This is a genomic window from Amycolatopsis sp. CFH S0740 (assembly GCF_004522315.1).
GTDB lineage: Bacteria > Actinomycetota > Actinomycetes > Mycobacteriales > Pseudonocardiaceae > Amycolatopsis > Amycolatopsis nivea.
The window spans coordinates 1-55,908 of record NZ_SDLS01000011.1; the positions used below are offsets into that span (position 1 = coordinate 1).

Sequence of the window (55,908 nt, forward strand, 5' to 3'; positions counted from 1 at the left end):
CCAACTTCTGCCGACGAATTTCTGACGCAGGACACTAGCGGTAAAGGCGCGCATTCCCGGGAGCGCAGAGGTAGGCGCGTGTCTTCCGGCGACCTTCGGGGCGGACGCGTGTTTTCCAGCGACTCGTGCGTCAGGCCAGGTCCGTGCGATCGATCCGAGCCATGCGACGAATCCGGACGGCCCAAGGAACCCAGGCTGCGCCAAAAATCCAGACGGTTCGAGCCGTCCGGCGCTCCCTGTGCCTGCTCCGGACGAGAAACTGGACACGGCCACCGCAACCCGGCTGAGTGACCTGACCGGCGAGGTGCATCGGCCAAGAGCGCGCGGCTCGAGCAGTGCACGGGACCGGCCTCGCGCACTCGGCTCGCGCTGTGTCCTGCGCGGAAACCGCACCGCGGACCAGAATCTCGCGACAGAGCCGCCTGCCCCTGCGACCCGTGCACCAGACGCGCGTTTGCCGGCGAAGATCATCCCGCAGGTCTAGTCAGCGCGTGGTCCCGGGCAGTTAAGATCGGCGTTTATCCGGTCTTTATCCGCCCGGCGTTGTACTGGCGCTCGTGAGGAGAAGCTGAATGCGAGTGCTCGTGGCCGAAGACGAGCGGATGCTGGCCGACTCCGTCACGGAGGGCTTGCGGCACCTGGGCATGGCAGTCGACGTCTGCTACGACGGTGACGCCGCGCTCGAACGCGTCGCCGTCCATCGGTACGACGTCGTGCTGCTGGACCGAGACCTGCCGCGGGTGCACAGCGACGAAATCTGCCGAAGGATCGCCGGCGACGGCAGCGAGACCCGGGTGCTGATGCTGACCGCCGCGGCGGGTATTCGCGACCGGGTCGAAGGGCTCGGTCTCGGCGCGGACGACTATCTCACGAAGCCGTTCGCGTTTGCCGAACTTGTCGCGAGGGTGCACGCCTTGGCGAGGCGGGCACGACCCTCGTTGCCGCCGGTGCTGCACGGTGCGGGCGTCGAGCTGGACCCAGCCAAGCGGTTCGCGTCGCGCGACGGTCGGCCGTTGTCCTTGTCTCCCAAGGAATTCGCCGTGCTGGAGGTGCTGCTGCGGGCCGAGGACCGGGTCGTCAGCCCGGAAGAGCTGCTGGAGAAGGCATGGGACGAGCACGCCGATCCGTTCACGAACACAGTGCGGATGACGGTCATGACGCTGCGGAAGAAACTCGGCCCGCCGCCGATAGTCCACACGGTTCCCGGCGCTGGCTACCGTTTGGCTACCTGAAACGGGCCCGAACCTCGCTGCGCGGTCGCATCGAGCTGGTGTTCCTCGGCGGGCTGCTGGTCGCGCTGGTCCTGGCGTACCCGGTCGGCAAAGGAGTCTCCATGGTGCTCGGGACCTACGTGGACACTTCGTTCTGCCCGCGCGGTACCGCCTGCCGCAACCCGCTGGGCACGATCTTGTGGTTCCTGCCGCTGGCCCTCGTCGTCGTTCTGGCGATCCGCAGCTGGCGCCCGGTGGTGTCGTGGGTGGTGCGGCCGTTGCTGGATCTTTCGTCCACCATCGACCAGCTCGGGCCGCGGAACCTCGGGCAGCGCATGCCGCCGCACCAGACCGAGCGCGAGCTGCGGGTCCTCTCGACAGCGGTCAACGGAATGCTCGACCGCGTCGCGGCCGGCTTCGAAGGTCAGCGCCGATTCGCCGCGAACGCGTCGCACGAGCTGCGCACGCCGCTCGCGGTGCAGCGGACGCTCGCGGAGGTCGCGATCGTCACCGGCGGGGGAGAGGACGTGCGGCGGCTCGCGGCGCAGCTGCTCGTCGTCAACGAACGCAACGAGCAGCTGATCGAGGGCTTGCTGGTGCTGGCCGAAGCCGACCGCGGACTGCCCGGCATGGTCCCGGTCCGGCTTGACGAGCTGGTGGACGCCGTCGTCACCCGATACGGCGATCAGCTGACCGAGCACGAACTGACCCTGCGCCACCACTCGGCCGAGCGCACGGTGCCCGGCGACCCCGTCCTGCTCGAACGGATGATCGCCAACCTCGTGCACAACGCGATCAAGTACAACCGGCCCGGCGGGTGGGTCGAGGTGAACGTCGGCGGCGAGCCGGCACTGAGCGTCCGCAACTCCGGCGACCGAGTGCCTGCCGAGGCGGTCGATTCGCTCTTCCAGCCGTTCCGCAGGCTGACCGCCGAGCGCTTGAACCATCGCGACGGAGCTGGCCTCGGTTTGTCGATCGTGAACTCGGTTGCCACCGCACACCGCGGTCGGGTGTCCGCGGTCGCGGTGCCGGACGGCGGGCTGCGGGTCGACGTCGTGCTGCCGTGATTCAGCCGTACGAGTAGAACCCCTCGCCGGTCTTGATCCCGAGCTTCCCCGCGTCGACGTAGCTGCGCAGCAGGTCCCGCGGCCCGGTCGGCAGGTGCGGATTCTCGTCCGCGTAATGGTTTTCGATGTCCAGCACGACGTCCAGGCCGACCTGGTCCATCATCTGGAACGGCCCGTACGGCAGATGCCAGTTGATCTTGAACATCCCGTCCACGTCCTCCGGCCGCGCGACACCCTCCGCGACGACGGCCAGCGATTCCCGTTTGATCGCAGCCCACACGCGGTTGAAGATGAAGCCGACGCTTTCCTTGCGCGCCTCGAACGGATGAATGCCGAACTCCGGCAACACTCCGAGCAGCGTGTCGAGCACGGTCCGGCCGGTTTCGCCGTCGGACATGAGGTCGACTGCGTTCGCCGTCGGCGGCATGTAGAAGTGGATGTTGCACAGCCGCGATTTGTCGCGCACCTTCTCGGCCATCATCCGCGACGGATACGACGACGAGTTCGTGGCGAAGATGGTGTCAGCGGGCGCGGCTTCGTCGATTTGGCCCCACAGCGGGATTTTGATGTCCAGTCGCTCTGGCACCGCCTCCACGACCAGCCACGCGTCACGCAGCGCGTCCTCGATCGACGCCGCGTCCTCGACCTGGCCGACCTCGCCGCTGCCGCGTTTTTCCAGCAGGACAGGCAACGCTTCCGCCACGTATTCCGCCGCCGCGGCGACCTGTTCGGCGCTCGGGTCGCTGATCCGCACGGTCCCGCCGCGCGAGGCGAACATGAGCGCGATGCGCCTGCCCAGCGTCCCGGCACCGAACACGGTGACCGGCCGGTCGCGGATCTGGTCGAATGTGTACGCGTACGGCATGGCGGCTCACCTTTCGATCTTGAGCCAAGAAGACCACCCGCCCTCGCCCGCCGCAATTCCGCGTTCACCGCCGGGGGACCGGCCGCGTAGAATGCGGCGGTGGTCGAGGTTCGCGAGGTTCGCCGTCTCTGTTACGACTTCGCCCGGAGTACCGGCGGAACCCTGACCGATTTCCGGGTCCCGACCGTCACGCCAAACTTTTGGCAAGCCGTCATCGAGTATTTCGACCGCACGATCTCGGTCGTCGCCGCCAACGACGCGCCGGTGGTCGCGCTCGCCCGGCCGCGCTCGTTCGACTTCACGCCAGCGCGGGAATGGGGGCCGTTGGAGTTCGTCGACGAACCGGACCTGATCGCGGTGCTGGCGCAAATCGAGCAGTTCCAAGTGCTCACGCCAGCTGACCTCGATCGGTCCTTCGTCGCCAAAGATTGGCCACATCTCACGCGGTCCGACGTCGCGTACTGGAAACCATCGACCGTCGGCGAAGCCCTGTTCAATTACTGGGACTGACCTCCCGAACCCCGGTCAGCGGAAAGGTACCGCCACCGGACACCGTGACGGACCCGGAGAACAGATCCCCGTCAACCGTGCCGGTCACGCTCACCTCGAAGCGCACCGGATCAGTCACCAACGCGGTAAAGGCGACCTTTTGGCCGTCGACCGTCCCCGACACGATGGGGACCGTGACCTTCAGCTGCGTGTCAAAAATGGAACCGGACACCTTGGTGCCGTCGGTTGCGAGTTCGAGGAGCAGATCTTTGCTCCCCGCCGGGTGCGTGAACGTGATCTTCCAGTTGCCGTCCGGACCGGTTTCGCCGCTGGCGGGCCAAACCTGCTGAGAAGCGACAGCCACCGGCACCGGAGGCTCGCCGAGCGCCGGTTGCCCAGGCTTCACCGGAACGCCCGCGGAATTCAGAAACCCCGCCATCATCCGGTAGTAGCCGGCCAGGAACAGAATCTCGATGATCTCGGCATGGTCGCGAGTCGCAGCGAGAGCGGCCCAGGTTTCGTCGGACACAAAGACGTTCGCGCACAACTCGTCAACGGCACGCAGCACCGCGTCGTCCTCGGGCGGCCAACTGGCGTCGGGATCGGAGAGAGCCGCGATCTCCGCCTCCGTCGCGCCGCCGCCGAGCGCGGCCGGCGCATGGTTGGCCCACTCGTACGGCGCGTCGCACCGCAGCGCGACGCGAAGAATCGTCAGCTCGCGGATCCGCGGATGCAGTTTTCCCTGGCTCAACAGGTAAGCGCCCAACGCGCCGGACGCCTGCATCACTTCCGGCGCACGGGCGAGAACCTGGATCACGGTGTCCGCACCGAGTTTCGCCAGCTTTTGCTGATCAGGATCCATCTCGTCGAGTTCGAGCGGCGGGATGCGGGGAATCGTCGCGTGCGGCATGTCAGTTTCCTTCCGCGGGCAGGCGGTCGAGCGCCGCCTGCGCTTCGTCAAGGCTGAGCTGCGGATGCGAGTAGATGTCGATCAGGGCGCGGGCGAGCATGTTGTCGCCAGCCGGGCTGAGGATGTCGATGCCCGCCGCACGGGAAATGTGCTGGTGCAGCACGGTGATCGACAACGCCATCGCGGTGCCGATCGCGGCGCGGACCTTGGGCTCGACCGTCGGCGGATCCGTCCGTTGCCGATCAGCGGCGACAAGCCGGTTCGTGCCGAGTTCGACCATCTCGTCGAACAACGGCGCGACGCCGCCCTCGACCAGCGCCCGGACGAGATAGTCGCGGTACGGCCCGACAGCGACCCGTGCCGCCGCGACAGGATTCGCGGTGACGCTGGTGGCCAGGTCGTCCGGCACCTGGTCGTTGAGCTCGCGGAGGAGCTTGATCAGGTGCGCGTCGCACGCCTCGCGGAGCGCCTGCTTGGACCCGAAGTGGTGCCGCACCAAGCCCAGCGACACCCCGGCTTCCACCGCGATGCCGCGGATCGTGGCGCGCTCGAAGCCGTGCTCGCCGAAGTGCCGCATCGCCGCGTCGCGGATACGGGCACGCGCGGTCAGGTCGTCGGGGTCGGTCATGGCATCTTCGCTATACGCATGAACAGTACGCTACACGCACGTATAGCCTTCGCGCTACTGTGAAGCGGCGGGAACCCCGTAGTCCCCGCGCTGACGCTGGTCAGAACTGCTTTTCGCCGCCGTCGACGTAGATGTTCGCGCCCAGGATGAAACTGCTCTGCTCCGACGCGAGGAACAGCACGGCCTCCGCAACCTCGCGCGGCGTTCCCATCCGTCCAAGCGGAACCCGTGCCGCGAAACTCGCCCGAGCCTCGTCGGCCTTGTCCGCGCCGACCGCCTTCTCGAGCACCGGCGTGTCGATGGTGCCAGGCGAGACCACGTTGACCCGGATGCCGCGGTCCTTCAGCTCGTTGGCCCAAGTCCGGGCGTAGGAACGGAGGGCAGCTTTCGACGCCGAATACGTTCCGAACGACGCGAGACCGTCATCGGCGCGCACTGACGAATTCAAGATCACCGATGCACCCTTGTTGAGCAGCGGCAACGCTTTCTGCACGGTGAAGAGCGTGCCGCGAACGTTGGTGGTGAAGACCTGATCGAAGTGTTCCGGAGTGGTCTCCTCCAGGCTCGCAAAAGATCCCGCCGCCGCGTTGGCGAAAACGATGTCGAGTCCCTTGCCTCGGGCGCGAACTGCGTCGTAAAGCCGATCGAGGTCGCCCAGATCGGCGATGTCACCCGCAACCGCGGTGGCCGACCCGATGGTCTTCGCGGCCGCGTCCAGCGCGCCCTGATTCCGGCCGGTGATGAAGACGTGCGCGCCCTCGGCAGCGAGCCGTTCGGCCGCGGCCAGGCCGATCCCGCTGCTTCCGCCGGTGACGACTGCTGTCTTGCCCTCGAGCTGTCCCACTGCTGACCTCCGCATTATTCGGTACCGATCGGTACTTAAGGCGACCGTAGCACTTCTGAACCGATCGGTACTGAAGGGGTATGCTGACGAGGTGACCAGTCAGGACAAGGCGCACATCGGCCGACCGCGCGGATTCGACGCCGACGAGGCGCTCCGGCGCGCCATGCTGGTGTTCTGGGAGCAGGGCTACGAAGGGGCCAGTCTGGCCGATCTGACCGGGGCCATGGGCATCACGAAAACCAGCATGTACGCGGCTTTCGGCAACAAAGAGCAGTTGTTCCGCAAGGCTCTGGCGCTCTACGACGAAGGCCCCGCTTCCTACGGCCCGCGAGCCTGGGCCGAGCGGACTGCCGCCAAGGTGGCCGCCGCGATACTCAACGGCGCCGTCCGAGCGACGACCGACCCCGATTGTCCGCCCGGCTGCCTGGGCGTCCAAGGCTCATTGGCGGCCGGCGAACTAGGCCACCCCGCGCGCGAATTGCTCGTCGAGTGGCGAAATGCCGCGCGCCGAGCCCTGGAGAAGCGATTTCGACGCGCCATCGATGAACACGATTTGCCGCCAGACGCTGACCCGGCACGGCTGGCTCGCTACGTCATGACGGTCGCGTTCGGCATCGCCGTCGAAGCGGCAAGCGGCGCAACCCGTGAAGAACTGCAGGAAGTCGCCGACGCGGCCCTGTGCAACTGGCCGCCTGCCTGAGCTTCAGCCTTTGCAGTAAAGGTCGACCGCGATGGTCATCCGAGCGCGAAACTCGTCGCGGGTCTCCGCGTCGTACTTGATCCCGATCGCCGTGCTGATCAGTGTCCCAGCAACGTCGTCGGGTGAGCGCCCCCCAATCGCGTCGATGACGAGCGCACGGAACCGCTTCGGATACTCAGCAGGCATCGTGCCGAGCAGATCGGGACTCGAGTCGATCAGAACTCCGATCTCCGCAGCCATCGGCCCCACGTACCGACCGGCCCAGTGGTCGAACGCCTCGATCAGCCGCTCGCGAAGCGGTTGCCGCAAATCGGCGAGAGCGACCCGAGCTGCCTCGATGCTGCCGTCGAGCGAATGCCGCACGGTCGCGCGGAACAGCTCCGGCTTGGACGAGAAGTAGAAGTACAAGCCAGGACGCGAGATGTCCGCGGCCTTCGCGACGTCGTCCATGGACGCCTTGCGATAGCCGTAGCGCGCGAACACCTCCAGCGCCGAATCCAGTACGTGCGTGCGCCGATCACTGCCCATCGACACACTATACAAACCACGTCCAATGCGTATAGTTCGAAGGGTGTCTCAATCCTCCTTGATCCGCACGGCCTTCGACGCCACCAGCACCGCCGACGACGTCATCGCAGGCCAGAACCTCACCGGTGTCCGCGCAATCGTCACCGGTGCCACGTCCGGCCTCGGCCGCGAAACAGCCTGCGCGCTCGCCTCCGTGGGCGCGGACGTCACCCTGGCTGTACGCAACACCGCCCTCGGCGCAAGCGTCGCCGAGGAGATCGCCGCCTCCACCGGAAATCGAGCCGTCCGCGTGGCACACCTCGAACTGGCCGACCTCGCCACCGTCGCCCGCTTCATCGCAAGCTGGGACGGCCCGCTGCACCTGCTGATCAACAATGCCGGCGTCATGCGCCCGACCCTGGGGCGCACTCCACAGGGTTGGGAACTGCAGTTCGCGACCAATCACCTCGGCCACTTCGCGCTGGCACTGGGCCTGCACGACGCCCTGGCCGCAGGCGCGAATCAGCGAGGAACGGCCCGGATCGTCGCGGTGACCTCCGGCGCGCACATGTACTCACCCGTTGTCTTTGATGACATCCACTTTACCCGCCGGGCCTACGATCCCCAATTGGCTTACGGGCAGTCGAAAACGGCCAACTCGCTGTTCGCCGTCGAAGCGACCCGCCGGTGGGCAGCCGACGGAATCGTCGCCAATGCGGTCAACCCCGGCGGAGTTTCCACTGGCCTGCAACGGGATTTCACCCAAGACATGAAGAACCACTTGGACCGGCTCGAAGCCGCCGGAGTCTTCGCCTACAAGACCGTCGAACAAGGCGCGGCCACCACTCTCGTCGCCGCGACCGCCCCGGAATTCGCCCATAACGGTGGCCATTACCTGGACGACGGCAACGAATCCCCGACCGTTCCCGACGACGTCGACCTGGCTGGCAACAGCCACTCCGTCAAACGCTGGGCCCGCGACGCCTCGGCCGCGCAGCAGCTGTGGGAGGTGTCCCTAGACCTGGTCCGTCAACGCTGACGAGGCCCGCTGGAGATCCAACACCGTCAGAGAAAAGCACGTCTGTTGCCACAAGCGCGTGTCTCACGTTCGCTCGGTTTTCGCCGTGCACACGACAGATTGAGCCGCGGACCTGTGGTTGCCATCGCAGGTCGCACCAATCCGCGGAACGGCATTCTCGAGAGATCACCGCGCAAGTCAGGCCGTCGGCCGCCCCGCACCCGCGTAGTCGTCGCCGGGCTTTCGATACGGATGGACTTGCACCGCCTGCCCAGTCTGCGGCGCGTCGATCATCTGCTGATTTCCGATGTACAGCCCCACGTGATGGATCTTCGTAGTGGGCGCACCGTAGAAGATCAAATCGCCCAACTGGGGTTCGCTCACATGGGGAACGCTGCGGAATTGCGTATCCGCCGTCCGCATCAGCTTGACGTCAGCGCTCGCGTAAGCAGCGGTCGTCAGACCGGAACAGTCGAAGCCCGGATCGGCGTCTCGAGTGCCATTGCCGCCCCAGACGTACGGCAGACCAATCTGGTCAATCGCGAAGTCGACCGCAGTGAGCACCGCGGGATTAGGCGGCTGATCGCTCTGGCCGACCGTGCCGTAGACGTTGGTCGTCGCAAGCGTCCGATGCAAGACGACCGGCGCCGGCTCCAACGTGGCGACCCCGTTCCACCAATCCGTCGCCAGATCGCGGCCATTCGCACAGAGCGCGCGCCCAGCCGTGAGCGCCGAGTCGTCGATGTTCTGAATGTCAGGCTTGCCGCCGGACGCACTGCGCTGCCACTTGCTCCACACCGCAGGAGAGAGCTGCAACGGCCCTGCGGCCCCCGGCGTCGAAACAGGCCGGTGATAGAAGTCGAGAACCTCCACCGTGCCAAGCGGTTTCGCGAGAGTCCCGTTTTCCCCGACCCGATTACCCTGCGCCCGCCCATGATCGCTGGTGATCTTCCCGATCGCGGCGAGGGTGATCCAGGACAGGTGACAGTCAGGCTGCTCCTTGCTGAGCGTGACGGTCGCCTGTGCGTACCCGTTCATCGCCCGCAACGGGATATCGAGCCACTGACTGGTCCGCGACGCCCACGCCCCGAACTCCCCAGCCCGCGGCACCCCAGGCTGGGACGGCACCACCGACGTCGGCGCAGTCGCGACCGGAGCCGTCTTCGAGGTACTCGGAGCCAACGACGACGTCGCCGCGACATTCCCGGAATTCGCATCGCCGGCACCGCCGCCCGGCAAAACCCGCACCGCGACAACCAACGCCGCGACGACCACCACAACCGCCGCCAACGTCACCACGGCCCGCCGATTCCGCGCGAGAAAACCCTGCCTCGCCGAACGTGCGCCTCCTTCGCCCTCCGAGGCTTGGCCCCCGTCGCCATTTAACGGCGACGCACTGGTCAGCTCAGGCGAGTCGCCTTCCCTCGACGACTCGCCAGCCAGCCCGGAGGTTTCGCCACTCAGCGGCGACTCGCTGGTCGACCCAGCATTTTCGCCACTCGATGGCGACGATTCGCGGACTGACGAAGGACCGGAGCCGGCTTGTTCGCCGTTCACCGGCGATGCCTCACTGGCGGACGAACCACCCGCGTCGACTGTTTCGCCACTCAGCGGCGACACGCTAGTCGACCCAGGATTTTCGCCACTCGCTGGCGAAGATTCACCCACCGACGAAGGACCGGAGCCGCCCGATTCGCCAGTAACCGGCGACGCCCCACCGGCGAACGAAGGACCGGAGCCAGCCGATTCGCCGCTAACCGGCAACGAACCCGCGCCCCCAGGCTCCCCACCGGCAACCGCACCAGGCGTGACCTGCGATTCGCCATCCAGCGGCGATCTCCCGGCCCCGTCCATCACCGGCCCCCGGCAAGTCTGGACAGCACGAACTCGCGCAGCACGTCCAGTTCCGTATCCACCGCCACCTCGATCGCCCGCCCCGTCGACCTGTTCGGGACCGCCCGTCGGTCGACGATCGTCATGCCGCGGGTCGGGCCGAGGCCGGCGTCGATGTCGACGGGGTAGGTCTCCGTGCGCAGGATGCCCGGGCGGATCGCCTCGGCGACGGCCACCGCGTCGTGCATGACGATGCCTTCGTAGCCGAGCACCTGGCGGTAGTGCGCCAGGTAGTCGGGGGTGAACGAGTTCAGCGCCTGCCCGACCGGTCCGGACGCGGCGAGTTTCGCCAGCCACGTGCTGTCGACCGCGCACCGGTGGGTGAGATCGAGGGGGACCATCACGCACGGGACGTCGTCCTCGGCGATCACGCGTCGGGCCGCGTCTGGGTCGGCCCAGATGTTGAATTCGGAGACCGCGGTCGAGTTGCCGAGCGCGATCGCGCCGCCCATCAGGACGATGCGCGCGATCTTCGAGCGCACCCCGGGGTGGGCCGCGAGCAGCGCGGCGATGTTTGTGAGCGGGCCGATCGGCGCGATGGTCACCGGTTCGTCCGAGGCTTCGAGCAGCGAGACCATCAGGCTGACCGCGTCGGAATCCTCGAGCGGACGGGTGGCGTCGGGCAGCGAAGCGGCGTGCCCGGAAAGTCCGTCGGAGCCGTGGACGGTGCTCGACCGGTGCAGCTCGCGGTACAGAAGCGGCCGCGAGGCACCCGCGGCGACCGGGACGTCTGGGCGGTCGCACATCTGCAGCAGTCGGCGCGCGTTCGAGGTGGTCGTGGCCAGCGGCACGTTGCCGAAGACAGTCGTCACGCCCAGCAGGTCGACGTCCGCCGACCTCGCGGCCAGTGCGATCGCGAAAGCATCATCGACGCCGGGGTCGGTGTCGATGATCAGCTTGGTCCCCATCCTGCTCCCCTTGCGTGTGGCCGGCCGTCGTCCACAGGTTACGGTCAAGGGCATGACGTCGATGTGGGGTGCGCCCGCGTTGTCGCGCGTGCGCGCCTGGCGGCGGGCCCGGCGGGACCCGCACCAGGCGAAGTTCCTGACGGCCGACTCGCTGCGCTGGATCCTGCGCAATCGCGCGTACACGCCGTGGTACCTCGTGCGCTATTACCGGCTGCTCAAATTCCGCATCGCGAACCCGCACATCATCCTGCGCGGCATGCTGTTCCTCGGCAAGAACGTCGAGATCCACTGCCGTCCCGGATACGGCCGGATGGAGATCGGCCGCTGGGTGCACATCGGCGACGGCAACGCCATCCGCTGTCACGAGGGGTCCCTTCGCATCGGCGACAAGTCGGTGTTCGGACGGCAGAACGTGATCAACTGCTATCTCGACATCGAGCTCGGCGCCGCCACGCTCGTCGCCGACTGGGTGTACATCTGCGACTTCGACCACGTGACCGCGGACATCCACGTGCCGATCAAAGACCAGGGCATCGTCAAGTCGCCGGTCCGGATCGGCCCGGACACCTGGCTCGGCACGAAGGTCAGCGTCCTCAAGGGCACGCGCGTCGGCCGCGGCAGCGTGCTCGGTGCGCACGCCGTGGTGCGCGGTGACATCCCGGACTACTCGATTGCGGTCGGTTCACCGGCCCGGGTGGTCCGCAACCGCGAGGACGACTACGCGGCGGATGCGGCCCGGCGCGAGGCCGTCGCCGACATGGCGCGCAAGGCGAACAAAGCACTGCAGAAAACGCTCGGCGACAGCTGACGCCAGCGCGGTCGCACGTCGAGTTCGGCGGCGAAAATAACCTGACAGCGTCGATAGCCTCGCCTTATGAGCGAAGCCCTCAGCCGACACGTCGCCGCCTTCAACAACCGTGACTTGCAAGGCCTCCTCGACGGCTTCACCGAGGACGCGGTCTGGATCACCGGCAGCAGCGTCGTGCGCGGACGCGAGGAACTCGCCGAGTTGTTCAGCGGTGCCATGGAACAACTTCTTCCGACGCTGAGGGTCGAGAACGTTCTCGCGGACGGTGATCAGATTGCCGCCCAATTGACCGAACAGCTCACCCACAACGGCGAGAACCAGGTTTTCGCCATCGCCGGGTTCTATCGGCTGTCCGGAGACCGCATCAAGTCGGCGAAGATCTACCGCGAGGGCAGCGCCGAACTCGACTGACCGGTGTTGCCGTTTTTTGGCGAATCGCGCTGACCTGCGGAAACGTGAGCCCGAGCGGCCCGATTAGCCGGTCGGCGGCAGGGGAGCGGCCTACCTGGATGCCCGTGACTAGCCGTCCCTGCCCGACGGCTCCGACAGCGCCTTCGCCACTACATCGTCGATAAAGGCTGTCTTTGCTGAGGTGTAAGCAGCGCGATCGGTGAGGAAGCGATGGGCGAGTGAGCGCTTCAGCGTCGCGTAGGCCTGCGCCGTGCTCGGGTGGGTGCGCAGAAAGTCCCGGAACGCGAGTACCCGAGCGAGATTCTCGTTGTCGGCTGCGCAGACGTAGAGGTGGTGCGGTGGACTGTCCGGAGGCCGAGTGAAGGCTTCTCGACCGGGAATGCCGAGATCGCCTCTATGCCGATAGCCGATCGTCAGAAAACTGGCGACAACAGCGGGCAGATCGTCGCGAGTGGCGATCACGACGGCCAGGTCGATGATCGGTTTAGCGGCCAGCCCGGGGACCGCGGTGCTGCCGACATGCTCGACGCGCTGCGCGAGTCCGCCCACCGCCGCGGTGATGCGGTCGCGGAGGCTGGCGAAGACCTGAGGCCATCGTGGGTCGTAGTCCACGATCTCGACTGGCGCGTCCACTCAGATCGTCCTCTTGGCTCGTGCTCTCGCCGGGCCACCCATCGCCTGGTCACGGCTTCGCAGGGCGTCGGGTGGACACCGGTGCCTCAGAGCAGGAAATGGAACAACGGACTCCCCGGTTCCACCCGCTCGACCTGCAGCGGGCTCTTCTCCAGCCGCGCCAGCAGCCCGGGCAGGTCCGCGCGCCGCGGGATCTCGGCGCCGATCAGTGCCGGACCGATCTCCCGGTTGTTGCGCTTCACGTACTCGAACCGCGTGATGTCGTCCTCCGGCCCGAGGATTTCGTCAAGGAACCGCCGGAGCGCGCCGGGTTCCTGCGGGAAGCTGACGAGGAAGTAGTGCTTCAGCCCCTCGTGCATCAGCGAGCGTTCGAGGACTTCGCTGTACCGGCTGACGTCGTTGTTGCCGCCGGACACGATGCACACCACCGTCTGCCCCTGCTCGACCTGCACGCTGGTCCCGAGCGAAGCGGCCGCGAGCGCGCCCGCGGGTTCGGCGATGATGCCGTCCGACTGGTACATCGACAGCATTTCCGTGCACACCGCGCCCTCGGCGACGGACGTCAGCTCCGCGCCGCTGTCACGGATCAACGGGAACGTCACCTGGCCGGCCTCGCGGACCGCGGCACCGTCCACGAACGGGTCCACCGCGTCGATCCGCACCGGTTCGCCCGCTTCAAGAGCCGCCGCCATGCACATCGCACCTGCCGGTTCGACGCCGACGACCCGGATGTCCGGATGCCGCTCGCGAACCCACGTCGCGATCCCAGCCAGCAACCCTCCGCCGCCCACAGGCACCACCAGGACATCCGGCACAAAGCCGAGCTGCGAAACCACTTCAAGCGCGACAGTGCCCTGACCGGCGACAGTGCGTACGTCGTCGAACGCCGGCACGAGCGTCGCTCCAGTGCGGTGGGCGTCATCCTTAGCCGCGGCGAAGGCGTCTTCGTACGTCTCGCCAACGACGATGACCTCGATGTGCGCGCCACCGAGAGCCGCGATGCGTTCACGCTTTTGCCGCGGCGTCGTGCCCGGCACGTACACGCGACCGTTCGCCCCTAAGCGGCGACACGCGTACGCGACGCCTTGTGCGTGGTTGCCCGCGCTCGCGCAGACGACACCGCGCTCCCGCGTCGAAGCGTCGAGCTGCACGATGAAGTTGTACGCGCCGCGGATCTTGTACGAGCGGACCGTCTGCTGGTCTTCGCGCTTAAGCCAGACGCGCGCGTCTACGCGGGACGAGAGACGCGCGTTGGGCTCCAGGGGCGTACGTGTGACCACGCCCGCGAGCCGTTCGGCGGCCTGTTCGACCAGTTCTGCGTTCACCGTGTCGATGTCGTGCACTCGGGTGAATGTACTTCGCACCCGGTGAACACGTCCGGGGCACTCAGGTCACTGGCCGCGTTCATGTCTTCGGCACCGCCGGGTACGGGACGAAGGTGCTGGTGTTTTCGTCCACCGTGAGCGGTTTGCCGATCGCCGGAAACGCGCGTTGCGAACAAGCCGGCCGGTCGCACACCTTGCATCCCATGCCGATCGGCGTCGCGGCGGCGGGTTCGTCCAGGTCAAGGCCGGTCGAGTAGATCAACCGGCCGGCGTGTCGCAGCTCGCAGCCGAGGCCGACGGTGAACGTCTTGCCCGGGCTGCCGTACCCGCCGATATTGCGCGACACCGTCCGCGCGACCCAGAAGTACCGCTTGCCGTCCGGCAGCGCCGCGATCTGCGTGAGGATCTTGCCCGGCGAGGTGAAGGCCTCGTAGATGTTCCACAACGGGCAAGCGCCGCCGACGCGCGAGAAGTGGAAACCCGCCGCTGACTGGCGTTTCGACATGTTCCCGGCCCGGTCGACGCGCACGAACGAGAACGGCACGCCGCGCTGTTTTGGCCGCTGAAGAGTCGACAGCCGGTGGCACGTCGTCTCGAATCCGACGCCGAAGTGGTCGCAAAGGCGCTCGATGTCATACCGGAACTCCTCGGCCGCGGCCAGGAACGGGCTGTACGGCAGGATCAGCGCGCCCGCGAAGTAGTTAGCCAGGCCGACGCGCGCGAGCGTCCGCGCGGCCGGGCCGGAAAACGCCCACGAATCGGCGAGTTCGGTGATCAGATCGTCGTATTCCAGCAACGCGATCTGGGACGCCATCCGGAACGCCTGCTGTCCGACCCGGAGGCTCGGGGCCAGCCGCAACACCCGCGTCGCCGGCTCGTACCGATGCTGTTCACCTGCGGATTCGTTGATGCCCTCGTTCGTCACGTCGACGCCGTAGCGCTGCCACAGCCGTTCCTTGAGCGACCCCAGCACCGACCCGCGCCGCAGCGGGATCTGCGCGGCCATCCGCTCGGCCCGCTCGTCCAGTTCGGCGACGTAGTTCTCCCGCTCGTAGAAGAAGTCGCGGACCTCCTCGTGCGGCAGCGGCGCGGCGGCGCTCCCGTGCAGGCCGAGGCCGTTTTCCGTGGTCAGCGCGGCCGTGCTTTCGACCGCGTTCCGGTAGCTGCGATGCAGTTTCACCAGCGCCTGGGCGATGGACGGCAAGTTGCTGGCCAGGTCGTTCAGTTCGCTCGTGGTCGCTTCGACGCTGACAGCCTCGTCGAGCAGCGCTTCCTTCACATCGGCGACGAGCCGCGAGGTGTCGTTGTTGGCGAAAAACTCCGTGTCGACGCCGAATGCCTGCGTGATCCGCAGCAGCACCGGCACGGTCAGCGGGCGCGAGTTGTGCTCGATCTGATTGAGGTAACTGGGTGAGATCTCGAGCACACGGGCGAGATCCGCCTGGCTCATCGACCGGCTTTCGCGCAGATGCCGCAGCCGCGCCCCGGCGAAAGTTTTGTCCATGAGTGCTCCGTCCGGCCGGAAGGTTTCCGGGCCTGAACGATTACGTGAACGATCAAGCCCGCGAATTTTCGGTGTGGTTGCGAACAGCAGATTCGCAACCTTTGCAACATGCTAGGCAATCTTCGCAGAAATTGGCAAATTGGAGCAGTAGACCGAGTTTTCCCGCTCGTGTCAGGGTCGTGACCAGGCAAGGCGAGCAATCGCAAACTTCGCAACACGGGAGAGTCCGATGACCGAGCAGGCCAATCAGCTCGAGCAGGCGGCGGCCGAGCTGGCCGAGCAGTGGAAGACCGACCCCCGCTGGGCGGGTGTCCAGCGGACCTACTCCGCCGCCGACGTGGTGAAGCTTCGCGGTTCTGTCGTCGAAGAGCACACCCTCGCCCGCCGCGGCGCCGAGAAGCTGTGGGAGCTGCTGCACAGCGAGGACTACGTCCACGCGCTGGGCGCGCTCACCGGCAACCAGGCCGTGCAGCAGGTGCGCGCCGGCCTGAAGGCCATCTACCTGTCCGGCTGGCAGGTCGCCGCCGACGCCAACCTCGCCGGCCAGACCTACCCGGACCAGAGCCTCTACCCGGCCAACTCGGTCCCGGCCGTCGTCCGCCGCATCAACAACGCGCTGGGCCGCGCCGACCAGATCAACTGGGCCGAGGGCAACGGCGACATCGACTGGTTCGCCCCGATCGTCGCCGACGCGGAAGCCGGCTTCGGCGGTCCGCTGAACGCGTTCGAGCTGATGAAGGGCATGATCGCGGCCGGCGCCGCGGGCGTGCACTGGGAAGACCAGCTCGCGTCCGAGAAGAAGTGCGGCCACCTCGGCGGCAAGGTCCTCATCCCGACCAAGCAGCACGAGCGCACCCTGAACGCCGCCCGTCTCGCCGCCGACGTGCTGAACGTGCCGTCCCTGGTCGTCGCCCGCACCGACGCGCAGGCCGCGACCCTGCTGACCAGCGACGTCGACGAGCGCGACCGCAAGTACCTCACCGGCGGCCGCACCTCCGAGGGCTTCTACGAGGTCAACAACGGCATCGAGCCGTGCATCGACCGCGGCCTGGCCTACGCGCAGTACGCCGACCTGCTGTGGATGGAGACCTCCACGCCGGACCTCGAGGTCGCCCGCAAGTACGCCGAGGCGATCAAGGCGCAGTACCCGGACCAGATGCTGGCCTACAACTGCTCGCCGTCGTTCAACTGGAAGAAGCACCTCGACGACGACACCATCGCGCGGTTCCAGCGCGAGCTCGGCGCCATGGGCTACAAGTTCCAGTTCATCACGCTGGCCGGTTTCCACGCGCTGAACTACTCGATGTTCGACCTGGCGCACGGCTACGCCCGCAACGGCATGAGCGCCTACGTCGACCTGCAGGAGCGCGAGTTCGCTTCGGAGGAGCGCGGCTACACCGCGACGAAGCACCAGCGCGAGGTCGGCACCGGCTGGTTCGACCTGGTGTCCACCGCGCTGAACCCGGAGAGCTCGACCACCGCGCTCAAGGGTTCGACCGAAGAAGACCAGTTCCACTGACGCACCCCGCGGGCCGGCGATTCCGGTCGCCGGCCCGCCCCTTCCCTTTCCCCCTTCGCGGAGGTACGAGATGGCTGACACGTTGAACACCCGCATCGAGGTCACCGGTCCCGCCGATGGCCGCTTCGCCGAGATCCTCACCCCGGCAGCACTGGACTTCGTAGCCAAACTCGACAACACCTTCGCCGGACGCCGCCGCGAACTCCTCGACGAGCGCCGCCGCCGTCGTGAGCGGCTGCAGTCGGGGGAGGAGCAGCTGGACTTCCTGCCCGAAACGCGGTCGATCCGGTCGGACGAGAGCTGGCACATCGCCCCCGTCGCGCCCGGTCTGGAGGACCGCCGCGTCGAGATCACCGGCCCGACCGACCGGAAGATGACGGTCAACGCGCTCAACTCCGGCGCGAAGGTGTGGCTGGCGGACTTCGAGGACGCGACGTCGCCGACCTGGCACAACGTCGTCGACGGCCAGCTCAACCTGTTCGACGCCATCCGCCGCAACATCGACTTCACCACCGAGGCCGGCAAGCGCTACACGATCGGCGACGACCCGGCGACGATCGTCGCCCGCCCCCGCGGCTGGCACCTGGTCGAGAAGCACATCCGCATCGACGGCCGCCCGGTTTCGGCGAGCCTCGTGGACTTCGGCCTGTACTTCTTCCACAACGCCCGGCAGCTTCTGGCGCGCGGCAGCGGCCCGTACTTCTACCTGCCGAAGCTGGAAAGCCACCAGGAAGCGCGCCTGTGGAACGACGTGTTCCTGCTGGCGCAGAAGGAACTCGGCATCCCGCGCGGCACCATCCGCGCGACCGTGCTGATCGAGACGATCACCGCGGCCTTCGAGATGGACGAGATCCTCTACGAACTCCGCGAGCACGCGGCCGGCCTGAACGCCGGACGGTGGGACTACATCTTCAGCGTCATCAAGAACTTCTCCGCGCACGGCGCCGACTTCGTGCTGCCGGACCGTGCCCAGGTGACGATGACGGTCCCCTTCATGCGCGCCTACACCGAACTGCTCGTCAGCACCTGCCACCGCCGCGGGGCCCACGCGATCGGCGGGATGGCCGCGTTCATCCCGAGCAAGGACCCGGTCACCAACGAGAACGCGCTGGAGAAGGTCCGCCAGGACAAGGAACGCGAGGCCGGCGACGGCTTCGACGGCTCCTGGGTCGCGCACCCCGGCCTGGTCCCGGTATGCCGCGAAGTGTTCGACCAGGTCCTCGGCGGCTGGCCGAACCAGCTCGGCAAGCTGCGTGAAGACGTGACTGTCGACGCTGCGGACCTGCTCGACGTCGCGAGCGCCGGCGGCGAGGTCACCGAAGCGGGCGTGCGGGCGAACATCAACGTCGCCCTCCGCTACATCGACTCCTGGCTGCGAGGCACCGGTGCCGCGGCGATCCACAACCTCATGGAAGACGCCGCGACCGCGGAGATCGCGCGGTGCCAGGTGTGGCAGTGGATCCGCAACGGCACGAAGCTCGAGGACGGCACGGCGCTGACCCACGAGCTGGCCGTCGAATTCCTGGACGACGAACTGACGAAGGTCCGCACGGACCTCGGCCCGTCGGCCCGCCTCGACGACGCCCGCGCGATCTTCACCGAGACCGCCCTCGGCGAAAAGCTGCCGAGCTTCCTCACGACTGTCGCCTACGCCCGCTACCTGACCGAGCGGTGACAGGCTCCGGTCGCCAGTGACCTGACCACCGGCGACCGGTTACCCCGCACCACATTTTGGGACGGTGCAGGGGACGGGTCCGGTGGCGGAGGCTCCCCGCCACCGGACCCGGGTCTTTCCGGACCCGCGCTCCTTCGCCGTTGAGCGGCGAGGGGCGCGGGTTTTCGGCATTGCGGGTTTTCGATGCTTCGGGCTTGGACCGTGGCTTGGCTTCTCGCTCACTTCCGCACGCACGCTGCCCGAACCCCGGGTGCTGTTCGGGGCGGCGGTGTCGTGGCCGCTCAGTGGCGAATCCCGCGTACGTCCCAGGCCGCGCTTGATCTCGCCTCTCGTCGCGGACCAAGCCGATCACCGCTGCCAGTTCGACCACGTACCCAGTTCGGACCCGCGCTCCAGCCCCGACGCCCGATGTCGCCGAGTCCCTGACACGCCCGCGCCGGATGGATCTCGCCCGCTCTCTTCAACCGGTCTCCAACCCCTTGGCTGCGCTCAGCCATCGCGCTCCCCGAACGGCCTACCCCGCTGAGATCCTGGCTCCTCGCCCGGTCCGGCTGGTAACGCGAACGAGCTGCGACCAACTACCCGACTCCGACGTCTCCGCGGCCGAACCACCGTTGCCGCTCAATGGCGAATGCCTGGTAGACGCCCATTTCAAGCCTTCGATCGCCCTCCTGGCCACGACGGCTCCCTTCCGCGGCAGGCACCCGAAGCCGCGCCGCTCACCTGCCGAACACCCCTTGCCTATTTGATTCGACATACATATATTGCACATGTAACTACCTGGGGGAGCGTCGCCGGCGAGGGTGCCGGGCAGCTTCCGATCTGACTCGCATCCGGAGAAACCATGCATTGGCTTTACCTCGGCATCGCTGTGCTCTTCGAGATCGCCTTCGCGCTCGGAGCCAACGCCACGGACGGGTTCACCAAGCTGTGGCCGTCGGTGTTCACGCTGGTCATGGCAGCCGGCGGCATCTTCTTCCTCAGCCGGGCCCTGCTGACCCTCGACGTCGGCGTCGGCTATGCGATCTGGACCGGTCTCGGCTCGGTGGGCATCGTGCTGCTGGGCGCGCTGATCTTCAAAGAGAAGCTCAACTGGCGCAAGCTCATCGGCTTCGGCCTGGTGATCTGCGGCATCATCGGTCTCCAGCTGACCGGTGCCTGACGCTCCTCTTCCCGCTCCCGAAAGGATTTCCGCCGTGTCCGTTCAGCCCGAAGCAGCACCAGCCATCACACCGGAGAGTACGCAGACTAATCGCCGAGCATGGGGCATCCTTCTCTTCGCCGGAGTCTGCGAAATCGCGTTCGCCGTCAGCACGGACGGCAGCCGAGGCTTCACCAACCTGCCGTGGTCGATCGCCACGGTGATTACGGCCGCCGCAACGATTTTCACGCTCAGCCTGGCCTTGCGCACCATCGATGTCGGCGTCGGTTACGCGGTCTGGACGGGTATCGGCGCGAGCGGTGCCGCGATCTTCGGCGCGATCATCTTCGGCGAAAGTCTGGGACCGCTGCGCATCCTGTTCCTGGCAGTGATCATCACCGGCGTCATCTGCCTCAAACTCGCCGGCGGATCAACCGATTCGGCGAAGGCCGACGACTGACCGTATCCAGCCCGACGTCCCGCCAAATCCGCCAAGTGGCGGCGAATCTGCTTAGCTCTGGCGGCGGGCGCCGTGAGCACGTTTTCGTCACTACGCTGCACCATTGCTTGCGACGAACCTGGAGGCCAGCCAATGCCGATGGCGACCGTCAACGACCGCCCGATCTTCTTCGCCGACACCGGGGGAGACGGACCGGTCTTGCTCCTGGGACACGGCTACTTCCTGGACCACTCAACGTTCTCGCCGCAAGCAGCGGTGCTCGCGCCCACGTGGCGCCTGATCACCTGGGACGCCCGCGGCCACGGGCAAACCCCGGATAACGACCCCGGCACCTCATACACCTATTGGGACCAAGCCCGAGACGCGCTCGGCCTGCTCGACCACCTGGGCATCGAACGCGCCGTCGCAGGCGGACTGTCCCAAGGCGGATTCACCGCGCTACGAATCGCTTTGCTGGCACCCGAACGGGTCGCAGGCCTGGTGCTCTGGGACACCGAAGCAACACCGTGCGACCCAGCCGACAAAGCAGCCTACGGCGGCATGTTCGCCGCATTGCGCGAATACGGACCAATCGATGACCTCATCATACCGTTGTCGACACAGCTGCTCGGAGAATCCGACCTGCGTGACGAGTTGCGCGCACGATGGCGAGCCACCTCCGCACTGCCGCTAGGCCCGGCCGCGCAGTGTCTGCTGGAACGAGACGACGTCTCGGGCCGCCTGAACGAAATCACCTGCCCGACGTTGCTGATGTGGGGCGAGCAAGACGTTTCCCTTCCGCACGACCGCATGGACCTGCTGAGCGAACGCCTCCCGAACGCCGGAGAGGTGCACGTAATCCGCGGCGCGGCCCACACCCCAACCCTGACTCATCCAGAGCAGGTCAACCCGTTGCTGCAACAGTTCCTGCAGACGCTGGCCTGACCGGTACCACCGAGCGGCCGAGAGTGCTCGCGCAGCTAGAAAACCCGAATTCTCCCACCTCCCAGCGCCATGCAGACCACCGCGATCTCCGGACACGAGAGACTTGACGAACGCACAATTGCATGCACGCACATGTGCTATACAAGAGGCCTCGGCGTCACTTCTCGACGCTGGACAAGGCTTTCCGGAGAGGTCGTTCGCGTGACCACCACACCTTCCCCTGGCCGCAAGCAGGCCGGGGCGAAACTCACCACCCTCGGCGCGATGTGGCCCCGCATGATGGCCCTTCGCAGCCGCATCGACCATGAGGTCGAGCAAGCCTTGCAACGGCAGCTCCACCTGGGCTTCTCGGAATTCGTCGCCCTGATGTCGCTGGCCGATCGCCCCGACGGTGAACTCCGCATGCAGGAGCTCGCGGACGCGACATCACTCAACCAGAGCTCCGCGACCCGCCTGGTGGGCCGGCTCGAGCGGACCGGTCTGACCGAACGACGTCTCTGCGAATACGACCGCCGAGGCGTCTACACCGGAATCACCGACGCCGGACGAGCCACGTTGCGCAAGGCTGTCCCGGTCTACGAAGCAGCCTTGGCGAACGCTTTCGACCGCGTGGCAGCGGACCCCGACTACCGCGACCTAATCGCCGCCGTCGACCCCCGCTGAAAGCGCTCTGACCAGGTATTCGCCACTGAACGGCGAATCTCGCCGACCACCTTCGACCAGCGCTGAACTTACACCTCGAACGCGTTGCCAGTAGCGATCTTCGGCCGTCCCAACTCTACCGGTTCGCCGACCCGAGCCCGCCGATAAACCTCGACGGTCGCCTCAGCGATCCGCCCCCAGTCGAAGTCCGCGCCCAGCCGGGCCTGCGCCGCACGCGCGCGCCGGGTCGCGGCTGGAACGTCGCTCAAGACAGTCGTCACGGATGAGGCAAGACCCGCGACGTCACCTGGCGCGAAGGCCAAGCCGGTCTCCCCGTCGATGACAACCTCGCCGAGCCCGCCCGCGGTCGACGCCACCAACGGCGCTTTCGCGGCAGCAGCCTCCAGCGCGACGATCCCGAACGGCTCATACCGGCTCGGCAGCACGACCGCGTCGGCCGCGGCGAGGAGAGCGCGCAGGTCACGGTCGGAAAGATGACCGACGAAGTCCACTGCCCGGCGAATCCGCAGCTTTCGAGCCTGCGCGACGAGTTCGTCGTGATGTCGCCCTTTACCGGCGACGACCACCCGAGTCCCTGGGAACCGCCGGCGGATCCGCGGCAGCGCGGCCAGCAGGTCTTGCACGCCCTTTTCCCACTCAAGCCGACCGAAGAACAGCAGGAACGGAGCCCCGTCCGGGCTGTGCTGCTCCCGCATCCGCGCGACCTCGCTGGACGATACGCGCCAGCTGCGCCCCTCGATGCCGTTGTGGATCACCGCGACGTCAGCAGGGTCGATCTCGAAGAGGTGCGCGACCTCCTTGCGCATGGCCTGCGAACAGGTGATCACCGCGTCGGCGCGGTTGGCCAGCCACCATTCGACCGAATGCACCTGCTGGTTGAGCGGATGCGACAGCCACCCCGAATGCCGGCCCGCTTCGGTCGCGTGGATCGTCCCGACGAGCGGCACCCGGGCAGCCTCGGCGACCGCGATCGCCGGATGCGTGACCAGCCAGTCGTGGGCATGGACGACGTCGGGTTGCCACGTGCGGAGCAAATCCTGCGCTGCCCGGATCATGGCGTGGCCCATGGCGAGCGTCCACGCGACGAGATCCCGCTCGAAAGTCAGGTGCATCGGATCCTCGGCCACGCGGACGACCCGGACCCCCTCGATGACCCGATCGCTGCGCGGATGAGTCGAGGCGTCGGTGCCCGCGGTGTGCCGGCAGAGGACGACGACGTCGTGGCCCTGCTGCGCGAGGTGCCTTGCCAGCGCGTGAACGTGCCGGGCCAGGCCGCCGATGACCACCGGCGGGTACTCCCAGGACAACATCAGCACGCGCATGGCCCGAGGTTACTCGCCAGTCGCTTACCCCGGGGCGGCCGCCCGAACGACCGGCGGAAAGCCTCGCCTTCTGCTGGCGAAAAAGTGCCTGAGCAGGCAAGAACCAGCTGGTCAGAGCGTTTCGCCAAAAAGCGGCAACAGGTCCGCACAGCCGCTCCGACGGCTCGCGACCACCGCATCCCCGCAGCTCAGCACCGCGCCGCGGTCCGCAGGGAGCACTAGGCCGAAACACAGGTTCCAGCTACAGCCACCCGCCGCGACGAGTAACCCTCACGCGCCGCGGCACACCTACTGCGCTCGCGGGCGCAGCGTGCTGGCGAGCTGCTGACCAGCGATTAGCCACTCAGTGGCGAGGAGGTTGTCGACGGCATCTCCACCGTCTCGCCTGCGGAACGGCCATCAAGGACCAGTTGCCAGCCAGCGACCACCGACAGCCGACATGACCGTCGAGCAGGACCTGGGTCGTCGGTTGCCGGGCGGCGCCCAAGCCATGCCGCGGAACGCGATTCTCTGCCACCATAACCAGTGATGACTCCAACAGAGCCCGAATGGCAGCGAGCGGATTCGCCACTGACCACCCCGTGGACCGATCGAGTCGACCCGGCCGCGGTGCTTCCCGAGTACCCGCGTCCCCAGCTCCGCCGACCGGAATGGCTGAGCCTCAACGGCGTCTGGGAGTACGCAGGATGGCCCGCTTCGCCCGCGGAGCCGCGCCCGGTCGGGTACAACGAGCGCATCCTGGTTCCCTTCGCGCCGGAATCGGCGCTCTCCGGAATCGGCCGACGCGACGAAGTGCTCTGGTACCGACGGTTGTTCGAGGTTCCGCAAAGCTGGCGCGGGCGACGGGTGTTGCTGCATTTCGGTGCAGTCGACCAGAAAGCCGAGGTTCGGGTCAACAACCAGACGGTGGTCACCCATGAGGGCGGGTACACGTCGTTCTCCGCGGACATCACAGACGCGCTCCGTGCATCGGGACCGCAGGAAATTACCGTTCGCGCAGAGGACCGTACGGATATCGAGCCGTACCCGATCGGCAAGCAGCGCAACGAACCTGGCGGTATCTGCTACACCCCGACGTCGGGAATCTGGCGGACCGTCTGGGTCGAGCCGGTGCCGGACGAGCGCATTTCCTCCCTTGAGATCACCTCGGACTTGTCTGGTGTCTCAGTGTTCCCGCAGGTCACCGGTGGCGCTCAAGTGGAGCTGATCGTTTCGCCGCCAAACGGCGACGAGGCAGTACGCGTTCGGAGCACCGCTGGCGCGCGGCCGCGAGCCAACCTTCCGGAACCGCGTCCGTGGTCTCCTGACGATCCGTTTCTCTACGACATCACCGTCCGTCTTCTCGATGCGCACGGTGATGTATTGGACGAAGTCGCCAGTTATTGCGGCCTGCGAACGGTCGAAATTGTCCCGGATGTCGACGGACAGCCACGGATCGCTGTGAACGGCCGGATCACCTTCCTGCACGGACCACTCGACCAGGGCTACTGGCCGGACGGCGGTTACACCGCGCCGACAGACGAGGCGCTCCGGTTCGATCTGGAGAAGACGAAGGAACTCGGGTTCAACCTGGTCCGCAAGCACGTCAAGGTCGAACCCGCGCGCTGGTACTACTGGGCGGACCGGCTGGGTTTGGCGGTCTGGCAGGACATGCCGTCACTGGTCGTCTCGTTCGCCGGACCGCCCGGGCACGCGCCGGATCCGCTGCCTGAAGGACAACAACGGTTCGAGGCCGAACTGCGGGAAATGGTCGCGCAGCTGAGCAACGTCACGTCGATCGTCGCCTGGGTGCCGTTCAACGAAGGCTGGGGAGAATTCGACACTGCCCGGATTGCCGCGCTCGTAAAGGAACTCGACCCGACTCGGCTGGTGATCGCCAACAGCGGCGTGAACTGCTGTTTCTCTCGCCCCGACACTGGTGCTGGCGACATCTACGACGACCACACCTACGTCGGGCCAGGGGAGCCGCACGAGGGGGACCATCGCGCCCTGGTGGACGGTGAATACGGCGGCCTGGGCTTGGTGCTCGACGACCACATTTGGCCAGGTCCGCCCAACGCCTACGAAATGACGGCGGATTCCACGCATCTCACTCGCCGGTACGCGGAGGTGAGTGAACGCCTCGAACGGTTGGTTTCCGATCTGGGGTTGTCCGGCGCGATCTATACTCAGACCACTGATGTAGAGAACGAAGTGAACGGCCTCCTCACCTACGACCGCCGAGTGGAAAAGCTCGACTTCACTGACGCCGCGAACCACAACCGAGCGGTGATCGCGCGTGGTTCGTATCCCGAGGTGAAGACCGCGGCCGAACTGGCTGGCGAGGCTTCGGACAGCCGTTGACCTGCAATTCGCCGTTGAGCGGCAACGCGAGACAGGCAGCCCTGCACTGGGCTGCGGCCTGGGGGACGAACCAGGCCGACTTGCGATTCGCCGCTCACTGGCGACGAACTGGCCAACGGTGTTTCGAAGCTGCCAGGGTTTCGTCCAATTCGGACATGGCGGGTCACCGTCCACCGTGCTGTGCCGACGTCACTGCCGAATTAGCCTTTGAACGGCGACGGCATCCTCGGTCGTGGCACCGGCCTGACGTTGTGGTGCGCGGTGACGTCCACTCGTGGCGACTTATGGCGCTGGTCGTCAGTCGCCGATAAGTGGCGGCACCACCGCGGACAAGCAGAGGTGAGGAACGCCGGATCTTTCGCCACTGAGCGGCAACGGCAGCAAACGGCTAGCGCTGTCTCCTTGGGAAGCCAGCCGCCTCGGCGTTTGCCAGCAGTTGCCGAAAAACGGCAAATGCCCTCCGGCCGCGATGAACGCTGGCCGGAGAGCAGGACCGGAGCTCAAGCAGGCAGCGCCGCTTCGATCGCCGCGACGATCGTCTCGTCTTCGGGCTCCGTGCGCGGCCGGAAGCGACCGAGCACCTTGCCGTCCGGGCTGATCAGGAACTTCTCGAAGTTCCACTGCACGTCACCGGCTTCGCCGTCCGCGTCGGGAGTTTCCGTGATGCTCGCGTAGAGCGGGTGCCGGTCTTCGCCGTTGACGTCGACCTTTTCGAACAGCGGGAAAGACACGCCGTACGTGGTGGAGCAGAACGTCTGGATCTCCTCCGCCGTGCCTGGCTCCTGACCGGCGAACTGGTTGCAGGGGAACCCGACGACCGAGAAGCCCTTGTCGCCGTAGCGTTCTTGCAGGCGTTCCAGGCCGGTGTACTGCGGCGTCAACCCGCACTTCGACGCCACGTTCACCACGAGCAGCGTCTTGCCGGCTAGCGGTCCGCCAAGAGTGGCGTCTTCGCCAGCCAGAGTCTTGAGGGGCAGGTCGCGGATTCCCATGGAGTTCCTTTCGATCGTCATGCGCGAGGACGCCGCAGGGTGCGCGCGTCCAGATGTCCGAACGGGCCGTCGGCCCGGCGGTATTCCTCGGCCAGGGCGAGCGCGCGAGAGCGATCCCCGCTGCGCAGCAACCCTGCCAAGGCGTCGAACCGCTCGGTGTGCACACGAGCGCGTCGGCGGGCGTAGTCGGCGGCGGAGTCTTTGGTGACCATGAACGCCCAGTCGCTGGACAGTGCCATCATCGCCTCGGCGACGGCCTGATCGGCAACGGCGTCGCGAGTGGTCCCATCCTGCTTATCGACCAGGTCGAGCAGGCGGGCCTGCAGTGCGGTGTTGTCCTGCACCATGTCCGCGACCTGCTCGCCGTCCCATACTCGCCAGTCCTTGCCGGAACCCCATGAGGATGCGGGCAGCTGGACCGGCTCGCCTAGGTGGCCAGCCTCGAGCGCGCCGCGCAACGTGGTCACCCGGACGCCTGCTTCGGGCAGCGCGCGCAGGATTCCTTCGAGCCATGCGGGCCCTTCGTGCCACCAATGTCCGAAGAGTTCCGTGTCGTATGCCGCAACCACTAGCGACTCGCGGCCGTGTTGCTCGCGGAGAGACCTCAGCCGCGCGACGACTGTCTCGACGAAATCCTTGACGTGCGAACCTAGAACGTCCGCGGCGAGCGCAGGATCGTATGGATCTTTGTCTTGTGGCTCAACGGTTTTGCCGGTGACGCGCGACGCCTTCAGCCCGACTTCATGTGCCCAGGTGTGGAAATCCCGATACGCGGCATGGCCCGGATAGCCTGCTTTCGGCGACCAAACCCGGTAGGTCACTTCGAGATCGCGGCCGAAGCAGACGACGTCGGAGTCTCCGACGGGATGCGCGGCCGAAGTGTCACCATGGAGTGAAGGGCCGTCGACAAGAAAGCGTCGCACACCGGCATCGTGATAATCTTGTTCCATCCCCGGTGCATAACCACATTCAGGTGCCCAAATACCTTCTTGTGCGCGGCCGATGCGCAGCGCAGTGTCCTCTAGCCCGGCCTGGAGAGCGAACCGTCGCACTCGCTGATCCAGGAGCGGCTGGAACGGATGCGCCAGCGGCCCGCCGAGCAGTTCGATCGTGTCACTGTCCACAAGCGACCGAAGAACCGGCGAGAAACCGTGTCGCCAGCGCGTTTCCAGCTCTTCGGTGGCGTGCATCGCGGCCTGGTGCTCGGCGGCGGCCAGGTCGCGCAGCAATGGATCGCCGTGCCAGAGCGTCGATGCGTGCTGCGTGCGCAGCTGCCAATGGCCGATCCAGTCGTGGCAGGCGCGGATGGCGTACGGATCGTCGAGCTGTGCGGCGAGAACCGGTGTCATGCCGAGTGTCAGGACGTCGCGTCGCCCCTCAGCGGCGAATCGGCGCAGCAGGTCGACGACTGGCAGGTACGAATGCGTCCACGCCTGGTACAGCCACTCCTCGCCGACTGGCCAGCTGCCATGGTGCGGCAGCCACGGCAGGTGGCTGTGCAGGACGAGGCAGAACGTGCCTTCGTAGGCGGGATTCCGGGCGCTCACGGGCGCACCGCCACGGCCACCAGGTCGAGGCTCGCGTCCAGGTCGTCACTGTGGACGGCGAAATCGTCGGCCCGGATCGCTGCGACGTCCGCGAGGAGGTCGGCGGGCCAGGCGGCCTGCCCGGGGAGCGAACCCATGACGACGTCTAGTTGGGCGTCGATGATCGAGCCGCCGTAACGGGTTTCCATGGTGCGCAGGGATTCCGCATGGTGCAGCCCGTTCAGCGCCGCCACGGTGAACCCGGCTGCGCGCAGCAAGTCGTCCATTTCGGACGGTGCCAGTTCGCGCGTGTGGAACGGGTTGAGCGGGGTGTCGCTGTCCGGCGTGAAAGTTAGTCGGTTCGGGGTCGTGACCAGCAGTTTTCCGCCCGGGCGCAGGACCCGGAAGCATTCGGCGAGGAAACCGTCCTGGTCCCAGAGGTGCTCGATCACCTGGAAGTTCGCCACCACGTCGACCGCGCCGTCCTGCAACGGGAGGTACGCCAGGTTCGCGCGCGCGACGTCGACACTTGGGTACCGGCGTGCAACGTGCTCGGTGGTCGGTACGTCGTAGTCCAGTGCGAGCACTCGCCGGGCATGCTGGGCGATGAGCCCGGCGCCGTAGCCCTCGCCGCAGCCGGCTTCGAGCACCGTCGCGTCGGTGCAGTGGGGGAGGAGGGCGAGGTACGCGGCTTCATGGCGGCGGAACCAGTAATTTTCCTCGGGGATGCCGGGGACGGTCCGTTCGCCGGTGAGGTGCAGTGCCTCGGCCCGGGTGGCTGCGTTGGTCACCTGCGCGACCCTAGCGCCTGTCACGTTTCGCGCAGCCGTCTCGTTCCAGCGGTATGCAACGGACGATCACGCGCATCCTCCTGATCCTGCTCGGTCTCTACACCCTGGTGCAGGGGCTGTGGCCGCTGCTCGACCCGATGGGGTTTTACCAGGACTTTCCCGGTTTCCGGCATGGCTGGGTCTCCATGGACGGGCCCTACAACGAGCACTTCATCATCGATTTCGGCGGCCTCAGCCTGGCGCTCGGCGCGATGCTGGTGGGCGCTGCCGTGATGGGCACCACAGCTGTCGCGAGGCTGGTGGCGATCGCGGCGTTGCTGTTCGCCGTCCCGCACCTCGTCTACCACGCGGGTCACGTCGGGCACTATCCGCAGCTCGACCAGGTGCTCATCATTGGCGGGCTCGCGGTGACGGTCCTGCTGCCGCTCGTGGTGCTTGTGGTCCCGGGGCGGCGAATCGAGGTCAGTTCGACGGCGACACCGTGATGCTGAGCGCACCCGGGCCGACGTGAGCGCCTATCACCGTGCTCGCATCGCCCACCACGATCTCGCCAGCGCCCGGCACTCTTTCCCGCAGCCGCCGGACGATCTCGTTCTCGTCGGAGCCGAACCGGGTCACCGCGAGGTCCACCGGCTGGTTGCCCGCGGCCTTCACCGCCAGGTCGACGAGCCGGTTCATCGCTCGTTTAGTGCCGGGAACGCGGGCGAGCGGACTCACTTCTCCATTGCGGACGGTGAGCAGCGGCTTGATCGCGAACGCACTTCCGAGCATCGACTGGGCGGCACCGATCCGTCCTGACCGCCGCAGGTACTCGAGCGTGTCGACATAGATCAGTTCGGTCGAGTTGCGCACTCGTCGTTCCGCGGCGTCCAATACCCGTTCGAGCTGCCCGCCGGCCCCGGCGACCCGGGCGGCGGACACGGCTGCGTAGCCGAGACTCATGCTCGCCGTCCCGCTGTCGAGGATGTGCACCGGAATGCGGACCTGCTGGGCGGCTTCGCGGGCGGCCTCGACGGTCTGCGAAAGCCGTCCGGAGATGTGCAGGCTCACGATGGCGGACGCGCCGGCGGAGGCCGCGTCCTGGTAGCTCCAGAAGAACGCGCCCGGATCCGGCGGCGAAGTCGTGACGGCCGCGCCGGATTTCATCGTCTGGATGAGCTCGCTCCGGTCGAAGCGGTGCTCGTCGTCCGTCTGGTCGCCGACATGCAGCTGGACCTGGACGACACTGATTCGCCACTGAGCGGCGAGTTGCTCGGGCAGGCACGAGGTCGAGTCGGTGACTACGGCGATGTGCGCGGACATGGTGCCGGAGCGTAACCCCTAACGGCCTACTGCGAGTAAGTGACCGTTGCTCCGATCGGGCGAGCGGCGCGCTGGAAGGGCTAACCGGCCAACTACTGGGACGATGGTCCTATTAGATTGCTCATCCAGGTGAATGCCGTCACCTCGAGGGGTCCGGCCGCGGAATTGCCCCTAATCTACCGCTCAGTAGAGCACTGTCCCGCGGCCGAGAGCCGGCCCCAACCGGGAGGTCGAAGAAGACCCATGACGAACATCGTTGTCCTGGTCAAGCAGGTACCGGACACCTACTCGGAGCGGAAGCTCTCCGGTTCCGACAACACCCTTGACCGCGAATCCGCCGACGCCGTGCTCGACGAGATCAACGAGAAGGCCGTCGAAGAGGCCCTCAAGATCAAGGAAGCCGGCGAGGGCGAAGTCACCGTGATCTCGGTCGGCCCGGACCGCGCGACCGACGCGATCCGCAAGGCGCTCTCCATGGGCGCCGACAAGGCCATCCACGTCTCCGACGAGGCGCTGCACGGCTCCGACGCGATCGCCACCGCGAAGGTCATCGCCGCCGCCGTCGGCAAGGTCGAGGGCTTCGACCTGATCCTGGCCGGCAACGAGGCGTCCGACGGCCGCGGCGCTGCCGTGCCCGCGATCCTCGCCGAGCTGCTCGGCGTGCCGCAGCTGACCTATGTGCGTCAGCTGACCGTCGAGGGCTCCGCCGTGAAGGCCGACCGCGAGACCGAAGACGGCATCACCCACCTCGAGGCGAACCTGCCGGCGCTGGTGAGCGTGAGCGAGAAGATCAACGAGCCGCGCTACCCGTCGTTCAAGGGCATCATGGCCGCGAAGAAGAAGCCGGTCGAGACGCTGACCATCGCCGACCTGGGCATCGACGCGGGCGAGGTCGGCCTCGCCAACGCGTGGTCGACGGTCGTCGAGGCCTCGCCGAAGCCGCCGCGCACCGCGGGCGAGAAGGTCGAGGACGAGGGCGACGGCGGCTCGAAGGTCGCTGAGTACCTGGTCGCGCAGAAGCTCATCTGAGACACGGTTTCGAGGAGGATTCCGGAAAATGGCTGAAGTACTCGTCCTCGTCGACCACGTCGACGGTGATGTCAAGAAGGTCACGCTCGAGCTGCTGACCGCTGCGCGCGCCCTCGGCGAGCCCTCCGCCGTCGTGGTGGGCCCGACCGGCACCGCGGCGAAGGCCAAGGAAGCGCTCGCCGGCCACGGCGCGGCGAAGGTGTACGTCGCCGAGGGCGACGACGCCGCCGGTTACCTGGTGACGCCGAAGGTCGACGTGCTCGCGAAGCTCGCCGAGCAGGTCTCCCCGGCCGCGGTGCTCGTCGCCGCCAGCGCCGAGGGCAAGGAGGTGGCCGCGCGGGTCGCGCTGCGGCTGGGCTCCGGTCTGCTCTACGACGCGGTCGGCGTGAACGCCGACGGCACCGTGGACCAGTCCATCTTCGGTGGGGCGTTCTCCGTCAAGGCCAAGGCCGCCAAGGGCGCGCCGGTCGTGTCGGTGCGTCCGGGCGCGGTCGAGGCGGAGGCCGCCGACGGCGCGGCCGCCGAGGAGACCGTCGAGATCCCGGCGCAGGACCCGGCGAAGTCCGCCAAGATCACCGGCATCGAGCCGGTCGTCGGCGGCGACCGGCCGGAGCTGACCGAGGCGTCGATCGTCGTGTCCGGTGGCCGCGGCGTCGGCTCGGCGGAGAAGTTCGACGTCGTGGAGAAGCTGGCCGACTCGCTCGGCGCGGCTGTCGGCGCGTCCCGTGCGGCCGTCGACTCCGGCTACTACCCAGCGCAGTTCCAGGTCGGCCAGACCGGCAAGACGGTGTCGCCGCAGCTGTACATCGCGCTCGGCATCTCCGGCGCGATCCAGCACCGCGCCGGCATGCAGACCTCGAAGACGATCATCGCGGTCAACAAGGATGCCGAGGCCCCGATCTTCGAGATCGCCGACTTCGGTGTGGTGGGCGACCTGTTCAACGTCGCGCCGCAGCTGACCGACGCGGTCGACAAGCGCAAGGGCTGACGTTTTCTTTTCGCTCGGAAGGCCGTCGCGTGCTCGCCACGCGGCGGCCTTCCGCGTTCTCCGGAAGCTTCCCAGCTGCCTGAGAGGAACCTGAGAACCCGCAATTAACTCAACGTGCACTGACCGGTCATCGATTGGCACTCTCCGAGGCCGCTTACCGGCAGGTACACCTTGACCATGACGTCGTCACAGCTCCTCGTCAGTACTGATCAGGCGGGTGCCGACCTTCCCGCAGGCGCTCCGCGGTATTCGCTTCTGGTCGCCAACGGGAACGATGAAGTGCTCGCCGCACAGAAACTGCGATACCGGGTTTTCGCCGAGGAGATGGGGGCGGAACTGCATTCCCCGGAGCCCGGCCGGGACGTCGACTACTTCGACGAATTCTGCGACCACCTCGTCGTCCGCGACGACAACACCGGCGAGATCGTCGGCTGCTATCGCATGCTTCCGCCGGAGCGCGCCGCGCAGGCTGGAAAGCTTTATTCGGACAGCGAATTCGACCTGACGACGCTCGCCGCCCTGCGGCCGTCCTTGGTCGAGACCGGACGGTCTTGCGTCCACCCCGACCACCGCAGCGGTGCCGTCGTGAGCCTGGTGTGGGCCGGGATCGCGCGCTACATGCTCCTTTCCGGACACCGCTATCTCGCCGGGTGCGCTTCGGTCCCGATCGACGACGGCGGCAGCTATGCCGCGGGCGTCTGGGATGTCTTGCGCACCAAGCATCACGCCGACGACTCGTTGCGCGTCTCGCCGTTGACGCCCTGGGAACCGGGCGCGATCCCACGTCCCGACCGGGCCATGCTTCCGCCGCTCATCAAGGGTTACGTGCGGCTCGGCGCCAAAGTGTGCGGCCCGCCGGCTCTCGACGCCGACTTCGGGGTCGCGGACTTTTTCGTCCTTCTTGATCTGCAGCAGGTCGACGAGCGTTACTTGAAGTTCTTCCTCGGGGCGCAAGGATGAGCCACGCATGGATGCCGACGTCGCCCTGCGGTGACGGTTGCCTCACCGACGGCGCACCGACGGTCGGCCTGCCGCGACGGATTTTGCGTTTCACCGCAGCGGTTTCAGTAGTCTTCGCGGCGTTGCTGCTCGCGCCGGCGTTGCTGGTGATTCGCGGCCGGAGCCGGGAACGCTTGGTGCGCCGGATCTTCCGGGCAGTGCTGAGGGCGTTCGGCGTGCGGATGTCCGTGGTCGGCGGCGGGGACTTCCTCCTCGCCGCCCCCGCGGGTCGCGGTGCGCTCGTGGTGAACAACCACATCTCGTGGCTGGACATCATTGCGATCAACGCGCTGCGCCCGATGCGGGCCCTCGCGAAGATCGAGATCGCCTCCTGGCCGATCTTAGGGGCGCTTGTCCGTCGCGGGGGCAGCATTTTCCTGGACCGCAACCGTTTGCGCGCTCTGCCGGACACCATGTCCGAACTTGCCGACAGCCTCCGCGCCGGCGCGCTCGTCAACGTGACTCCCGAGGGCACCACCTGGTGCGGCTTGGCCTCCGGCCGCTTCACGACGGCCACCTTCCAAGCCGCGATCGACGGCGGTGTTCCGGTCCGGCCGATCGCCCTCCGCTACCGCCTCGCCGATGGCCGCGAAACCAGTCAGCCGGCGTTCATCGGACCGGAGTCGCTCATCGCGTCTTTACGCCGGGTCGCCGCGCTGCGCGGCCTGGTGCTGGAAGTGCATGTGTGCCCGGAGATCGCTCCCGGCCGCGCAGAGGACCGCCGTTCGCTGGCCGCCCTTGCCGAAGCGGCTGTCCACTCGGCCCTCGGCACAGTCCGCATCCCGCCGCAGCGTCGTCGCCGGGTTCTCGTCGGCCGCCCTGCGGATTCCCAGCCGGTTGCGCACTGACGAACCCCCTGGTCACGGGGCCGCGGAGGGGAGTTGCCGTTTTTTGGCGACACCTTCTCCGCGGCTCCCAGCCCAGCCGCGGTTAGCCTTTCGGCTGACAGTGGACCAGCCCATTCGCCACTTAATGGCGACAGCCGCCCGACTCGCCTCACCGCCGGATGGCTACCCGCTCGTCGCCTGTAACCGCCACCTCGTCATCCGCCACTCGCCTCCCAGCGGCGAATCACTCAGGTCGGCGCGCCTAATTTCCGCGACTCACATCTCTCGCCGCTGAATGGCGACAGTCGCGTATCGTCGGCGCGTCTGCCCACGGTGCTTAGCCTTTTCGCCACTGAGCGGCAACGGCCCACGCGCCGCGGTCGCCGTAAACCGGCAACACCAACTTGCCGAGCCGTGTCGTCCTCAAGGCTAGCCGACGAACATGGTCAAGAAATGGCAAGAGTCAGCTTCCCGCCGGGGTGCCCGTTCCGGCTCTCCTCTTGCGCAGCCGCTGCTTCCGCCAAGGGGAACGTCTTACCCTGCGCAATCCGCAACCCGTTGTGTACATATCCGAGGATCTCGTTCAGGACCTCTTGTGTCTGTCCGTCCTGGCCACCAGACGAAAACGGCACTCCGAGTTCGAAGGCCGCACCGTCGGCAATGGTCACGATGCGATCCTTCGACCCGCGCAACTCGATCGATTCCGGCAAAACGCCATGGCCGGACGCGTCGAACACCGCATCGACCGGTCGGTCCGCCACTGCACGGACCCGCTCGAGCCACCCGTCGCCGTAACGCACTGGAATCGCACCCAGCGCTTTCACCTCATTGAGATTGTGTTGTCCAGCCGTCCCGATTACCGTCGCGCCCAATGCGACCGCGATCTGTGTCGCGAAACGACCGACAGCGCCGCTCGCTCCGTGGACAACCAACAGCTCGCCAGCTTTGACGTCGAGCAGCCGCAACACGCGCAACGCAGTTTCGCCAGCAACCGGCAACGCAGCCGCGTCTTCCCAGGAGAGGCCGACAGGCTTGCGAACGATCGCACCGCCGAGCGCGTACTCCGCGTATCCGCCGGTCGCCGACCAGCCGAACACCTCATCTCCGACGCCGAATTCAGCACCGTCGCCCACCGCGTCGACCACTCCGGCGATCTCCAACCCCGGAATCTGCGGAGTTTTGAGCGCCGCACCGCCAGCCATCGCCCCCGAACGAATCTTCCAGTCGATCGGGTTGATCCCCGCGCGCCGGACCGCGACCCGGACCTGCCCCGGGCCAGGCTCCGGTGTCGGAACCTCGTTCAGTTGCAGCACTTCGGGCCCGCCGTACTCGGCGAAAGTGATGGCTCGCATCTCGGTTCGCACTCTCCTTCGGTCGCCGTACGTCCTACTTAAAGCCAGCCAGCATCCGGCGCATTCCGAACCGCACGCTCGATTCGCCAGTCAACGGCAAAACCCGGGCTCTGTCGCGCTCGACCACCAGCTCTGAGCCTGATCCATCGTTCTAGGCGACTGCAACGACGTCGCCAGTTACCCGGTGTCATCAACTTCCTGTGCCGAGCGACCCTCGCTCGGCCCGCCGCCGCATCCACGGGCTGACGCCAACCTGAGGCAACGATCCACCCTGGATGCGATCCGCCCCACTGTTCACCCCTGAAGATCTACGGGTGGCTTGACCTCCAGAGCGCTGGAGGTTGCAAGCTTCCGATCATGAGCCAGGCCGTCGAAGCGCAGCCTCGAAAAAGTGTCCTCTGGAGTCGCGAACACCGCCTTGTCACCGTCGGGCTGTTGCTTGTGGTCACGCTGGTGGCCTTTGAAAACATGGGCGTCGCCACCGCGATGCCGACGCTGGTCGCCGAACTTCACGGTCTTGCGCTCTACTCGTGGCCGTTCACCACGTTCCTGGTGGCGAGCGTCGTCGCCACCGTCTTGTCCGGACGGCTAGGCGACCGTCGAGGCCCAGCGCCAGCACTGCTAGTGGGGCCGGCTCTGTTTGCCGCAGGACTAGCTGTCGCAGGCATCGCCACGACGATGCCGACGCTCCTGGTCGGCCGAGCCCTGCAGGGCTTCGGCTCGGGGTTTCTGCTGGTGTCCGTCTCGCTGCTGATCGCACTGACGTTCACCGACCGCGAACGCCCCGTCATCTACGCGGCGAACGCGACCGCTTGGGTTCTCCCCGCGGTCATCGGCCCGTCCGTCGCCGGCGTGGTGACCGTGACGGTGGGCTGGCGATGGGTCTTCCTCGGGCTGCTTCCCCTGGTCGGGATCGGAATTGCTCTCCTTTACAAGATCACTCGCCGCTTGCCTGCCCATGTGCCGCTGCCAGCCGGACGTCGCGCGGGCGTCATCGCCGCCGTCGTCGCCGCGCTCGGCGTTGCCGCCCTGAGCTGGGCCGCCCAACACCCATCGCCTGCCGCAATCGCATACGGAACCCTGGGTCTTGTCGCGCTAGCCGTCGCACTGCGCAAACTCCTGCCTGCCGGAACGATGACCTTCCGCCCCGGACTGCCCACGGTGGTCGCCTCCCGCGCCTTGATCGCCGGCGCATATGCAGGAATGGAGGCGTATCTCCCACTGACCATGACCGCCGTTCACGGCTACAGCCCCGCACTCGCTGGCTTGCCGCTCACCATCACCGCTCTCGGCTGGTCCGCCGCATCCGCCCTCCAAGGCCGGTTCCTCGACTGGTCCCGCGAGGCATCGCTGCGTACTGGTTTCGCACTCGTCGCGATCGGCCTGGTCGGCTTCGGCTTTGTCGCCCAACCGTGGTTCCCGGCCTGGGTGGCCTTCGCTGTTTGCGCGGTCGGCGGGGCCGGGATGGGAATCGCGATGCCCGCCATCTCGGTCCTCCTACTGCGTTACTCCCCGGAGGGAGAGCGCGGCTTCAACACCTCCGCGATGCAGCTCGCCGACTGGGTCGGATCAGCGCTGCTCATCGGGCTCGGCGGGGTACTCCTGGCCGCTGTCGCGTCCGCCGCCCAGCCGTCCTCCGCGATGGGACTGCTCAGTATCGCCCTCGTCCTGCTGGCGCTGCTCGGCGTCCAACTCACGAGCAGGTGGCCGAAACAGGTGTGACGTGCCACTCCGCGGCCCGGGGCGAGCTTCGTCACAGGCCGCATCGGTCTACCCTGATAGAGCGATGACCTATCTCGACCATGCGGCAACGACTCCGATGCTGCCCGAAGCCATTGCGGCGATGACTGAGGCTTTGTCCACCGTGGGCAACGCCTCCGCGCTGCATTCTTCGGGCCGTCGTGCTCGGCGGGCCGTCGAGGAAGCGCGCGAAGTGATCGCCGCCGCTCTGGGCGCGCGGCCCTCGGAGATTATCTTCACCGGCGGCGGTACGGAGAGTGACAACCTCGCGGTCAAGGGCATCTTCTGGGCTCGCCATGGCGAGGACTCGGCCCGGCGTCGCATCCTTTGCAGCACGGTCGAGCATCACGCGGTCCTCGACACTGTCGAGTGGCTTGAGCAGCACTCCGACGCCGAGATCACCTGGCTCGAAGTCGACGACCAGGGCCGGGTCTCGCCGGAAACGCTCCGCGCGGCGATTGAATCGGCACCGGAGACTGTCGCCCTGGCAACGGTGATGTGGGCGAACAACGAGGTCGGCACGGTCAATCCGGTCGCCGCCCTCGCCGCGGTCTGCAACGAGTACGGCATCCCCCTGCACACCGACGCCGTCCAGGCCGTCGGTGCAATTCCGGTCGACTTCACCGCATCCGGCGCAGCCGCACTCACGCTGACCGGTCACAAGCTTGGCGGCCCGTACGGCGTCGGTGCGCTGCTTCTTGACAGGGATACGTCATGTGTCCCGGTCCTCCACGGCGGTGGCCAGGAACGCAGCGTTCGTTCGGGCACTCTCGACGTCCCAGCGATTGCTGGCTTCGCCGCTGCTGTCCAAGCGGCGATCAGCGGCCGCGCAGAGTACGCCGACCGAGTTGAGAAGCTGCGCGACGAACTCGTCGCCGCGGTCTTGCGGGAGGTCCCGGACGCGATTCTTAATGGTCGCGACGGCGAGCGTTTGCCGAGCCACGCTCACTTCACCTTCCCCGGCTGCGCAGGCGACAGCCTGCTGATGCTTTTGGACGCCAAGGGCATCGAGTGCTCCACCGGCTCGGCATGCACCGCGGGTGTCGCGCAGCCAAGCCACGTCCTCCTGGCAATGGGGGCAGACGCCGCCGCGGCTCGCGGTTCGCTCCGATTCTCGCTTGGCCACACGTCGACACTGGACGACGTGCACACGCTGGCGCGCGAGATCGGTGGCGTCGTCACCCGTGCCCGACAGGCCGGCCTCGCCGGCATGCGCAAGCAGACCCAGAAGCAAGAGGTGTAAAGCAATGCGGGTACTGGCCGCAATGAGCGGAGGAGTCGACTCGGCCGTCGCCGCCGCGCGTGCAGTGGACGCCGGCCACGATGTCGTCGGAGTGCACCTGGCGCTTTCAGCTCAACCTGGCACGCTGCGGACAGGTTCCCGCGGCTGCTGCACCATCGAAGATTCACACGACGCTCGCCGGGCCGCGGATATCCTCGGTATCCCGTTCTACATCTGGGATTTCGCGGAGCGCTTCACCGAAGAGGTCGTTGAGACGTTTGTCGGCGAGTACGCCGCCGGACGTACGCCCAATCCTTGCGTGACTTGCAACGAGAAGATCAAGTTCGAGGCGCTGCTTGAGAAGGCGCTCGCTCTTGGCTTCGATGCTGTCGCGACCGGTCACTATGCGCGCCTGGCGACCGTTGACGGCGAATTGGAACTTCGCCGGAGCGCGGACGAAGGCAAGGATCAGTCGTACGTGCTGGCTTCCCTGCAGCCAGAGCAGCTGCGTCATGCGATGTTTCCGCTGGGCGACTCCTGGAAGTCGGATGTGCGTGCCGAGGCGGAGCAGCGCGGGCTTTCCGTCGCGCGGAAGCCGGACAGCCACGACATCTGCTTCATCCCGGATGGCGACACCAAGAAGTTCTTGGAGAAGCGACTCGGCGAACGTCCTGGCGAACTCGTCGATGCAGAGACCGGCGCGGTGCTTGGGCATCACACTGGCGTGCACGGGTTCACCGTCGGCCAGCGGAAGGGCCTCGGCATCGATGCGCCGGCCGCTGATGGGCGACCGCGGTATGTCCTTTCGCTTGAACCTGTTTCGGGCACGGTGAAGGTCGGGTCGTCGGCAGACCTCGGTGTCCACGCCATCGACGCGGACCGCCCGATCTGGCCGAGCGGACGAGCATTGGACGGGCCGACCGAATGCACCGTCCAGGTTCGCGCGCATGGGGGCATTGCCGATGCGGTCGCCGAAGTGGATGAAGACGGACGAGTCTCCATCCAACTGCGGGAGCCGCTGCGCGGTGTGGCACCTGGCCAGGTCGTTGTTCTTTATCGGCAAGACGACCAGGCCGGCGACCTTGTGCTCGGGAGTGCCAAGATTTCTGGCACGCGCTGATCTCTCTACGCGCCTAGGCGTTCCTCCTCAGGCTGTTCCGGCGTGGGCTGTGGATCGTGCAGTGGCGGAGGCGCGCTTTCAGCCGTCTCGCCCGTCGGAGTCGTGACGATCAGCTTCCCGTCCTGCATGACCTCATAGCTCCAGTCGGCTCGATTCTTGAGACGACGGTGACGTAGGCAGTAGCTCAAAGTCGAGTCCGCGTCCGCGGAATCGGGGCCGGTCGGCTCCGTGAGGCAGTTGTGCGCGGGCCGCGGGCAGCCGGGCTGTCGGCACTCACGGTCGCGGACCCGCACGAACTCCTCGACATCGATGTTCGGCCGATACCGGAACTTGCCGACCTCGATCACTTGCCCGGTCAGCGGGTCAGTGATGACCCGGCGGACGATCGTGTCGGGACCAGTCGCGATGTGGCGCGCGAGTTCGGCGGGGATATGACCGTGGCCGGCTAGCTCAGCGGGATTCTCGTTGAGGCCTAGATATGTCTTCAGATCGACATAGAGGTACACCTCGGTCTGCTCGGGAACGCCGCCCTTGCCGCTGAGCAGCAGATCGATCGCGACGTCAGCGCGCAGCTGGTCGAGGGTTCGCTTTTCGTCGCCCGTCTTGAGCGACCGAGCGATCTTGTCGACGCGGAGGTAGGCCGCTGCGGCTTTGTCCGTCGAGGCGTTGTCGATGGAGAACCGCGAGATTCCTTCGCTCTGGTGCTGCAGGATGACGCGACGCTCGGCTTTCCGCTGAGACAGTCGGTTCATCGCCCCATCTGGGTCGATTTTCGTTGCGGCGTAAGCGGTCGCCTTGCGGACTTGGGTCGGGTTCTTGTCTTCCAGCCGGTGTTCGAGCAGGTAGTCGACCATCCGCGCGTGGTGGTCGGACAGCTGGCTGGTGCCGTCGGTGACTTTCATGGCGCGGTAGAGATCGAACTTGCCCTGGTCCATCAGCCGGAAAGTTCGAGGCAGACGGTGGGCCAGAGCTTCGGCCGCGTGGATCATCGCTCCGGCTCGGGTATCGGTGATATGCAAGGCAATCGCGAGCTCGCACGCCAGTTCGTGCGGGTCTGATCTTCGTCTTCGCATGCCCGCCATGCAATGCAACTGCAACGCCTGCAAGCGGGCGATCTGCCGGTTCGCATCCTTCACTGCCGCTATCAACTGGTCTGGCTGCAAGCGATCGAAAAGGCTGAGGTTCGCGTGCATGGTTCGGAGCAGGAAGGCGAGGTCTGCGGTTTCGGTGGTGGTGGTGGTGGTCTGGCCGACGTGATCCGCCGGCGCGGTCGACTTGCTCATGATCGTCACGATACGCAGTTATTCGAGCACAGTCAGCTAAATTGCACGAGGGGACCCCTCGTGCAATCGCTTGGCTTCCGCGTGGCAACTCTGGCACGGTGAAGGCAGGGCTATCGAGCGTGCGGACGGTTGAAGCTGCGGGAGGGAGTGATCAGAGATGCAGCTTGAAACCCGTGTGACTCGCGACGAAGCCCAATCGTTCGTAGAAGCGGTGCGCTGCCGTCCTCGTTGTGTCCGAGGTGAGCTGGACCAGGTTGCAGCCGCGTCGTCGTGATTCGTCGATGGCCCACTGCACGAGTTGTGCGCCCATGCCCGAGCTGCGGTGATCGCGGTGCACGCGCGCGGCTTCGATTTGCCCGCGAAGTGCTCCGCGCCGCGCGAGACCGGGAATGATCGTCAGCTGAAGTGTGGCTACCGGTCGGTCGTTTGACGTTGCGACGACCAGTAGCTGATTTGGGTCTGCATCAATGGTTTTGAAAGCCTGCAGGTAGGGCTCGAGGTCGGCTGGCGAGTCGCGGGTTGCTCCCAGTTGGTCGTCCGCAAGCATCTGGACGATCGCTTCGACATCGTCGGCTCGAGCTCGTCTCACAGTGGTAGGAGGCACGGTAGTTCAGTATTCCAGTGGGTGAGCGTGGGATGGTCGACCGCTACGTGGTCTTGTAGCGGCGAATGCCGTCGACTTCTTCGGCCGTGAGCTTGTTCTGTGAGACCAGCAGATCCAGGTGTGCGCCGGTTTCCAGGACGGCGAGCATCTGATTGAAGGCGTCCATTTCGGACAGTTTGCGGCCGCGGCGGGTCCAGCCGAGGCGGTTGGCGGCTTCGAAAGCGGTGCTTGCCCCTGCTTCGATCTGGGCCGCCATCGTGTCGAGACGTTGCCGGTGGTGTTCGAGAAGTTCGTCGACGCGGGCATGCACGCTGTCGGTGACTGGGCCATGAGCCGGCAGCATTCGCCGGTCCGGCATGCCTCGAACGAGACGGAGGGAGTCGAGATAGTCGTTCAGCGGCAACTCAGCCGGAACTGGCTGGAAGCCGATCGACGGAGTGATGTGCGGGAGCACGTGGTCGCCGGAGAACAACAGGTTTGCTGCGCCGTCGACGAAAACCACATGTCCGTTGGTGTGCCCTGGGGTGTGGACTACGTCGAACTCACGGTCGGGCAGCACCGCTCGCCGGCCGGGCGTCAGCCATTCGTCCGGCTCTTCCCAAAGATTCGCCTCGGTGTGGCGAGGTTCCGAACCGAACAGCTTGCTGAGCGCGGTGATGACCTCTTGTCCGTCGCTGAGGCGAAGGAGATCGAGCTGGGCTTGCATGGGGAACTGGTTTGGGTTGGCGCTCGCGTCCAGTGAAGGCTGCTCGAGCTTGCCTAGGGCGATCCGGTTGCCGAACTCCCGCCGAAGCGCGACTGCCTGTGTGTAGTGGTCGCGGTGGACGTGGGTGATGAGGAACTCACGGACGTCGCCGAGTTCGGCGTCGATCGCCTTGAGTGCGTCGGCCAGCAACTGGCGAGATTCGGTGAGGGCCCATCCCGAGTCGACGAGCACGAGGTTCGCGCCGTCGGTGACGGCGTAGACGTTGACTGCGCGCAGGGCGTCGTTCGGGAGCGGCAAGGGGATCCGGTAGACGCCCGCGGCCACTTCGTAGACCCCGGGATCGGCCCAGTTCGAGTAACTGCCTTCGGGCAACGGCTCCACGGCGACCTCCGTCCAGGCGGGACCTCGGCGTCCCGGACTTTCCTTACATTGGGCCGTATTCCGGTCGCTGTCCACCTGGCGGGGCTGAGACACCGGTCACGTGATCAGCCGGATGGTGCGGTGAGCGCGAGGTCGATAGTCAACGTTGTCGCGATGAGCATGCTGGCCAGCGGCTCGGGGACCTGCTGCGGGATCTCTACGAGACAGGCGTTGCCGCTGAGCGGCGAAAGCTCCGGCGATGGAACTCCGACGTGGGCGACCTCTGCGCCGGCCGGGTCCTCGACCGTGACTTCCCAGCGTTGCCGGCCAGTGGCGATGACGGTGGCGATCGTCTTGCCTTCGGCGCGAAGGGTGAAACGGACGCGGCCTGCGTCGGTCGGGATGATTTCGCCGATTGGCGTTCCGTCCGCGCGGGTGACCACGAAGCGGGCCAACTGGTCCTTCGCGGGTTTCTCGACCTTGAGGACAGTGCTCTGGTTCGCGTCGCGGACCTCGAACATCCGGCCGATGTGCTGGCCGGATTTCCACAGATGCTGAATGACTCTGCGCAGAAAACTGGGCGTCATGACGGCTACGTCGCCGATGTGAAGGCCGTGGCGGTCGAACACGCCGTACTCCTGGCCGACGGTGGTCGGCTTCGGCTCCCGGCTGACGTAAAGGACCGGCTCGGTGAAGAGAGTGCGCTCAAAGGAGCGGCTTGAAGCCCGGCGGCCCGGTGCGCCGGGCATGCTGCCCCGTCGCGGCTCCCGGGCGGATGCGTCACCGGGTGTTTTGCCGGGCGGTGGCGGGGCGGAGCTGGTCATGACGATCCAGACTAACGCGGTGACCGCGAATTCGGTGCAGGCAAAGGGATATGCGGCGAATGTCCGGCTATTGCCGCGCGGCTGGGTGAAGCTTGTCCACAGGGGCGGTGCGGACAGCACCCGCACGTTCCGCGACAATCCGGCCTGTGACTGAACGACCTTGGCCCGCGGGCGCGGCAACGGGAATCGGGTCTATGCCGGGGACCGATCCCGTCGAGGCCGCTGCCGTGGTGTTCGGAGAGCTTCCCGGCTTCCCGTATGTGCCCGAATTGCCGGCTCGTGGCGTCGGTGCCGACCTGGTCGGCCGGACCGCGGCGTTGCTCGTCGACCTGGCGATCGAGGTTGTGCCGAGCGGTTACCGCGTGGCCGGGCGGCCCGGTCACGAGCATCGTCGCGGGCGTGACCTGCTCCAGTGGGACCTCGACGCCGTCCAAGCTGCCCGCGAGAACGCTGGCGCGCCGGCCGTTCTCAAGACCCAGATCGCTGGGCCGTGGACGCTCGGCGCGGGGATCGAGCTTGCCCGCGGACACCGGGTGCTCACTGACCGCGGGGCGTTACGGGACTTCACCGCGTCACTCCTCGACGGGCTTGCCCAGCATGTCGCGGAGCTGACCGCGAGGACTGATGCACCGGTGGTCGTGCAGCTCGACGAGCCGTCGTTGCCTGCTGTTCTTGCCGGAAAACTGTCGACTCCGTCGGGTTACGGCAACGTGCCGGCGGTGCCTGAGCCTGAGGTTCGGGAGCTGCTTGCGACGACGATCGAACGGATCGGCGCGTTGACTGGGCAGCCAGTCATCGTCCACTGCTGCGCTCCGCGGCCGCCGATCGCGCTCCTCCGTGCCGCGGGTGCCGGGGCCATCGCGTTGGACGTCAGCCTGCTTGCCGGGGCGTCCGCCGAGCTCCTGGACGAGATTGGCGAGGCTTGGGACAGCGGTATCTCGTTCTTCTTGGGCCTCGTACCGGCTACGGACCCGGTGACGGCTCCCGGCCTGAAGGACCTCGCTTCGCCGGCGCTCAAGCTCGTGGACCGGCTGGGGTTCAACCGTTCAATCCTGGCCGAGCGTGCGGTTCCGACGCCGGCGTGTGGGCTGGCCGGTGCCACGAACGAGTGGATGCGCCGCGCGCTCGCTCTTAGTAGCGACCTGGGCAAAGGGTTCGTGGAGCCACCCGAGAACTGGTGATTTCGCGGACGCGCCGCTGCCGTGACGCGTACCGTGGCTGGCGAAGAGAAGCAACCGGGGGAATTTCGAATCATGCGCTTGTTCCGTCGTCGCCGCTCGGAAGCCGACACCGAGGCCGCGCCGCCAGATCCCCGTACGCCATGGCCTGAGCAGCAGGTGCCGTCTGACGCCGTCGCCGAGGCGGCTGCGTTCTGGGAAGGGTGGTACGACCTCCTGCCCGAAGTCAGTGCTGCGCTGGGCGAAGGCGAGCCGCATCGGGTCGAGCACGATCTGTGCGTGCTGGTCGAGGCGCTGCACCCGCGGCTGCACTTCTCGCTCGAACGCGGCCGGACCGCCATCTACGCGTTGGTCGTGAGCGGGCAGGAAGACCCGGAGCTGCGCCCGTACACCGACGCGTGGAAAGCGGCTGGACCGCCGGACGACGCGATCTGGGAGTACCACGATTCGGTGCCTCCGGTCCCGGACCCGACAGAGGTGACGGTGAACCTGGGCGAGCATCGGATCTCGCTGGCCGATGTCCGGGTTGTCGCGCAGGTGGACGATGGCGTGGTCGACGTCGCAGTCCATCATCCGGCGTTCGCGGAGCTGGACGAGGCTGCCCGCACCACGATGACGTTCCTGCCGCTCGACGCGACGTTAGGCGAGCGTCTGGCCGCCGAGAGGCTCCGCCGGGTCGAGACCGCCGAGGCGGTGCCGGAGGGCACGATCGATCTGCTGGAGTTCCGGGAGCTGGTCCGCGGACTGACGGAGCGACCGGACGAAAGTGTCGGTGCCTCCGGCTAGGCTCACCACCTGTGAGCAGCACCGACCTTCCCCAAGACCAGGCGGCCGTGGAGGCCGCCCAGGACGTGACCGACGTACCGGCCGACGTGCGCGAGCGGCACGGCGCGCTCGCCGAGGAGATCCGCGGCCATCAGTTCCGGTACTACGTGCTGGATTCGCCGATCGTCTCCGACGGCCAGTTCGACGCGCTCCTCAGCGATCTCCAGGAGATCGAGGACGAGTACCCGGCGCTGGTCACGCCGGATTCGCCGACCCAGAACGTCGGCGGCACGTTCTCCACCGAGTTCGTCGCGCACGACCATCTCGAGCGCATGCTGAGCCTGGACAACGTGTTCGACACCGAGGAGTTCCTCACCTGGGTCGAACGGGTCGAGAAGGAAATCGGGTCCACGGAGTATTTGGCCGAGTTGAAGATCGACGGGCTCGCCATCAACCTGCTCTACGAAAACGGCAAGCTCACCAGGGGCCTTACCCGCGGCGACGGGCGTACGGGCGAGGACGTCACGCTCAACATTCGCACCCTCGATCAGGTACCGGACCAGCTCACCGGCACCGACGAGTTCCCAGTGCCGAAGCTCGTCGAAGTGCGCGGCGAGGTCTACTTCCGCGTCGAGGACTTCCTTGAGCTGAACGCGAAGATGGTCGAGGCGGGCAAGTTGCCGTACGCGAACCCGCGCAACACCGCTGCCGGGTCGCTGCGGCAGAAGGACCCGAAAATCACCCGCGAGCGCCGGCTGCGGCTGATCTGCCACGGTCTCGGCAAGCGCGATGGTTTCGAGCCGGTCACGCAGTCGCATGCTTACGACGCGTTGGCGGCGTGGGGGTTGCCGGTGTCGCCGCACACGCGAGTGCTGCGGACCGGCAAGGAACTCACCGATCACATCGCCTATTGGGGTGAACATCGGCACGACGCCGAGCACGAGATCGACGGCGTGGTGATCAAGGTCGATCAGGTCGCTTTGCAGCGCCGGCTCGGCACCACGTCGCGTGCGCCGCGGTGGGCGATCGCGTACAAGTATCCGCCGGAAGAGGCGATCACGACGCTGCTCGACATCCAGGTCGGGGTCGGGCGTACAGGTCGGGTCACCCCGTTCGCCGTCACCGAGCCGGTGAAAGTCGCGGGCTCGACGGTCGCGCGGGCGACGCTGCACAACCAAGAAGAGGTCAAGCGCAAGGGCGTGCTGATCGGCGACCGGATCGTGATCCGCAAGGCCGGCGACGTGATTCCCGAGGTGCTCGGTCCCGTCGTCGACGCGCGGACCGGTGACGAGCGCGAATTCGTCATGCCCACCGAATGTCCGGAATGCGGCACGGAACTCGCCTATCAAAAGGAAGGCGACAAGGACATCCGGTGTCCGAACACCCGGTTCTGTCCTGCGCAGCTGCGGGAACGGCTGTTCCATCTCGCCGGTCGCGGTGCGTTCGACATCGAGGTGCTCGGGTACGAGGCGGCAGTTGCGCTGCTCGACGCCAGGGTGGTCGCTGACGAGGGCGACGTATTCGACCTCACCGAGGAGGCGCTAGCCGAGGTGGAGTTGTTCCGCACCAAGGCAGGCGACCTGTCGGCGAACGCGCGGAAGCTTCTGGCGAACCTCGATTCGGCGAAGGACCGTCCGCTGTGGAAAGTGATCGTCGCGCTGTCGATCCGGCATGTCGGGCCGACCGCGGCGCAGGCGCTCGCGCGCGAATTCGGTTCGTTGCAACGGATCGAGGACGCGAGCGAGGAGGAACTCGCGGACGTCGACGGCGTCGGCCCGACCATCGCGCACGCCGTGCAGGAATGGTTCGAGGTCGACTGGCACCGGGAAATCGTCGAAAAATGGCGACGGGCCGGGGTTCGGATGGAGGAAGAGCGCGACGAGTCCATCCCGCGGAATCTCGAGGGCCTGTCGATCGTGGTGACCGGTTCGCTGGACGGGTTTTCCCGTGACGAGGCAAAGGAGGTCATCATGGCGCGCGGCGGCAAAGCGGCGGGATCGGTGTCGAAGAAGACGGCGTTCGTTGTGGTGGGCGAAGCTCCGGGGTCGAAGTACGACAAGGCTGTGCAGTTGAAGGTGCCGGTGCTGGACGAGAACGGGTTCCGCGCGCTGCTGGAGCGCGGCCCGGAGGCGGCTGCGGAACTGGCGCTCGACACGGGTGCGGACGAGGAAGCTGAGGGCGGCGATGAGTGAGGTGGAGATTCGTCCGGCGCGGCCGGAGGAGTTCGAGGCGCTCGGCGAGGTGACCGTCGAGGCTTACCGGATCGAGGGATTCTTCGACACGGACGCGGCGTACGAGGCGAAACTCCGTGACGTGTCGGGGCGAGCGGAGCACGCCGAGCTGCTGGTCGCGGTAGATCCGGACGGAGAGGTCTTGGGCTCGGTCGCGATCGTTCAGCCCGGGAGCAAGCTGTCCGAGATTTCCCAGCCGGGGGAGTTGGAGTTCCGCATGCTGGCGGTCGCGGAGGCGGCGCGCGGGCGAGGGGTCGGGGAGGCGCTCACCCAGGCGGTGCTGACCCGTGGCCGGGAACTCGGCGTCGACCGGGTCGTGCTGAGCAGCCTCGACGTGATGCGGAAGGCGCACCGGCTCTACGAGCGGCTTGGGTTCCGGCGCTTGCCCGCGCGGGACTGGCATCCGCATCCGGGCGTCAACTTGATCGCCTACGAATACGGCTTCTGACCTCTCGTTCTCGCTGGTCAGGGACTTTTGCCGTTTTTTGGCGAAAGCGTTGGACGGGGTTCGCCGCCGGTTTTCGCCGTTGAGTGGCGACGGTTTGGCGAACCCCGCCCGGGCTTCCGTCGGGTACTGGTGAGCGCTGTGGCGGTCCTGGCGGTGAGTGTCGGTCGGACGGGAATGGTCCAGGCTGTCGTTGACGGACGGGCTGTGCGTCGGCGCGCCTGTTTGGCGAGCTTCGACTGGGTACGCGTTGTAACGTCTGGATGTCTGGCTTCGACTCAAGCTGTCACGCGTGAAGTACCGACTCGTACCGAGGAAGCGTGAGCATGGCGAAATTCGTTCAAGCCGCAGTACCGGTCGTTGGCGTTGCCGCGTTTCTTGCTGTTGCGTGCAACGCGGCCCCACAACCTGGTGGCACCTCGACGACGACAGTCACGAGCGACACCGTGACCGCAACGGCGACCCAGTCCGCGACGGCGACCGTGAGCGCACCGATCAGCACTGCGCAGCCGGCGACGATCAAAGTCCCTGACGTGTCCGGGATGAATCATCAGGACGCGCAGGACGCTATGCAGGCGGCTGGGCTGTACAACCTGCGCGAGGTCGATTCGTCTGGGAAGAAGCGGATGATGATCATCGACCGGAACTGGTGCCAGACCGGGCAGGATCCCAAGCCTGGGACCGTGGTTTCTGCTGGCACAGTCGTCACCCTCTATGCCGACAAGTGCTGATCGCCGCTGTTTGGCGCAGCCGGGGAGCCGGTAGCCGTTTCACCTTTATGAGGGAGATTGTCTGCACTTGAGGACAGTCGACGGCGACTGAACTCCAGTGCAACGAAGGGCCGAGACAGGCTTGAATTTGTGCTGGCTACGACCTTTTACCGGCCGATTCGCCGATTATCGGCAACCAAGATCCGCCAGACGCTCCGCTCGGCCACCACCTTCAGGACATCTGACCCAATCCCTGGGTCACCCGTCCAGAACCACCGCGACGATCCCGGCGAAGTGCGCCAGCCGAGCGACCTCCGCGGCACGGAAGTTGGGCCCGCCCGGTCGCGCGACGAGCATCGCCTTCCCCGGCTTGCCCAGCGGAGTGGCGGCCAGTTCGGTGCCGAGTTCCTTCCACGTCTCCGGGACCCACGAATCCTCGCCGTCCAAAACCGTCGCACGTTCCAGCGGCAGCCACGGCAAGTCCGTGAACGGGTTCTCCGGCGCCGCGCTCGACGAAGCCAAGCGGCGAGGGCCCGATTCCGCGTGCTCGACGATCACCGCCCACCCGGCGCGGATGATCTTCGGCACACCTTCGGCGAGCAAATCCAACCCGGCCTTCGGCTGTGCGGCGATCTCCTCGACCAGTTCGAGCTCGCGATGGGTGTCGAGGATGCCCGCGTACGGCCGCACCGCGTCGACCTCGACGCCTTCCACGCTCTCGGCCGCGGTGATCAGCGCGTCCGGGAGCCTGCCCGACGGGAGTTCGACCACCAGGTCGTCGATCGCGAGGCCGCCGCCACGTTCCACCACGTCCACGCTCAGGATGTCGGCCCCGACCGTGCCGAGCGCGGTCGCGACCGCGCCGAGGGTGCCGGGGGAGTCCGGTAGCTGGACCCGGATCAGGAACGACACCACGCGCCCCTCTCGCCTCAGGCGTCCCAGCCCTGTCGTGGGACGCGCTTGCCGGGCGCCGATTGTGACAGACCGGGTACCCGCGGGGGCCCGCTGTCCGGCAAGCGGGACGCCCTGCCCGGCGCCCGCGGCCCGATAACCCGGTCGAACCGTCCGACGCCGTCACCATAGACTTGCAGCTTCCGAGAGCACCCGCACAGCACACCCCGGGAGTCACCCGCGTGCCCAACATTTCCCGAGACGAGGTCGCACACCTCGCGAGGCTGGCCAGGCTGGCCGTGACCGACGACGAGCTGGACGTTTTCGCCGGCCAGCTCGACCAGATCCTGGACTCGGTCGCGAAGGTCAGCGAAGTCGCCGAGGAAGACGTCCCGCCGACCTCGCACGCCGTGCCGCTGACGAACGTCTTCCGCGAGGACACCGTCCGGCCCAGTCTCGAGCAGCAGGACGCGCTGGCCGCCGCGCCGGCCGCCGAGGACGGCCGGTTCCGGGTGCCGCGGATCCTGGGAGAAGAACAGTGAGCGAACTCGTCAAGCTGACCGCCGCCGAACTGGCGGCGAAGATCCACGCGCGCGAGGTGTCCGCCGTCGAGGTCGCGCAGGCGCACCTGGACCGGATCGCCGCGGTGGACGACCACGTGCACGCGTTCCTGCACGTCGACACGGAAGGCGCGCTCGGCGCGGCCAAGGCCGTCGACGAGCAGCTGGCCGCGGGAGAGCAGCCGGCGTCGCCGCTGGCGGGCGTCCCGCTGGCGCTGAAGGACGTGCTGACCACGAAGGGCGTCCCGACGACCTGCGGGTCCCGCACGCTCGAGGGATGGCTGCCGCCGTACGACGCGACCGTCACGCGCAAGCTGCGCGAAGCGGGCGTCGTGATCCTCGGCAAGACGAACATGGACGAGTTCGCGATGGGCTCCTCCACGGAGAACTCGGCGTACGGCCCGACGCACAACCCGTGGGACCACGCGCGCATCCCGGGTGGTTCGGGCGGTGGCTCCTCCGCGGCGATCTCGGCGTTCGAGGCGGCTCTCGCGATCGGCACGGACACCGGCGGCTCGATCCGCCAGCCCGGCGCTGTCACCGGCACTGTGGGCGTGAAGCCGACGTACGGCGGAGTGTCGCGCTACGGGCTCGTGGCGTTCTCGTCTTCGCTTGACCAGGCCGGGCCGTGCGCGCGTACGGTGCTTGACGCCGCGCTGCTGCACGAAGCGATCGCTGGTTACGACCCGATGGACTCGACGTCCATCAACGCACCGGTGCCGCCGGTTGTCGCCGCGGCGCGCGAAGGCGCGAAGGGCGACCTGTCCGGCGTACGCGTCGGCGTCGTGAAGGAGTTCGGCGGCGACGGCTACCAGGCAGGCGTGCTGCGCTCGTTCCAGGCTGCCGTGGAGCAGCTTCGCGCTCTCGGCGCCGAAGTGGTCGAGGTGTCGTGCCCGCACTTCACGTACGCGCTGCCTGCGTACTACCTGATCGCGCCGAGCGAAGCGTCGTCGAACCTCGCGCGCTTCGACGCGATGCGGTACGGCCTGCGCGTCTCGGACGACGGCGAACACAGCGCCGAAGAAGTGATGTCGCTGACCCGCGAGAAGGGCTTCGGCGCTGAAGTGAAGCGTCGCATCATGCTCGGCACGTACGCGCTTTCGTCGGGCTACTACGACGCGTACTACGGCTCCGCGCAGAAGGTGCGCACGCTCATCACGCGCGACTTCACGCAGGCCTTCGAGAAGGTCGACGTGCTCGTGTCGCCGACGACGCCGACCACGGCGTTCAAGCTCGGCGAGCGCGTGGACGACCCGATGGCGATGTACCTCGCCGACCTGTGCACCATCCCGTCGAACCTCGCGGGCAACGCCGCCATGAGCGTCCCGAGCGGACTGTCCGACGAGGACGGGCTGCCGGTCGGCCTGCAGATCATGGCCCCGGCGCTCGCCGACGACCGGCTGTACCGCGTCGGCGCCGCGTACGAGGCCGCGCGCGACGCCGCTGCCGGCGGCTCGCTCGTGCACCAGGCTCCGGAGCTGGGAGGAACGAAGTGACTGCCGTGGCCGAGTTGATGGACTACGCCGAGGTCATCGAGCGGTTCGACCCCGTGCTCGGGCTCGAGGTCCACGTGGAGCTCAGCACGAACACGAAGATGTTCTGCGGCTGCGTCAACGAGTTCGGCGGCGAGCCGAACACCAAGACGTGCCCGACCTGCCTCGGCCTGCCCGGTTCGCTGCCTGCGGTGAACGGCAAGGCGGTCGAGGGCGCGATCCGGATCGGTCTCGCGCTCAACTGCGAGATCGCGGAGTGGTGCCGGTTCGCCCGGAAGAACTACTTCTACCCGGACATGCCGAAGAACTTCCAGACGTCGCAGTACGACGAGCCGATCGCGTTCGACGGCTACCTCGACGTGACGCTGGACGACGGCGAGGTCGTGCGCGTCGAGATCGAGCGCGCGCACATGGAGGAGGACACCGGCAAGTCGCTGCACATCGGCGGCGCGACCGGCCGGATCCACGGTGCCGAGCACTCGCTGCTCGACTACAACCGCGCCGGCGTGCCGCTGATCGAGATCGTCACCAAGCCGATCACCGGCACCGGCGAGCGGGCGCCCGAGGTGGCGCGCGCGTACGTCACCGCGCTGCGCGATCTGCTGCGAGCGCTCGACGTGTCCGACGTCCGCATGGACCAGGGCTCGCTGCGCTGCGACGCGAACGTGTCGCTGATGGCCAAGGACGCGACGGAATTCGGCACGCGCACCGAGACGAAGAACGTCAACTCGCTGCGCAGTGTCGAGCGCGCGGTGCGGTACGAGATGACGCGCCAGGCGGCGATTCTCGCCGAAGGCGGGTCGATCCGGCAGGAGACGCGGCACTTCCAGGAGGCCGACGGCACCACGTCGTCCGGGCGCGCCAAGGAAACCGCGGAGGACTACCGGTACTTCCCGGAGCCCGACCTCGTGCCGATCGCGCCGTCGCGCGAGTGGGTCGAGGAGCTGCGCGCGACGCTGCCGGAGATGCCGTGGGAGCGGCGCAAGCGGATCCAGGAAGAGTGGAAGCTCTCCGACGAGGCGCTGCGCGACCTGCTGAACGTCGGTGCCGTGGACCTCGTCGCGGCGACGGTCGAAGCCGGTGCGACGCCGGACGAGGCGCGCGGCTGGTGGGTCAACACGCTGGCGCAGGAAGCGAACACGCGCGAGGTCGAGCTTGCCGAACTGGCGATCACGCCGGCGCAGGTCGCCGAGGTGATCGGGCTCGTGTCCTCCGGGGAGCTGACGAACAAGCTCGCCAAGGAGGTCGTGCAGGGCGTTCTCGCGGGCGAGGGTTCGCCGCGCGAGGTCGTCGAGAAGCGCGGCCTGAAGGTCGTTTCCGACGATTCGGCGCTGCTCACCGCGGTCGACGAAGCTCTGGCCGCGCAGCCGGACATCGCCGACAAGATCCGCGGCGGCAAGGTCGCCGCGGCAGGCGCGATCGTCGGCGCGGTCATGAAGGCGACCAAGGGCCAGGCCGACGCCAAGCGGGTGCGCGAGCTGATCATCGAGCGCGTCGGTTCCTGAGTGGCTTTTTCGCTTCGACGCGTCACCTGGCGCGAGTGGCTCGGCCTGGCGGCAGGGCTGCTCGCGGCCGGGTCGACAGCCCTGCCCTGGACTGTGTTGTCGGCGGACACCGCGACGTCCGATGTCCGCGAGGCGTTCAAGACGTTGCCGCACAGCGACGTCGTGCGCACGGCGTGGAATTCGGATCTTTTCTCGTGGGGTCCGCCGTTGCTCCTGGCCGTGGTCGGCCTTGGAGTGGTCCTGTTCGGGCAGGTCACGAAGGCACGAGTGAGCGGGCTGCCGCAGTTGTGGCTGGTGGGCGGCCTGGCGACGGTTTTGCTGATGGTGATCGGCTGGACGACGCTGGACTGGGTGTTCGACAGCGATCAACGGGCGTTCCTGGACGCTGCGGGCGTGTCGATCTCGGGCGGGGTCGGGCGGTATCTCGGGATGGCATTCGCGGTCGGGTCGGTCGTGGTGGCGATCGTGGACATCCGGGCGGCTCGGGCGGAGAGCCGGGCTTCCCGTCGTCGCCGCTGAACGGCGACGCGGGCTGGTTCTGGCTGGGCTTCCGGCAGATTCGCCGCTCAGTGGCGACGGGGTTGGTTTCTCGTCGGCTGGCTTCGGGGGATTCGCCGCTGGCTGGCGACGGGTGCTCGGATCGGGAGTCGACGCTTAGCGGATGGGGCGTTGAGCGGCGACGCATGCTCAGCCGGGAAGCGGGTTGGTGGATTCGCCGTTGAGCGGCGACTCTGGCAGGGCTTCGCGTCGGCCTGTGAGCGGCGGGCCACGGCAAGCGGGCGGCTCGAGTGGAAACAGAATGTCGCGCGACCGGGTCAGCTGTCGCCACTAAATGGCTAACCGCAGGTCAGCTGGCCTATCGAACACCGGGAAAGGCTCTACCCGGCGCCTCCGGCGTCAGTCCTTGCCGGGACCGCCACCCGTGTCGCTCATCACGATCAGGACCACGCGGTCGTCGCTGGAGACCGGTTTGCCGCCGTCCTTGTTGACGGTTCCGGCGACGGCCAGCTGAGGGTTGATCATGCTCATGGCGGAGAGCCGGCCGTACGTCGTGGCGGCCTTGCTTTTGCCGTCGAGGGTGACCGTCGGCTTGCCGGTGACCGCGCCGTCCTTGTTGACCGGCACGTTCTGCATGCCGGTGGACGACGCGATGCCGAGGATACCGTTCGCGTCGACGAAATCGACGCAGCCGCCGAGAGTGGGCTTGTCCTGCCAGGTCCACGCGGGTGTGCTGAGGGGCTGGCCGGGCTGGAGGCGGTACACGGCGTCCGGGCCGTTGGCCGGGTGATCCGTCACCCACGTGCGCTTCCCGTCGGACGAACGGCAGATGCCGCCGGGAGAGTGCAGGCCGGCTGCGTAGACGGCTGACCCGGACGTGGGATTGCCAGTCGCCGGCTTCCCGGACACGTCGATGCGCAGGACCTTGCCTGCCAGGGAATTCGGGTCCGCAGCTGCGGCTGGGTTGCCGGCGTCGCCGGTCGCGACGAGCAGTGCGCCGCTTCCGTCGCTGGCCAGCGCGCCGCGGTTGCCGGTCGGGCCCTTCGGGATTCCGGTCAGCACTGGCTTCGGGGCCTGGCCCTTGGCGAAGCGCACGACTCGGTTGTCCGACGCCGTGGTGACGTACGCGAAGACCAGCTGATCCTCGACATAACTCGGCGACAGCGCCAGGCTGGTGAGCCCTCCGTCGCCGTCGGCCTGGACGTCCAGTTGCGCGAACGACGTCGCGTCATGTCCGGAGCTGGCCAGCATCACCCGGCCGGTTTTCCGTTCACCGGCGAGAGCGGCGGGTGCGGAACCTTCGCCGGGAAGTCCGGCGACGGCGGCGACTGTGTCCAGGCAGGTGGCGATGACGGCCTTGTCGAAGTCCTTGCAGCCCTGCGGAGGCGGAACCGGCGAGGGCGGCGCTTGCGCGGGGCCGTTTCGGGGACCGCTGCCGGGGCCGTCGCCGTGCTCCTGGACGTGCGGCGGCGATTCCGGGCTCGGCACCGGCGCGGGGGTGAACGTCTGGCCGGCGGCGGTGTCGTCGAACCGGGCGCAGCCGGAAAGCACGAGGCCGCCGCAGGCGAGGAGGGCCAGCGGCGCCGACCACCGGAACCGGGTACGCATGATGCCCCAGCCTAGGTGGCGCGGCGTGAGCCACTGGTAAGTGGTTACCGTGGTGATCATGACAGTCACCGTGCTGGTCCCGGACGACGAGGGCGTCGCCGTGCTGTCCGAAATCCCCCTCGTCCACGCGGTTCGCTACGAATGGGGCCGCCCGTTGCCGCCGGAGGCTGCGAAAGCCGAGGTGCTCGTCCCGGCCATGGATTCGGCGGGCGACGACATCTGGAGCGATCTGCCGAACCTCAAGCTGGTCCAGCTCCTGACCGCCGGCGCGGAAGACTGGGTCGGCCGCGTCCCGGACGGCGTGCTGTTGTCCACCTGCCGCGGCGCGCACGGCGGCAGCATGGCGGAGTGGGTCGTCGGCGTCCTGTTGTCGATGTATCGGAACCTGGACGTTTACGCGGAGGCGCAGCGGGCTGGGCGTTGGGAGCAGTTGCCGTCGGACACTCTGCAGGGCCAGCGCGTATTGATCGTCGGGGCTGGGGACGTCGGACGGCAGTTGCGGCGGCGGTTGGAGCCGTTCGACGTCCGCTGCACGATGGTCGGGATGTCGGCGCGTGAGGGCGTGCACGGTGTCGATGAGTTACCGGAACT

Annotated in this window: 54 protein-coding genes (1 of these 54 only partly in view); 32 read left to right on the forward strand and 22 right to left on the reverse strand. The window is 67.1% G+C overall.

Going from position 1 to position 55,908, the window contains the following annotated elements:
• Positions 1–572: 572 nt before the first annotated feature.
• Positions 573–1,232, forward strand: coding sequence for a response regulator transcription factor (locus EIZ45_RS19825; protein ID WP_134665652.1), 660 nt, complete (start codon positions 573–575; stop codon positions 1,230–1,232).
• A 38-nt stretch (positions 1,233–1,270) separates the two neighbouring features.
• The gene (locus tag EIZ45_RS19830) at positions 1,271–2,278 is read left to right on the forward strand and encodes a HAMP domain-containing sensor histidine kinase (RefSeq protein WP_240690743.1); all 1,008 of its coding nucleotides are present in this window, start codon (positions 1,271–1,273) and stop codon (positions 2,276–2,278) included.
• A 1-nt stretch (position 2,279) separates the two neighbouring features.
• Here the strand turns inward: EIZ45_RS19830 and EIZ45_RS19835 are convergent, their stop codons facing one another.
• A complete protein-coding gene (locus EIZ45_RS19835) occupies positions 2,280–3,143 on the reverse strand; it encodes a 3-hydroxyacyl-CoA dehydrogenase family protein (protein WP_134665650.1) in 864 nt (287 codons plus the stop codon).
• A gap of 99 nt (positions 3,144–3,242) precedes the next feature.
• Here EIZ45_RS19835 and EIZ45_RS19840 point away from each other — a divergent pair, with 99 nt between their 5' ends.
• Entirely contained in the window at positions 3,243–3,653 is a 411-nt protein-coding gene (locus tag EIZ45_RS19840) for a hypothetical protein (RefSeq protein WP_134665648.1), read from the forward strand.
• Here the strand turns inward: EIZ45_RS19840 and EIZ45_RS19845 are convergent.
• From EIZ45_RS19845 to EIZ45_RS19855, 3 genes are all read right to left on the reverse strand, one after another.
• Positions 3,637–4,542, reverse strand: coding sequence for a carboxymuconolactone decarboxylase family protein (locus EIZ45_RS19845; protein WP_134665646.1), 906 nt, complete (start codon positions 4,540–4,542; stop codon positions 3,637–3,639). The genes EIZ45_RS19840 and EIZ45_RS19845 overlap by 17 nt on opposite strands.
• Before the next feature lies 1 nt (position 4,543).
• On the reverse strand, positions 4,544–5,170 hold the full coding sequence (locus EIZ45_RS19850; protein WP_134665644.1) for a TetR/AcrR family transcriptional regulator: 627 nt from the start codon (positions 5,168–5,170) through the stop codon (positions 4,544–4,546).
• Positions 5,171–5,270: 100 nt separating this feature from the next.
• Entirely contained in the window at positions 5,271–6,014 is a 744-nt protein-coding gene (locus EIZ45_RS19855; protein WP_134665642.1) for an SDR family oxidoreductase, read from the reverse strand.
• A gap of 91 nt (positions 6,015–6,105) precedes the next feature.
• Here EIZ45_RS19855 and EIZ45_RS19860 point away from each other — a divergent pair, with 91 nt between their 5' ends.
• Positions 6,106–6,714 (forward strand): TetR/AcrR family transcriptional regulator, encoded by a 609-nt coding sequence (locus EIZ45_RS19860; RefSeq protein WP_134665640.1) that lies wholly within the window; start codon positions 6,106–6,108, stop codon positions 6,712–6,714.
• Positions 6,715–6,717: 3 nt separating this feature from the next.
• On the opposite strand, the gene EIZ45_RS19865 is transcribed toward EIZ45_RS19860, so the two are convergent.
• Positions 6,718–7,242 (reverse strand): TetR/AcrR family transcriptional regulator, encoded by a 525-nt coding sequence (locus EIZ45_RS19865; RefSeq protein ID WP_134665638.1) that lies wholly within the window; start codon positions 7,240–7,242, stop codon positions 6,718–6,720.
• 58 nt (positions 7,243–7,300) lie between these two features.
• Here EIZ45_RS19865 and EIZ45_RS19870 point away from each other — a divergent pair, with 58 nt between their 5' ends.
• Positions 7,301–8,260, forward strand: coding sequence for an SDR family NAD(P)-dependent oxidoreductase (locus tag EIZ45_RS19870; RefSeq protein ID WP_240690742.1), 960 nt, complete (start codon positions 7,301–7,303; stop codon positions 8,258–8,260).
• Positions 8,261–8,437: 177 nt separating this feature from the next.
• Here EIZ45_RS19870 and EIZ45_RS19875 read toward each other — a convergent pair whose 3' ends face one another.
• Positions 8,438–9,538 (reverse strand): C40 family peptidase, encoded by a 1,101-nt coding sequence (locus tag EIZ45_RS19875; protein ID WP_134665636.1) that lies wholly within the window; start codon positions 9,536–9,538, stop codon positions 8,438–8,440.
• Between the two features lie 554 nt (positions 9,539–10,092).
• The gene (locus EIZ45_RS19880) at positions 10,093–11,040 is read right to left on the reverse strand and encodes a nucleoside hydrolase (protein WP_134665634.1); all 948 of its coding nucleotides are present in this window, start codon (positions 11,038–11,040) and stop codon (positions 10,093–10,095) included.
• A 52-nt stretch (positions 11,041–11,092) separates the two neighbouring features.
• Here EIZ45_RS19880 and EIZ45_RS19885 point away from each other — a divergent pair, with 52 nt between their 5' ends.
• The gene (locus tag EIZ45_RS19885; RefSeq protein WP_037712791.1) at positions 11,093–11,848 is read left to right on the forward strand and encodes an acyltransferase; all 756 of its coding nucleotides are present in this window, start codon (positions 11,093–11,095) and stop codon (positions 11,846–11,848) included.
• A gap of 66 nt (positions 11,849–11,914) precedes the next feature.
• Positions 11,915–12,259, forward strand: a complete 345-nt coding sequence (locus EIZ45_RS19890; protein WP_134665632.1) for a nuclear transport factor 2 family protein — start codon at positions 11,915–11,917, stop codon at positions 12,257–12,259.
• 108 nt (positions 12,260–12,367) lie between these two features.
• Here EIZ45_RS19890 and EIZ45_RS19895 read toward each other — a convergent pair whose 3' ends face one another.
• The 3 genes from EIZ45_RS19895 to EIZ45_RS19905 form a co-directional block, all read right to left on the reverse strand.
• A complete protein-coding gene (locus EIZ45_RS19895; protein WP_134665630.1) occupies positions 12,368–12,892 on the reverse strand; it encodes a GrpB family protein in 525 nt (174 codons plus the stop codon).
• An 86-nt stretch (positions 12,893–12,978) separates the two neighbouring features.
• Positions 12,979–14,235, reverse strand: a complete 1,257-nt coding sequence (gene ilvA, locus EIZ45_RS19900; protein WP_134665628.1) for a threonine ammonia-lyase IlvA — start codon at positions 14,233–14,235, stop codon at positions 12,979–12,981.
• Between the two features lie 61 nt (positions 14,236–14,296).
• Complete coding sequence (locus EIZ45_RS19905; protein ID WP_134665626.1) at positions 14,297–15,721, reverse strand: short-chain fatty acyl-CoA regulator family protein; 1,425 nt, start codon at positions 15,719–15,721, stop codon at positions 14,297–14,299.
• A 229-nt stretch (positions 15,722–15,950) separates the two neighbouring features.
• Between EIZ45_RS19905 and aceA the strand changes: the two genes are divergently transcribed.
• The 6 genes from aceA (at position 15,951) to EIZ45_RS19935 (ending at position 22,103) form a co-directional block, all read left to right on the forward strand.
• Positions 15,951–17,240, forward strand: a complete 1,290-nt coding sequence (gene aceA, locus EIZ45_RS19910; RefSeq protein ID WP_037811829.1) for an isocitrate lyase — start codon at positions 15,951–15,953, stop codon at positions 17,238–17,240.
• Between the two features lie 70 nt (positions 17,241–17,310).
• Positions 17,311–18,915: a malate synthase A gene (gene aceB, locus EIZ45_RS19915; RefSeq protein WP_134736061.1), complete on the forward strand. Its 1,605-nt coding sequence runs from the start codon at positions 17,311–17,313 to the stop codon at positions 18,913–18,915.
• An 844-nt stretch (positions 18,916–19,759) separates the two neighbouring features.
• Positions 19,760–20,077 carry a multidrug efflux SMR transporter gene (locus EIZ45_RS19920; RefSeq protein WP_037811827.1) on the forward strand — a complete coding sequence of 106 codons (318 nt, stop codon included), beginning with the start codon at positions 19,760–19,762 and terminating at the stop codon, positions 20,075–20,077.
• A 34-nt stretch (positions 20,078–20,111) separates the two neighbouring features.
• Positions 20,112–20,516: a multidrug efflux SMR transporter gene (locus EIZ45_RS19925; RefSeq protein ID WP_051728875.1), complete on the forward strand. Its 405-nt coding sequence runs from the start codon at positions 20,112–20,114 to the stop codon at positions 20,514–20,516.
• Between the two features lie 132 nt (positions 20,517–20,648).
• A complete protein-coding gene (locus EIZ45_RS19930) occupies positions 20,649–21,440 on the forward strand; it encodes an alpha/beta fold hydrolase (protein WP_134665622.1) in 792 nt (263 codons plus the stop codon).
• 201 nt (positions 21,441–21,641) lie between these two features.
• Entirely contained in the window at positions 21,642–22,103 is a 462-nt protein-coding gene (locus EIZ45_RS19935) for a MarR family winged helix-turn-helix transcriptional regulator (protein WP_134665620.1), read from the forward strand.
• A gap of 68 nt (positions 22,104–22,171) precedes the next feature.
• On the opposite strand, the gene EIZ45_RS19940 is transcribed toward EIZ45_RS19935, so the two are convergent.
• On the reverse strand, positions 22,172–23,425 hold the full coding sequence (locus tag EIZ45_RS19940) for a glycosyltransferase family 4 protein (RefSeq protein ID WP_037811824.1): 1,254 nt from the start codon (positions 23,423–23,425) through the stop codon (positions 22,172–22,174).
• A gap of 528 nt (positions 23,426–23,953) precedes the next feature.
• Between EIZ45_RS19940 and EIZ45_RS19945 the strand changes: the two genes are divergently transcribed.
• Complete coding sequence (locus tag EIZ45_RS19945) at positions 23,954–25,768, forward strand: glycoside hydrolase family 2 protein (RefSeq protein ID WP_134665618.1); 1,815 nt, start codon at positions 23,954–23,956, stop codon at positions 25,766–25,768.
• Positions 25,769–26,268: 500 nt separating this feature from the next.
• Here the strand turns inward: EIZ45_RS19945 and EIZ45_RS19950 are convergent, their stop codons facing one another.
• The 3 genes from EIZ45_RS19950 to EIZ45_RS19960 are packed head-to-tail and all read right to left on the reverse strand — an operon-like array spanning position 26,269 to position 29,077.
• Positions 26,269–26,760: a glutathione peroxidase gene (locus tag EIZ45_RS19950; protein WP_134665616.1), complete on the reverse strand. Its 492-nt coding sequence runs from the start codon at positions 26,758–26,760 to the stop codon at positions 26,269–26,271.
• A 17-nt stretch (positions 26,761–26,777) separates the two neighbouring features.
• Positions 26,778–28,307, reverse strand: coding sequence for a glycoside hydrolase family 57 protein (locus EIZ45_RS19955; RefSeq protein ID WP_134665614.1), 1,530 nt, complete (start codon positions 28,305–28,307; stop codon positions 26,778–26,780).
• Positions 28,304–29,077: a bifunctional 2-polyprenyl-6-hydroxyphenol methylase/3-demethylubiquinol 3-O-methyltransferase UbiG gene (locus EIZ45_RS19960; RefSeq protein ID WP_037811820.1), complete on the reverse strand. Its 774-nt coding sequence runs from the start codon at positions 29,075–29,077 to the stop codon at positions 28,304–28,306. Before EIZ45_RS19960 ends, EIZ45_RS19955 begins: the two co-directional genes overlap by 4 nt.
• A 53-nt stretch (positions 29,078–29,130) precedes the next feature.
• Here EIZ45_RS19960 and EIZ45_RS19965 point away from each other — a divergent pair, with 53 nt between their 5' ends.
• Entirely contained in the window at positions 29,131–29,562 is a 432-nt protein-coding gene (locus EIZ45_RS19965; protein ID WP_043839120.1) for a hypothetical protein, read from the forward strand.
• Here EIZ45_RS19965 and EIZ45_RS19970 read toward each other — a convergent pair.
• A complete protein-coding gene (locus EIZ45_RS19970) occupies positions 29,540–30,379 on the reverse strand; it encodes a DegV family protein (RefSeq protein WP_037811818.1) in 840 nt (279 codons plus the stop codon). The genes EIZ45_RS19965 and EIZ45_RS19970 overlap by 23 nt on opposite strands.
• Before the next feature lie 243 nt (positions 30,380–30,622).
• Here EIZ45_RS19970 and EIZ45_RS19975 point away from each other — a divergent pair, with 243 nt between their 5' ends.
• The 4 genes from EIZ45_RS19975 (at position 30,623) to EIZ45_RS19990 (ending at position 34,243) form a co-directional block, all read left to right on the forward strand.
• Entirely contained in the window at positions 30,623–31,408 is a 786-nt protein-coding gene (locus EIZ45_RS19975; RefSeq protein ID WP_037811817.1) for an electron transfer flavoprotein subunit beta/FixA family protein, read from the forward strand.
• 28 nt (positions 31,409–31,436) lie between these two features.
• Complete coding sequence (locus EIZ45_RS19980) at positions 31,437–32,396, forward strand: electron transfer flavoprotein subunit alpha/FixB family protein (protein ID WP_037811816.1); 960 nt, start codon at positions 31,437–31,439, stop codon at positions 32,394–32,396.
• Between the two features lie 177 nt (positions 32,397–32,573).
• The gene (locus EIZ45_RS19985; RefSeq protein WP_037811815.1) at positions 32,574–33,356 is read left to right on the forward strand and encodes a GNAT family N-acetyltransferase; all 783 of its coding nucleotides are present in this window, start codon (positions 32,574–32,576) and stop codon (positions 33,354–33,356) included.
• Entirely contained in the window at positions 33,353–34,243 is an 891-nt protein-coding gene (locus EIZ45_RS19990; protein ID WP_037811814.1) for a 1-acyl-sn-glycerol-3-phosphate acyltransferase, read from the forward strand. Before EIZ45_RS19985 ends, EIZ45_RS19990 begins: the two co-directional genes overlap by 4 nt.
• 425 nt (positions 34,244–34,668) lie before the next feature.
• On the opposite strand, the gene EIZ45_RS19995 is transcribed toward EIZ45_RS19990, so the two are convergent.
• Positions 34,669–35,574: an NADP-dependent oxidoreductase gene (locus tag EIZ45_RS19995; protein ID WP_037811813.1), complete on the reverse strand. Its 906-nt coding sequence runs from the start codon at positions 35,572–35,574 to the stop codon at positions 34,669–34,671.
• A gap of 357 nt (positions 35,575–35,931) precedes the next feature.
• On the opposite strand from EIZ45_RS19995, the gene EIZ45_RS20000 reads away from it, so the two are divergent.
• From EIZ45_RS20000 to mnmA, 3 genes are all read left to right on the forward strand, one after another.
• On the forward strand, positions 35,932–37,296 hold the full coding sequence (locus EIZ45_RS20000; protein WP_134665612.1) for an MFS transporter: 1,365 nt from the start codon (positions 35,932–35,934) through the stop codon (positions 37,294–37,296).
• Positions 37,297–37,360: 64 nt separating this feature from the next.
• Complete coding sequence (locus tag EIZ45_RS20005; protein WP_037811811.1) at positions 37,361–38,557, forward strand: cysteine desulfurase family protein; 1,197 nt, start codon at positions 37,361–37,363, stop codon at positions 38,555–38,557.
• A 4-nt stretch (positions 38,558–38,561) separates the two neighbouring features.
• Entirely contained in the window at positions 38,562–39,656 is a 1,095-nt protein-coding gene (gene mnmA, locus EIZ45_RS20010) for a tRNA 2-thiouridine(34) synthase MnmA (RefSeq protein WP_037811810.1), read from the forward strand.
• A gap of 5 nt (positions 39,657–39,661) precedes the next feature.
• Here the strand turns inward: mnmA and EIZ45_RS20015 are convergent, their stop codons facing one another.
• The 4 genes from EIZ45_RS20015 to EIZ45_RS20030 all read right to left on the reverse strand — a co-directional run bounded on the left by EIZ45_RS20015 (position 39,662) and on the right by EIZ45_RS20030 (position 43,559).
• Complete coding sequence (locus EIZ45_RS20015; protein WP_167756504.1) at positions 39,662–40,939, reverse strand: DUF222 domain-containing protein; 1,278 nt, start codon at positions 40,937–40,939, stop codon at positions 39,662–39,664.
• A gap of 151 nt (positions 40,940–41,090) precedes the next feature.
• Entirely contained in the window at positions 41,091–41,486 is a 396-nt protein-coding gene (locus tag EIZ45_RS20020; protein WP_051728874.1) for a GNAT family N-acetyltransferase, read from the reverse strand.
• A 100-nt stretch (positions 41,487–41,586) separates the two neighbouring features.
• A complete protein-coding gene (locus EIZ45_RS20025; protein ID WP_037811804.1) occupies positions 41,587–42,630 on the reverse strand; it encodes an MBL fold metallo-hydrolase in 1,044 nt (347 codons plus the stop codon).
• A 104-nt stretch (positions 42,631–42,734) separates the two neighbouring features.
• Complete coding sequence (locus EIZ45_RS20030) at positions 42,735–43,559, reverse strand: hypothetical protein (protein WP_238607920.1); 825 nt, start codon at positions 43,557–43,559, stop codon at positions 42,735–42,737.
• A 20-nt stretch (positions 43,560–43,579) separates the two neighbouring features.
• Between EIZ45_RS20030 and EIZ45_RS20035 the strand changes: the two genes are divergently transcribed.
• The 5 genes from EIZ45_RS20035 to EIZ45_RS20055 all read left to right on the forward strand — a co-directional run bounded on the left by EIZ45_RS20035 (position 43,580) and on the right by EIZ45_RS20055 (position 48,783).
• A complete protein-coding gene (locus EIZ45_RS20035) occupies positions 43,580–44,614 on the forward strand; it encodes a methionine synthase (RefSeq protein WP_037811800.1) in 1,035 nt (344 codons plus the stop codon).
• A gap of 72 nt (positions 44,615–44,686) precedes the next feature.
• The gene (locus EIZ45_RS20040; RefSeq protein WP_134665608.1) at positions 44,687–45,397 is read left to right on the forward strand and encodes a hypothetical protein; all 711 of its coding nucleotides are present in this window, start codon (positions 44,687–44,689) and stop codon (positions 45,395–45,397) included.
• A gap of 11 nt (positions 45,398–45,408) precedes the next feature.
• The gene (ligA, locus tag EIZ45_RS20045) at positions 45,409–47,568 is read left to right on the forward strand and encodes an NAD-dependent DNA ligase LigA (protein ID WP_037811796.1); all 2,160 of its coding nucleotides are present in this window, start codon (positions 45,409–45,411) and stop codon (positions 47,566–47,568) included.
• Positions 47,561–48,055 (forward strand): GNAT family N-acetyltransferase, encoded by a 495-nt coding sequence (locus tag EIZ45_RS20050; protein ID WP_037811794.1) that lies wholly within the window; start codon positions 47,561–47,563, stop codon positions 48,053–48,055. The genes ligA and EIZ45_RS20050 overlap by 8 nt, the downstream gene beginning before the upstream one ends.
• A 323-nt stretch (positions 48,056–48,378) precedes the next feature.
• Entirely contained in the window at positions 48,379–48,783 is a 405-nt protein-coding gene (locus EIZ45_RS20055) for a PASTA domain-containing protein (RefSeq protein WP_134665606.1), read from the forward strand.
• Between the two features lie 237 nt (positions 48,784–49,020).
• Here the strand turns inward: EIZ45_RS20055 and EIZ45_RS20060 are convergent, their stop codons facing one another.
• Positions 49,021–49,674: an amino acid-binding protein gene (locus EIZ45_RS20060; RefSeq protein ID WP_037716711.1), complete on the reverse strand. Its 654-nt coding sequence runs from the start codon at positions 49,672–49,674 to the stop codon at positions 49,021–49,023.
• A 221-nt stretch (positions 49,675–49,895) separates the two neighbouring features.
• Between EIZ45_RS20060 and gatC the strand changes: the two genes are divergently transcribed.
• The 4 genes from gatC to EIZ45_RS20080 are packed head-to-tail and all read left to right on the forward strand — an operon-like array spanning position 49,896 to position 53,730.
• Positions 49,896–50,195 (forward strand): Asp-tRNA(Asn)/Glu-tRNA(Gln) amidotransferase subunit GatC, encoded by a 300-nt coding sequence (gene gatC, locus EIZ45_RS20065; RefSeq protein ID WP_037811790.1) that lies wholly within the window; start codon positions 49,896–49,898, stop codon positions 50,193–50,195.
• Positions 50,192–51,709 carry an Asp-tRNA(Asn)/Glu-tRNA(Gln) amidotransferase subunit GatA gene (gatA, locus tag EIZ45_RS20070; RefSeq protein ID WP_134665604.1) on the forward strand — a complete coding sequence of 506 codons (1,518 nt, stop codon included), beginning with the start codon at positions 50,192–50,194 and terminating at the stop codon, positions 51,707–51,709. Before gatC ends, gatA begins: the two co-directional genes overlap by 4 nt.
• The gene (gene gatB, locus EIZ45_RS20075; RefSeq protein ID WP_037811785.1) at positions 51,706–53,211 is read left to right on the forward strand and encodes an Asp-tRNA(Asn)/Glu-tRNA(Gln) amidotransferase subunit GatB; all 1,506 of its coding nucleotides are present in this window, start codon (positions 51,706–51,708) and stop codon (positions 53,209–53,211) included. Before gatA ends, gatB begins: the two co-directional genes overlap by 4 nt.
• Complete coding sequence (locus EIZ45_RS20080; protein WP_134665601.1) at positions 53,212–53,730, forward strand: hypothetical protein; 519 nt, start codon at positions 53,212–53,214, stop codon at positions 53,728–53,730.
• A gap of 378 nt (positions 53,731–54,108) precedes the next feature.
• Here the strand turns inward: EIZ45_RS20080 and EIZ45_RS20085 are convergent, their stop codons facing one another.
• Positions 54,109–55,317: a sorbosone dehydrogenase family protein gene (locus EIZ45_RS20085; RefSeq protein WP_134665680.1), complete on the reverse strand. Its 1,209-nt coding sequence runs from the start codon at positions 55,315–55,317 to the stop codon at positions 54,109–54,111.
• 58 nt (positions 55,318–55,375) lie between these two features.
• Between EIZ45_RS20085 and EIZ45_RS20090 the strand changes: the two genes are divergently transcribed.
• Positions 55,376–55,908, forward strand: the 5' portion of a protein-coding gene (locus EIZ45_RS20090; protein WP_037811781.1) for a 2-hydroxyacid dehydrogenase. The gene runs 376 nt beyond the window's last position; the window shows 533 of its 909 coding nt (coding positions 1–533); it begins with the start codon at positions 55,376–55,378; the stop codon falls past the right edge of the window.

Bases quoted from the DNA above. Each gene is read 5' to 3' on its own strand.
- EIZ45_RS20085 (WP_134665680.1), bottom strand. From the start codon at position 55,317: ATGCGTACCCGGTTCCGGTGGTCGGCGCCGCTGGCCCTCCTCGCCTGC.
- EIZ45_RS20015 (WP_167756504.1), bottom strand. From the start codon at position 40,939: ATGAGCAAGTCGACCGCGCCGGCGGATCACGTCGGCCAGACCACCACC.
- EIZ45_RS19835 (WP_134665650.1), bottom strand. From the start codon at position 3,143: ATGCCGTACGCGTACACATTCGACCAGATCCGCGACCGGCCGGTCACC.
- EIZ45_RS20005 (WP_037811811.1), top strand. From the start codon at position 37,361: ATGACCTATCTCGACCATGCGGCAACGACTCCGATGCTGCCCGAAGCC.
- EIZ45_RS19970 (WP_037811818.1), bottom strand. From the start codon at position 30,379: ATGTCCGCGCACATCGCCGTAGTCACCGACTCGACCTCGTGCCTGCCC.
- EIZ45_RS19845 (WP_134665646.1), bottom strand. From the start codon at position 4,542: ATGCCGCACGCGACGATTCCCCGCATCCCGCCGCTCGAACTCGACGAG.
- EIZ45_RS20040 (WP_134665608.1), top strand. From the start codon at position 44,687: ATGCGCTTGTTCCGTCGTCGCCGCTCGGAAGCCGACACCGAGGCCGCG.
- EIZ45_RS19985 (WP_037811815.1), top strand. From the start codon at position 32,574: ATGACGTCGTCACAGCTCCTCGTCAGTACTGATCAGGCGGGTGCCGAC.
- EIZ45_RS20020 (WP_051728874.1), bottom strand. From the start codon at position 41,486: ATGCTTGCGGACGACCAACTGGGAGCAACCCGCGACTCGCCAGCCGAC.
- EIZ45_RS19825 (WP_134665652.1), top strand. From the start codon at position 573: ATGCGAGTGCTCGTGGCCGAAGACGAGCGGATGCTGGCCGACTCCGTC.
- EIZ45_RS19880 (WP_134665634.1), bottom strand. From the start codon at position 11,040: ATGGGGACCAAGCTGATCATCGACACCGACCCCGGCGTCGATGATGCT.
- EIZ45_RS19885 (WP_037712791.1), top strand. From the start codon at position 11,093: ATGACGTCGATGTGGGGTGCGCCCGCGTTGTCGCGCGTGCGCGCCTGG.
- EIZ45_RS19945 (WP_134665618.1), top strand. From the start codon at position 23,954: ATGACTCCAACAGAGCCCGAATGGCAGCGAGCGGATTCGCCACTGACC.
- EIZ45_RS19890 (WP_134665632.1), top strand. From the start codon at position 11,915: ATGAGCGAAGCCCTCAGCCGACACGTCGCCGCCTTCAACAACCGTGAC.
- aceA (WP_037811829.1), top strand. From the start codon at position 15,951: ATGACCGAGCAGGCCAATCAGCTCGAGCAGGCGGCGGCCGAGCTGGCC.
- EIZ45_RS19920 (WP_037811827.1), top strand. From the start codon at position 19,760: ATGCATTGGCTTTACCTCGGCATCGCTGTGCTCTTCGAGATCGCCTTC.
- EIZ45_RS19905 (WP_134665626.1), bottom strand. From the start codon at position 15,721: ATGGACAAAACTTTCGCCGGGGCGCGGCTGCGGCATCTGCGCGAAAGC.
- mnmA (WP_037811810.1), top strand. From the start codon at position 38,562: ATGCGGGTACTGGCCGCAATGAGCGGAGGAGTCGACTCGGCCGTCGCC.
- EIZ45_RS20055 (WP_134665606.1), top strand. From the start codon at position 48,379: ATGGCGAAATTCGTTCAAGCCGCAGTACCGGTCGTTGGCGTTGCCGCG.
- aceB (WP_134736061.1), top strand. From the start codon at position 17,311: ATGGCTGACACGTTGAACACCCGCATCGAGGTCACCGGTCCCGCCGAT.
- EIZ45_RS20050 (WP_037811794.1), top strand. From the start codon at position 47,561: ATGAGTGAGGTGGAGATTCGTCCGGCGCGGCCGGAGGAGTTCGAGGCG.
- EIZ45_RS19965 (WP_043839120.1), top strand. From the start codon at position 29,131: ATGCAACGGACGATCACGCGCATCCTCCTGATCCTGCTCGGTCTCTAC.
- EIZ45_RS19950 (WP_134665616.1), bottom strand. From the start codon at position 26,760: ATGGGAATCCGCGACCTGCCCCTCAAGACTCTGGCTGGCGAAGACGCC.
- EIZ45_RS19980 (WP_037811816.1), top strand. From the start codon at position 31,437: ATGGCTGAAGTACTCGTCCTCGTCGACCACGTCGACGGTGATGTCAAG.
- EIZ45_RS19975 (WP_037811817.1), top strand. From the start codon at position 30,623: ATGACGAACATCGTTGTCCTGGTCAAGCAGGTACCGGACACCTACTCG.
- EIZ45_RS19995 (WP_037811813.1), bottom strand. From the start codon at position 35,574: ATGCGAGCCATCACTTTCGCCGAGTACGGCGGGCCCGAAGTGCTGCAA.
- EIZ45_RS20000 (WP_134665612.1), top strand. From the start codon at position 35,932: ATGAGCCAGGCCGTCGAAGCGCAGCCTCGAAAAAGTGTCCTCTGGAGT.
- EIZ45_RS19865 (WP_134665638.1), bottom strand. From the start codon at position 7,242: ATGGGCAGTGATCGGCGCACGCACGTACTGGATTCGGCGCTGGAGGTG.
- EIZ45_RS19850 (WP_134665644.1), bottom strand. From the start codon at position 5,170: ATGACCGACCCCGACGACCTGACCGCGCGTGCCCGTATCCGCGACGCG.
- EIZ45_RS19930 (WP_134665622.1), top strand. From the start codon at position 20,649: ATGCCGATGGCGACCGTCAACGACCGCCCGATCTTCTTCGCCGACACC.
- EIZ45_RS19940 (WP_037811824.1), bottom strand. From the start codon at position 23,425: ATGCGCGTGCTGATGTTGTCCTGGGAGTACCCGCCGGTGGTCATCGGC.
- EIZ45_RS19990 (WP_037811814.1), top strand. From the start codon at position 33,353: ATGAGCCACGCATGGATGCCGACGTCGCCCTGCGGTGACGGTTGCCTC.